The sequence below is a fragment of the Paraburkholderia graminis C4D1M genome (genome assembly GCF_000172415.1).
Classification (GTDB): Bacteria; Pseudomonadota; Gammaproteobacteria; order Burkholderiales; family Burkholderiaceae; genus Paraburkholderia; species Paraburkholderia graminis.
In genome coordinates, this window is the sequence record NZ_ABLD01000036.1 from 1 (window position 1) to 42,783 (window position 42,783).

The 42,783-nt window shown below is 63.2% G+C and carries 39 protein-coding genes and 1 pseudogene; 11 read left to right on the top strand and 29 right to left on the bottom strand.

Going from position 1 to position 42,783, the window contains the following annotated elements; translation table 11 throughout:
* Positions 1-530: 530 nt before the first annotated feature.
* Positions 531-2,126, top strand: coding sequence for an APC family permease (locus tag BGRAMDRAFT_RS30425; protein WP_006052754.1), 1,596 nt, complete (start codon positions 531-533; stop codon positions 2,124-2,126).
* A 127-nt stretch (positions 2,127-2,253) separates the two neighbouring features.
* Here the strand turns inward: BGRAMDRAFT_RS30425 and BGRAMDRAFT_RS30430 are convergent, their stop codons facing one another.
* The 7 genes and pseudogenes from BGRAMDRAFT_RS30430 to BGRAMDRAFT_RS30460 all read right to left on the bottom strand — a co-directional run bounded on the left by BGRAMDRAFT_RS30430 (position 2,254) and on the right by BGRAMDRAFT_RS30460 (position 8,456).
* Positions 2,254-3,039: a DODA-type extradiol aromatic ring-opening family dioxygenase gene (locus tag BGRAMDRAFT_RS30430; RefSeq protein WP_006052755.1), complete on the bottom strand. Its 786-nt coding sequence runs from the start codon at positions 3,037-3,039 to the stop codon at positions 2,254-2,256.
* A gap of 134 nt (positions 3,040-3,173) precedes the next feature.
* On the bottom strand, positions 3,174-3,776 hold the full coding sequence (locus BGRAMDRAFT_RS30435; protein ID WP_006052756.1) for a UbiX family flavin prenyltransferase: 603 nt from the start codon (positions 3,774-3,776) through the stop codon (positions 3,174-3,176).
* A gap of 40 nt (positions 3,777-3,816) precedes the next feature.
* Entirely contained in the window at positions 3,817-4,128 is a 312-nt protein-coding gene (gene grxD, locus BGRAMDRAFT_RS30440) for a Grx4 family monothiol glutaredoxin (RefSeq protein ID WP_006052757.1), read from the bottom strand.
* Between the two features lie 157 nt (positions 4,129-4,285).
* A complete protein-coding gene (gene prmC / locus BGRAMDRAFT_RS30445; protein ID WP_006052758.1) occupies positions 4,286-5,152 on the bottom strand; it encodes a peptide chain release factor N(5)-glutamine methyltransferase in 867 nt (288 codons plus the stop codon).
* Positions 5,153-5,158: 6 nt separating this feature from the next.
* On the bottom strand, positions 5,159-6,241 hold the full coding sequence (prfA, locus tag BGRAMDRAFT_RS30450; RefSeq protein ID WP_006052759.1) for a peptide chain release factor 1: 1,083 nt from the start codon (positions 6,239-6,241) through the stop codon (positions 5,159-5,161).
* Positions 6,242-6,369: 128 nt separating this feature from the next.
* Positions 6,370-7,656, bottom strand: coding sequence for a glutamyl-tRNA reductase (gene hemA, locus BGRAMDRAFT_RS30455; protein WP_006052760.1), 1,287 nt, complete (start codon positions 7,654-7,656; stop codon positions 6,370-6,372).
* An 88-nt stretch (positions 7,657-7,744) separates the two neighbouring features.
* Positions 7,745-8,456: pseudogene (locus tag BGRAMDRAFT_RS30460) on the bottom strand (response regulator transcription factor).
* A gap of 199 nt (positions 8,457-8,655) precedes the next feature.
* Here BGRAMDRAFT_RS30460 and BGRAMDRAFT_RS30465 point away from each other — a divergent pair.
* Genes BGRAMDRAFT_RS30465 through BGRAMDRAFT_RS30475 form a run of 3 tightly spaced genes read left to right on the top strand, consistent with a single transcriptional unit; the run spans position 8,656 to position 11,453 of the window.
* The gene (locus tag BGRAMDRAFT_RS30465) at positions 8,656-8,937 is read left to right on the top strand and encodes a hypothetical protein (protein ID WP_006052762.1); all 282 of its coding nucleotides are present in this window, start codon (positions 8,656-8,658) and stop codon (positions 8,935-8,937) included.
* Positions 8,938-8,956: 19 nt separating this feature from the next.
* A complete protein-coding gene (locus tag BGRAMDRAFT_RS30470) occupies positions 8,957-10,771 on the top strand; it encodes an aminopeptidase P family protein (RefSeq protein WP_006052763.1) in 1,815 nt (604 codons plus the stop codon).
* A gap of 58 nt (positions 10,772-10,829) precedes the next feature.
* Positions 10,830-11,453: an HAD family hydrolase gene (locus tag BGRAMDRAFT_RS30475; protein ID WP_006052764.1), complete on the top strand. Its 624-nt coding sequence runs from the start codon at positions 10,830-10,832 to the stop codon at positions 11,451-11,453.
* 76 nt (positions 11,454-11,529) lie between these two features.
* Here the strand turns inward: BGRAMDRAFT_RS30475 and BGRAMDRAFT_RS30480 are convergent, their stop codons facing one another.
* From BGRAMDRAFT_RS30480 to ychF, 8 genes are all read right to left on the bottom strand, one after another.
* Complete coding sequence (locus tag BGRAMDRAFT_RS30480) at positions 11,530-12,654, bottom strand: DUF748 domain-containing protein (protein ID WP_006052765.1); 1,125 nt, start codon at positions 12,652-12,654, stop codon at positions 11,530-11,532.
* Between the two features lie 343 nt (positions 12,655-12,997).
* The gene (ettA, locus tag BGRAMDRAFT_RS30485) at positions 12,998-14,665 is read right to left on the bottom strand and encodes an energy-dependent translational throttle protein EttA (protein WP_006052766.1); all 1,668 of its coding nucleotides are present in this window, start codon (positions 14,663-14,665) and stop codon (positions 12,998-13,000) included.
* Between the two features lie 217 nt (positions 14,666-14,882).
* Positions 14,883-15,185, bottom strand: coding sequence for a DUF3761 domain-containing protein (locus BGRAMDRAFT_RS30490; RefSeq protein ID WP_006052767.1), 303 nt, complete (start codon positions 15,183-15,185; stop codon positions 14,883-14,885).
* A gap of 51 nt (positions 15,186-15,236) precedes the next feature.
* Positions 15,237-16,325, bottom strand: a complete 1,089-nt coding sequence (locus BGRAMDRAFT_RS30495) for a sn-glycerol-3-phosphate import ATP-binding protein UgpC (RefSeq protein WP_006052768.1) — start codon at positions 16,323-16,325, stop codon at positions 15,237-15,239.
* 76 nt (positions 16,326-16,401) lie between these two features.
* Positions 16,402-17,247: a sn-glycerol-3-phosphate ABC transporter permease UgpE gene (gene ugpE / locus BGRAMDRAFT_RS30500; protein WP_006052769.1), complete on the bottom strand. Its 846-nt coding sequence runs from the start codon at positions 17,245-17,247 to the stop codon at positions 16,402-16,404.
* On the bottom strand, positions 17,244-18,128 hold the full coding sequence (gene ugpA / locus BGRAMDRAFT_RS30505; RefSeq protein ID WP_006052770.1) for a sn-glycerol-3-phosphate ABC transporter permease UgpA: 885 nt from the start codon (positions 18,126-18,128) through the stop codon (positions 17,244-17,246). The genes ugpE and ugpA overlap by 4 nt, the downstream gene beginning before the upstream one ends.
* 75 nt (positions 18,129-18,203) lie before the next feature.
* The gene (gene ugpB / locus BGRAMDRAFT_RS30510) at positions 18,204-19,538 is read right to left on the bottom strand and encodes a sn-glycerol-3-phosphate ABC transporter substrate-binding protein UgpB (protein WP_006052771.1); all 1,335 of its coding nucleotides are present in this window, start codon (positions 19,536-19,538) and stop codon (positions 18,204-18,206) included.
* 224 nt (positions 19,539-19,762) lie between these two features.
* On the bottom strand, positions 19,763-20,857 hold the full coding sequence (gene ychF, locus BGRAMDRAFT_RS30515; protein ID WP_006052772.1) for a redox-regulated ATPase YchF: 1,095 nt from the start codon (positions 20,855-20,857) through the stop codon (positions 19,763-19,765).
* A gap of 269 nt (positions 20,858-21,126) precedes the next feature.
* Between ychF and BGRAMDRAFT_RS30520 the strand changes: the two genes are divergently transcribed.
* From BGRAMDRAFT_RS30520 to BGRAMDRAFT_RS30535, 4 genes are all read left to right on the top strand, one after another.
* Entirely contained in the window at positions 21,127-22,299 is a 1,173-nt protein-coding gene (locus BGRAMDRAFT_RS30520) for a UbiH/UbiF family hydroxylase (protein WP_006052773.1), read from the top strand.
* A gap of 175 nt (positions 22,300-22,474) precedes the next feature.
* Positions 22,475-23,200, top strand: coding sequence for a DsbC family protein (locus tag BGRAMDRAFT_RS30525; RefSeq protein ID WP_006052774.1), 726 nt, complete (start codon positions 22,475-22,477; stop codon positions 23,198-23,200).
* Between the two features lie 94 nt (positions 23,201-23,294).
* Entirely contained in the window at positions 23,295-25,085 is a 1,791-nt protein-coding gene (locus BGRAMDRAFT_RS30530; protein ID WP_006052775.1) for a M61 family metallopeptidase, read from the top strand.
* 153 nt (positions 25,086-25,238) lie between these two features.
* A complete protein-coding gene (locus BGRAMDRAFT_RS30535) occupies positions 25,239-25,835 on the top strand; it encodes an FMN-dependent NADH-azoreductase (RefSeq protein ID WP_006052776.1) in 597 nt (198 codons plus the stop codon).
* Between the two features lie 180 nt (positions 25,836-26,015).
* On the opposite strand, the gene BGRAMDRAFT_RS30540 is transcribed toward BGRAMDRAFT_RS30535, so the two are convergent.
* From BGRAMDRAFT_RS30540 to rpe, 8 genes are all read right to left on the bottom strand, one after another.
* Complete coding sequence (locus tag BGRAMDRAFT_RS30540; protein ID WP_006052777.1) at positions 26,016-26,870, bottom strand: uracil-DNA glycosylase; 855 nt, start codon at positions 26,868-26,870, stop codon at positions 26,016-26,018.
* A 100-nt stretch (positions 26,871-26,970) separates the two neighbouring features.
* Positions 26,971-27,597, bottom strand: a complete 627-nt coding sequence (locus tag BGRAMDRAFT_RS30545) for a CYTH domain-containing protein (protein ID WP_006052778.1) — start codon at positions 27,595-27,597, stop codon at positions 26,971-26,973.
* A 51-nt stretch (positions 27,598-27,648) separates the two neighbouring features.
* Positions 27,649-28,446, bottom strand: a complete 798-nt coding sequence (gene trpC, locus BGRAMDRAFT_RS30550; protein WP_006052779.1) for an indole-3-glycerol phosphate synthase TrpC — start codon at positions 28,444-28,446, stop codon at positions 27,649-27,651.
* 43 nt (positions 28,447-28,489) lie between these two features.
* Complete coding sequence (gene trpD, locus BGRAMDRAFT_RS30555) at positions 28,490-29,521, bottom strand: anthranilate phosphoribosyltransferase (protein WP_044022011.1); 1,032 nt, start codon at positions 29,519-29,521, stop codon at positions 28,490-28,492.
* A gap of 17 nt (positions 29,522-29,538) precedes the next feature.
* Positions 29,539-30,132 (bottom strand): aminodeoxychorismate/anthranilate synthase component II, encoded by a 594-nt coding sequence (locus tag BGRAMDRAFT_RS30560; RefSeq protein WP_006052781.1) that lies wholly within the window; start codon positions 30,130-30,132, stop codon positions 29,539-29,541.
* Between the two features lie 13 nt (positions 30,133-30,145).
* Positions 30,146-31,639 (bottom strand): anthranilate synthase component I, encoded by a 1,494-nt coding sequence (gene trpE / locus BGRAMDRAFT_RS30565; protein ID WP_006052782.1) that lies wholly within the window; start codon positions 31,637-31,639, stop codon positions 30,146-30,148.
* Positions 31,640-32,005: 366 nt separating this feature from the next.
* Complete coding sequence (locus tag BGRAMDRAFT_RS30570) at positions 32,006-32,722, bottom strand: phosphoglycolate phosphatase (protein WP_006052783.1); 717 nt, start codon at positions 32,720-32,722, stop codon at positions 32,006-32,008.
* Positions 32,723-32,733: 11 nt separating this feature from the next.
* Positions 32,734-33,417: a ribulose-phosphate 3-epimerase gene (rpe, locus tag BGRAMDRAFT_RS30575; RefSeq protein ID WP_029971312.1), complete on the bottom strand. Its 684-nt coding sequence runs from the start codon at positions 33,415-33,417 to the stop codon at positions 32,734-32,736.
* A 352-nt stretch (positions 33,418-33,769) separates the two neighbouring features.
* Between rpe and apaG the strand changes: the two genes are divergently transcribed.
* Positions 33,770-34,144, top strand: coding sequence for a Co2+/Mg2+ efflux protein ApaG (gene apaG / locus BGRAMDRAFT_RS30580; protein WP_006052785.1), 375 nt, complete (start codon positions 33,770-33,772; stop codon positions 34,142-34,144).
* A 104-nt stretch (positions 34,145-34,248) separates the two neighbouring features.
* Here the strand turns inward: apaG and BGRAMDRAFT_RS35725 are convergent, their stop codons facing one another.
* A complete protein-coding gene (locus BGRAMDRAFT_RS35725; RefSeq protein WP_165919889.1) occupies positions 34,249-34,494 on the bottom strand; it encodes a hypothetical protein in 246 nt (81 codons plus the stop codon).
* Between BGRAMDRAFT_RS35725 and mltA the strand changes: the two genes are divergently transcribed.
* Positions 34,439-35,563: a murein transglycosylase A gene (gene mltA / locus BGRAMDRAFT_RS30590; RefSeq protein WP_006052787.1), complete on the top strand. Its 1,125-nt coding sequence runs from the start codon at positions 34,439-34,441 to the stop codon at positions 35,561-35,563. The two genes, BGRAMDRAFT_RS35725 and mltA, sit on opposite strands and share 56 nt — an antisense overlap.
* Before the next feature lie 259 nt (positions 35,564-35,822).
* Here the strand turns inward: mltA and paaK are convergent, their stop codons facing one another.
* The 5 genes from paaK to paaN all read right to left on the bottom strand — a co-directional run bounded on the left by paaK (position 35,823) and on the right by paaN (position 41,703).
* Positions 35,823-37,127: a phenylacetate--CoA ligase PaaK gene (paaK, locus tag BGRAMDRAFT_RS30595; RefSeq protein ID WP_006052788.1), complete on the bottom strand. Its 1,305-nt coding sequence runs from the start codon at positions 37,125-37,127 to the stop codon at positions 35,823-35,825.
* Between the two features lie 231 nt (positions 37,128-37,358).
* Positions 37,359-37,838 (bottom strand): hydroxyphenylacetyl-CoA thioesterase PaaI, encoded by a 480-nt coding sequence (paaI, locus tag BGRAMDRAFT_RS30600; protein ID WP_006052789.1) that lies wholly within the window; start codon positions 37,836-37,838, stop codon positions 37,359-37,361.
* Between the two features lies 1 nt (position 37,839).
* Positions 37,840-38,631: a 2-(1,2-epoxy-1,2-dihydrophenyl)acetyl-CoA isomerase PaaG gene (gene paaG / locus BGRAMDRAFT_RS30605; protein ID WP_006052790.1), complete on the bottom strand. Its 792-nt coding sequence runs from the start codon at positions 38,629-38,631 to the stop codon at positions 37,840-37,842.
* A gap of 45 nt (positions 38,632-38,676) precedes the next feature.
* Positions 38,677-39,879, bottom strand: a complete 1,203-nt coding sequence (gene pcaF / locus BGRAMDRAFT_RS30610) for a 3-oxoadipyl-CoA thiolase (protein WP_006052791.1) — start codon at positions 39,877-39,879, stop codon at positions 38,677-38,679.
* 123 nt (positions 39,880-40,002) lie between these two features.
* A complete protein-coding gene (gene paaN / locus BGRAMDRAFT_RS30615; protein ID WP_006052792.1) occupies positions 40,003-41,703 on the bottom strand; it encodes a phenylacetic acid degradation protein PaaN in 1,701 nt (566 codons plus the stop codon).
* Between the two features lie 131 nt (positions 41,704-41,834).
* Here paaN and BGRAMDRAFT_RS30620 point away from each other — a divergent pair, with 131 nt between their 5' ends.
* Complete coding sequence (locus BGRAMDRAFT_RS30620; RefSeq protein WP_006052793.1) at positions 41,835-42,611, top strand: enoyl-CoA hydratase; 777 nt, start codon at positions 41,835-41,837, stop codon at positions 42,609-42,611.
* Positions 42,612-42,783 lie beyond the last annotated feature (172 nt).

The following is a 42,783-nucleotide window of genomic DNA, read 5'->3' on the forward strand; positions in this document are numbered from 1 at the left end:
TCGTGCGGATTTCCGAGAATGCGGGACAGATCTTCGCGCCGCCGTCCGGGTGATGAGCCAAGCCCTTTGCGTCATTGACCACTTGCGGTTCCGGTTTCCATATTACTTGTTCCTAAAAGATGGTGAATAAGGCCGAAGCCCGTTGAGTGCATGAAAATCAAGGAAGGGGGTAATGGGACCAACCGGAGTACCGTTGATGGGCGAACTACGAAAGACCAATTCACTCGCCGCTTGAAATCCTGCCCGAACGTTATACGGCGATTTCGAGAGAAGGTCAACACTCGGCCCCCAACTTTACAAAAATTCGCGATACCGCCCCGAAAAGTTGCTTACAAAGCTTGCGGAGCGGGTGGATTTTTTGCTAGGGAGAACCCTTAGTTTCACTGCAGGCGCCGGGTGCAACCGTTAAACTACGCGCCCGCGCCGGTTGCACCATTGGGATAACCGTCGCGCATACATGCGCGTCACCCGTTTTCTCGTCATAAGCGCGATTCATGGGGTGCCGACGTGGTTCTGAAACAGGAGAAGACGTGAAAAGTTCTATACAACGGAACATCGGGCCCTTCGCACTCATGCTGACCGGCCTGGGTTCGATCATCGGCTCGGGCTGGCTGTTCGGCGCGTGGAAGGCCGCGAAAATCGCGGGCCCGGCGTCGATCTGCGCGTGGATCATCGGCGCCGTCGTGATTCTCGCGATCGCGCTGACCTACGCCGAGCTGGGCGCGATGTTCCCGGAATCGGGCGGCATGGTGCGCTACGCGCGCTATTCGCACGGCGCGCTGGTGGGCTTCATCAGCGCGTGGGCCAACTGGATCGCCATTGTTTCGGTGATTCCGATCGAGGCCGAAGCATCCATTCAATACATGAGCACGTGGCCGTATCCGTGGGCGCATGCTTTATTCGTCGATGGCTCGTTGACTACGACCGGGCTGCTACTCTCGGCGGTCCTCGTAGTTATCTATTTCCTGCTGAACTACTGGGGCGTGAAGCTGTTCGCGCGCGCCAACTCGGCCATCACGATCTTCAAGTTTCTGATTCCGGGCGCGACCATCCTCGGACTGATGCTGACGGGCTTCCACAAGGAAAACTTCGGCGAAGTGAGCACGTTTGCGCCGTATGGCTGGTCGGCGGTGCTGACGGCGGTCGCGACAAGCGGCATCGTGTTCGCATTCAACGGTTTCCAAAGCCCGATCAACCTGGCGGGTGAAGCGCGCAATCCGGCCAAAAGCGTGCCGTTCGCAGTGATCGGCTCGATCCTGCTCGCGCTCGTCATCTACGTGTTGCTGCAGGTCGCGTATATCGGCGCCGTCAGCCCGACTGACGTGATGAAGGGCTGGAGCCACTTCAATTTCGCTTCGCCGTTCGCGGAACTGGCGATCGCGCTGAACCTGAACTGGCTCGCGATTCTGCTGTACGTCGACGCCTTCGTCAGCCCGAGCGGCACCGGCACGACCTACATGGCGACCACCACGCGCATGATCTACGCGATGGAGCGCAACAACACGATGCCGAAGATTTTCGGCAGCGTGCATCCGTTCTACGGCGTGCCGCGTCCGGCGATGTGGTTCAACCTGCTGGTCTCGTTCATCTTCCTGTTCTTCTTCCGCGGATGGAGCTCGCTCGCGGCGGTGATTTCGGTTGCGACCGTGATCTCGTACCTGACCGGCCCGATCAGCCTGATGGCGCTGCGCCGCGCGGCGACGGACCTCGAGCGGCCGCTGCACATCCCCGGCATGCAAGTGATCGCGCCGTTCGCGTTCGTATGCGCGTCGCTGATTCTGTACTGGGCGAAGTGGCCGCTGACGGGCGAAATCATTCTGCTGATGGTCGTCGCGCTGCCGGTGTACTTCTACTTCCAGGCGAAGTCGGGCTTCGGCGGCTGGGGCCGCGACCTGAAGGCGGCGTGGTGGCTGGTCGCCTATTTGCCGGTGATGGCGATCCTGTCGCTCATCGGCAGCAAGGAGTTCGGCGGTCGTGGCGTCCTGCCGTACGGCTGGGACATGCTGGTCGTGATCGCGTTCTCGCTCGTCTTCTATTACTGGGGCGTGAATAGCGGCTATCGCTCGGAGTATCTGGAAGAGCGTCAGACGCACGACGAAGTGCTCGAAGGAATGGGCGCGCATTGAGTTGCCGCGCTGCGCCGGGCGGTTGATGGCCTGGCTGCATGCTAAAAAAGCCCGTCTGAGTTTTTGCTCAGGCGGGCTTTTGTTTTTGCCGCGGACGCCGCGAGTCGTTCTTTGTCGGGCCCGGCGCTCAGGCCGTGCCGAACACGTAGTTCGTCATGGCGAGCGAGCGCTGATAGGTGCCGAGCGATTGAATTGCCAGCGAGTAATCGTCGTCGGCGGCACCGAGCGCTGCGAAGACCGGCAGCAGATGCTCGTCGGTCGGGTGCATCAGCACCGCATGCGGCGCCTTCTGGCGATAGTCGAGCAACGCGTCGATGTCGCGCGCGGCGAGCCGTGCTTCGAACCAGTCGGTGAATTCGGCGACGCGCGGGTCGGCATCTTCCGGCCGCGCGGAAAAATCGGCGGCGCGCAGATTGTGCGTGATCTGGCCCGAGCCGATCACCATCACGCCGTCGTCCCTCAACGCGCGCAGCGCGCGGCCGACCCGAAAGTGATGCGCGGCGTCGAGGCGCGGTTGGATCGACAACTGCGCGACGGGCACGTCCGCATCCGGAAACATCAGCAGCATCGGCACCCATGCGCCGTGGTCGAGCCCGTGCGGCTCTTCGCCGGCGTGCATGCCGCTGTCGCGAAGCAGCGCGGCGGCGCGTCGCGCGAGATCGGCCGCGCCGGGCGCCGGATACTGGATCTCATATAACTGGCGCGGAAACCCGTAGAAATCGTGGATGGTTTCCGGCTTTGTGGCGGTGCTCGCGACAGGCTGCGCGGTGCCCCAATGCGCGGATAGCATCAACACGGACTCGGGACGCGGCAATTGCGCGCTCAGCGTCGCAAACTCGGCGGACGGCAGCGACGGATCGATCGGCAGCGTCGGCGCGCCGTGGGAGAGAAAAAGCGAAGGCAAGCGGTTCATGGCAGCGACGCGCTGCGAGGCGCGGACGAAGTTCGGTTGCTGTCAATATAGAGCCCCACCGTCGTTTGATAAACGGGTGAAAGCGGAATTGATTGTCTTGCGGTGGTTGGTAATCGTGATGGACGGACGACCGATTATTCCTGGTCACCGCCTCGTAATCCGGCCCACGCCGGCGATAGCGCCGGTCCCAACGCAAACAGATCCAGCACGCGGGCAACCGTGTGATCGACCATGTCGTCAATCGTCGCTGGTTGGTTGTAAAACGCAGGCAAGGGCGGAAAGATCACGCCACCCATCTCCGTCACCGCCGTCATATTGCGCAGATGCGCGAGATTGAACGGCGTTTCGCGCACCAGCAGCACGAGCCGGCGGCGCTCCTTGAGGGTGACGTCGGCGGCGCGGGTGATCAGGTTGTCGGAGAAACCATGTGCGACGCTCGCGAGCGTTTTCATCGAACACGGCGCGACGACCATGCCGTCCGTCGCAAACGAACCGGACGCGATGCTCGCGCCCACGTCGCGCACCGAATGGACGACGTCCGCGAGCGGATGCACGTCTTCCTTGGACAACTGCAATTCGTGCCGGATATTGAGCCAGCCGGCGCTCGAAATCAGCAGATGACTTTCGACGCCGCCTAGCTTGCGCAACGTCTGAAGCAAGCGGATGCCGTAAATGGCGCCGGTCGCGCCGGTGATGGCGACGATCAGCCGGCGTGGCGCCGCAGCGCGTGTTTCCATGACTGGCGGCGCCTCGTAGGAACAGCTTCGGACTGGACGATCAGGCCGCGGCGAACAGTTGCTGCAATTCGCCCGATTCGTACATTTCCATCATGATGTCCGAGCCGCCGACGAATTCGCCCTTCACATAAAGCTGCGGAATGGTCGGCCAGTTCGAGAACTGCTTGATGCCCTGGCGAACTTCGTCGTCTTCGAGGACGTTGACCGTCTTGAACTCGTTGACATTGCACGCCTTCAGGATCTGGATGGCGCGGCCGGAAAAGCCGCACATCGGGAACTGGGCGCTGCCCTTCATGAAGAGCACGACGTTGTTTTCGTCGACGATTTGCTTGATGCGTTGTTGCGTATCCATGACTGACCTTGCGGTTCCGAGTATGTGTAGGGAATAGGCTGAAATGATAGCGGATTTCGCCCGCACCGGCCGACGGCCGCTTTTTCCATCCGCGCGTTGCGGCTATTGCGGCGGCTTGCGTCAGCGAGCCTGCTGACATATCAGCAAGTCTGCGTGTTCAGGCAAGCCGCCCGCCGCTGATTCGCTCAATGCCCGCAAGGTCGCGCTCCGATCTGACATCCACGAAGCCTTGCGCTGTCAGAAGTTCGCGGACGGCTTCGGCCTGATTGTAGCCGTGCTCCATCCACAGAACGCCGCGCGCGGCAAGACGCGCGGGCGCGCCGGCGACGATCGCGCGGATCGCGCTGAGGCCGTCGGCTTCGTCGGTGAGCGCGCCGCGCGGCTCGTAGCGCAAGTCGCCTTGCTCCAGATGCGGGTCGCCGCTCGCGATATACGGCGGGTTGCTCACGATCACGTCAAAGCGCAGCGCCGTATCCAGCGAGCCGTACCAGTCGCTTTGCGCGAACGTCACGGCGCCGCCTGCCCGCTTCGCATCCAGCAGACGCGCGGCGTTGCGCGCCGCGACCGCGAGCGCTTCCGCCGAACGGTCGAGCGCGGTCACTTGCGCGTCCGGGCGCATCGACGCAATCGCCACTGCAATGGCGCCCGTGCCGGTGCCGAGATCGAGCACGCGCGGGCGCGGAAGATTTTCCATCGCCGTGAGCGCCGTTTCGACCAGCAATTCGGTCTCCGGACGCGGAATCAGCACATGCGGCGTCACCTCGAATTCAAGCCCGAAGAACTCGCGGACGCCGACAATTTGCGCAATCGGCTCGCCGGCCACGCGCCGCGCCTGCAACGCGAGATAACGCTCGACGCACTCGCTGTCGAGCGCTTCGTCCGCGCGCGTGATCAACTGCGTATGGCGCCAGCCGAGCACATGCGTGAGCAAAATGCGCGCTTCGAGCGGCGGCAGCGGCGAGGCGCGCAACAACGCCGCGGGCGTGGCCGCCTGGTCGCGATTGGGCGGCGCGTTCGCGGTCATCGGCGCTTAATCCGCGTCGCCGAGCGAAGCAAGCAGCTCCGCCTGATGTTCGCTGACGAGCGCGCTGATCAGTTCGTCGAGATCGCCGTCCATGATTGCATCGAGGCGATACAGCGTCAGATTGATCCGATGATCTGTCAGACGCCCTTGCGGGAAGTTGTAGGTGCGAATCCGCTCCGAGCGATCGCCCGAGCCGATCAGACTCTTGCGCGTCGCCGCTTCTTTCGCCTGCTGCTCGTGCGACTGCTTGTCCTTGATGCGCGCCGCGAGCACCTTCAGCGCGCGGTCCTTGTTCTTGTGCTGCGAGCGGTCGTCCTGACATTCGACGACGATGCCCGTCGGCAAGTGCGTGACGCGCACGGCCGAATCCGTCTTGTTGATGTGCTGACCGCCCGCGCCCGACGCCCGGAACGTGTCGATGCGCAGATCGGCCGGATTGATTTCGACTTCGCCGATCTCGTCGGCTTCCGGCATGACCGCCACCGTGCACGCGGACGTGTGAATGCGGCCCTGCGTTTCGGTTGCCGGCACGCGCTGCACGCGATGGCCGCCGGACTCGAACTTCAGCTTCGAATATGCGGCTTCGCCCGCGATCCGCACGATCACTTCCTTATAGCCGCCCAGATCGGATTCGCTCGCCGACATCATCTCGACCTGCCAGCGGTTGCGCTCGGCGTAGCGCAAATACATGCGCAACAGGTCGCCTGCAAAAAGCGCGGACTCGTCGCCGCCGGTGCCGGCGCGAATTTCGAGGAAGATGTTGCGGTCGTCGTTCGGATCTTTCGGCAACAGCATCTTCTGCAGTTCGCCGCCGAGCTGTTCCATGCGCTCACGCGCCGCGCGAATTTCCTCTTCGGCGAATTCGCGCATGGAGATGTCCGTCAGCAGTTCCTGCGCGGTGGCGGCGTCGTGCATGGCCTGGCGCCACAGCGCGTATTGCTCGACGACGGGCCCAAGCTCGGCGTGTTCGCGCGTGAGCTTGCGATATTGATCGAGGTTCGAGGTGATGTCCTCGCGGCTTAACAGATCGTTCAGTTCGGCCAGCCGTGTCGTCAGCTGGTCGAGCTTGCGTTGCATGCTCGTTTTCATCGGGCGGGTATCGGAGCGGGCTCCGGAAGGACAGCAACCAGGAAAATGGGCGGATGCCCGGAACAGAAGCATGTGGCGGGCCACTGCGAGGCCACCGGCGGGTGGCGCGGACGAGGCGGTGCGCGCCGCTAACGTTCCGAGGAGCCGGAGTGTTTGTAGAAGCCGCCCATCAGTTCGATGAGCGTGTCGCGGTTTTCACCGCTCGCGCGGTTAAGCGCGTGAGTGGGACCGTGAATCAGCTTGTTGGTCAGCGCTTGCGAAAGCGCCTCGATCACCGCGGCAGGATCGTCGCCGCGCGCGAGCATTTTCTGCGCGCGTTCGACTTCGGCCCGGCGCAGCACGTCGGCTTGCGTATGCATGTGACGGATCACCGGCACGATGCTGCGCGCCTCGAGCCACTGCATGAAATTCTGCACGCGCGTTTCGATGATCGCTTCGGCCTGCGCAACCGCGGCCTGGCGCGACGCATTCCCTTCGCGGACAATCGCGCCGAGGTCGTCGACGGTATACAGGAACACGTCTTCCAGCTTGCCGACTTCCGGTTCGATGTCGCGCGGAACCGCCAGATCGACCATGAAGATCGGCCGATGCCGGCGCGCCTTGACCGCGCGCTCGACCGCGCCCAGGCCGATGATCGGCAACGTGGAAGCCGTGCACGACACGATGATGTCGAACTCGTGCATGCGCGTCGGCAAGTCCGACAGCGGAATGGCCCGGCCGTTGAAGCGCTCCGCGAGCCGCGTGCCGCGCTCGGCCGTGCGGTTCGCGACCACGAGTTCACGGGGCTGCTGCGCGGCGAAGTGCGTGGCGCACAGCTCGATCATTTCGCCGGCGCCGATGAACAGCACGCGCTGGTTCGACACCTTGTCGAAAATACGTTGCGCGAGCCGCACGGCAGCGGCTGCCATCGAAACCGACTGCGCGCCGATTTCGGTCGTGCTGCGCACTTCTTTTGCGACGGCGAACGTGCGCTGGAACAACTGGTTCAGATAAGTGCCGAGCGCGCCTGCTTCGGACGCGGTGCGCACGGCGTCCTTCATTTGTCCGACGATTTGCGTTTCGCCGAGCACCATCGAATCGAGGCCCGAGGCGACGCGAAAGGCGTGACGCACGGCTTCCGACTGCGGCAGCGCGTAGACGTGCGGCGCAAGTTCCTCGATGGGCAGGTTGTGATACCGCGACAGCCATTGGATCGCGGCTTCGCGCGCGGCCTGGTCGTCGGTCGCGCAATAGAGTTCGGTGCGATTGCAGGTGGAGAGAATCGCCGCTTCAGGCGCCGAGCGGGCCGTGCCGCCGAGCCAGACGCTCTTGAAGGTGTCCAGTGCAGGCTTGATCTGTTCGAGCGGAAACGCCACGCGTTCGCGCAAGGCGACAGGCGCTGTGTGGTGATTGATTCCGATCGTTAAGAGCTGCATGCTGGGGAGCTATGGTTTAGCCCCATATTATAGCGTTTTCGCGATTCTTACTCGCTGCACCTCGCACCCGCGCCGCTTATGCCGGCCATCAGGCCGGTGCGGCAGCGCCTTCCACGGAAAATGCGTCGAGCTGATAGCCGTAGCCGTACAGCGGCGCAAGCGAATAGCCAAATTCCGGGCGCAATTCGAGCTTGGACCGCACGCGCGACGCGTGCGTGTCGACGGTGCGCGACTTTACGTCGCGGCGCCGTGCCCACACGGTTTCCATGATGTGCGCGCGCGACACCGGGCCGCGACAAATTGGTGAACAGCAGCAGCGCGAAGCGGAACTCCTTCGGCGTCAGCGTGACCACGCGGTTGCGGAACGTGACGGCGAAGTTGGCGGCGTCGAACGTATAGCCGCGAATCACGTCGTGCCGTCGATTGGGCGGCCGGCGCAAGCCTGCGCGCCGCAGCAGCGCGTCGACGCGCGCGAGCGTTTCCGGGCCGCGTACCGGCTTGGCGAGACAGTCGTCGGCGCCCGCGTGCAGCACGGCGACGATCTGGCTTTCGCGCGGCTCCGTCATCATCACGATGACCGGCAGGCTCGGCAGGAGCGCGCGGGCGCGTGCGATCACATCTTCGGCGGAATGGTCGCCGGTCCAGTTTTCGGTAATCAGCAGATCGAAGAATTGGTCCGCGGCTTGCGCGAGGAACGGGGCGCTCGTGGCGAAGTGCTGACACACGTGGCCGCCGGCGAACATGAGCCGGGTGACCAACTGGGCGTGCCGCGGGTCCGGCTCGATAAGGGCGATTCGCATGCGCGCAATCCACTTGACGACGGCCAGGAACCAGGCTTTTCCGTAAGGCCTCCAGCTTGCCTAACATCACCCCGACCCCTAAACTCAACCGCTGTGCGGAAAGCGCCGTGCTGATTTTTTGAGAAGAGACAAAAATGCTAGCTGTCGTTGTGCCTCGCGCCCATGAGACAAATCCGAAACTGCGCGAGTCCATCCGCTGATGGGCTGGGCTGGAATCGTCGTACTCGGAGCCGCAATCGGCTTCGCGGGTTGGTGGTTGCATCCGCTGCGCCGCTTGAACAACGCCGGCCGCTCCGGCGGCTCGAAAGGCGCCCGCCTATGGGTGGCGCTGCTGGCCGGCGTGCTGGGCGCGAGCGTCTCGCGCATGGCCGGCAATGTGACCGGTCTTTTCCATGACGGCGAGATACTGGAATGGCCTGTGTGCACGGCCGTCGCCATGATCGCCGTCGCCGTGACGGTCGGCTTGCTTTCCCGTCGATGAATACTTGCAGGTGACCTCCATGAATGCCCGACTTCCCCAAACTTCCTCCATCCCCGAACGGCTCGCCGGCTTGCGCAGCGCGATGGCGCGCGAAGGCGTCGCCGCTTACCTCGTGCCGTCTGCGGACCCGCATTTGTCCGAATATCTGCCGGGGCGTTGGCAGGGCCGCGAATGGCTGTCCGGCTTCACCGGCTCGGCGGGCACGCTGATCGTCACGGCCGACTTCGCGGGCGTCTGGACCGATAGCCGCTACTGGGAGCAGGCCAATGCGCAACTGGCCGGCAGCGGCGTTCAGCTCATGAAGATGACCGGTGGTCAGCAGACCGCGCCGCATTTCGAATGGCTCGCTGAAAACGTGGCGCCGGGCGGCACCGTCGGTGTGGACGGCGCCGTGCTCGGCGTGGCGGCGGCGCGCGCTCTGACTCAGGCGCTCACGGCGCGCGGCGTGAAGCTGCGCACCGACGTCGATCTGTTCGACGGCATCTGGCCGCAGCGCCCGTCGCTGCCCGATGCGGCGGTGTTCGAACACACCGAGCCGCATGCAAGCGTCGCGCGTTCGGAAAAGCTCGCACAGGTCCGTCGCGCAATGGCGGAAAAGGGCGCGCAGTGGCACTTCATTTCCACGCTCGACGACCTTGCGTGGCTCTTCAATCTGCGCGGCGCCGACGTCAGCTTCAACCCGGTTTTCGTCGCGCATGCGCTGATCGGCGAACACGGCGCGTCGCTTTTCGTTTCCGACGGCAAGGTGCCGCCCGCGCTCGCCGAAGCGCTCGCGCGCGACGGCGTCAATGTCGAGCCCTACGCGAAAGCGGCCGATGCGCTCGCCGCGCTGCCGGCCGGCAGCACCTTGTTGATCGACCCGCGCCGCATCACGTACGGCTCGCTGCAATCGGTGCCGTCGACGGTGAAGGTGGTCGAGGCGGTCAATCCGTCCACCTTCTTCAAGTCGCGCAAGACCGAAGCCGAGGCGAAGCACGTGCGCGAGACGATGGAGCAGGACGGCGCGGCGCTCGCCGAATTCTTCGCGTGGTTCGAAAGCGCGCTCGGCCGCGAGACGATCACCGAGCTCACTATCGACGAACGTCTGACGGCCGCGCGCGCACGTCGGCCGGGTTTCGTGTCGTTGAGCTTTGCGACCATTGCGGGCTTCAACGCGAACGGCGCGATGCCGCACTATCGCGCGACTCGGGAATCGCATTCGGTGATCGAGGGCAACGGCCTGTTGCTGATCGACTCCGGCGCGCAGTATCTGAGCGGAACGACCGACATCACGCGCGTGGTGCCGATCGGCACGATCAGCGACGCACAGCGGCGCGATTTCACGATCGTGCTGAAGGGCACCATGGCGCTGTCGCGCGCGAAGTTTCCGCGCGGCATCCGCTCGCCGATGCTCGACGCCATCGCGCGCGCGCCGATCTGGGAAGCCGGTGCCGACTACGGTCACGGCACGGGCCACGGTGTCGGCTATTTCCTGAACGTTCACGAAGGCCCGCAAGTAATCGCGCACTACGCGCCGGCCGAACCGTGGACGGCGATGGAAGAAGGCATGATCACGTCGATCGAACCGGGCGTCTACCGGCCAGGCAAGTGGGGTGTGCGGATCGAGAATCTGGTGCTGAACGTGCCCGCCGGTCAGACCGAATTCGGCGACTTCCTCGAGTTCGAGACGCTCACGCTGTGCCCGATCGACACGCGCTGCCTCGACTTGTCGCTGCTGCGCGACGACGAACGCGCGTGGCTCAACAGCTATCACGAGACGGTGCGCACGCGCCTCGCGCCGCATGTTTCCGGCGACGCGAAGACGTGGCTCGAACTGCGCACGCAGCCTGTCTGAGCAGCAACCGTATAACGACGCATAACGACGTTTAACGAAGCATAGCCACGGAGAGCGCATGGCCATCAAGGCAGTGGTGTTCGATTTCGGCGGCGTGCTGATCGACTGGAATCCCGAGTACCTGTATCGGCAACTGATTCCAGACGAAGCCGAGCGCCGCTGGTTTCTGACTCACGTGTGCTCGATGGATTGGGTGGTTCGCCAGGACGGCGGCCAGCCCATCGCCGAGGCCACGGCCGAACTCATCGCGCGGTTCCCCGATCACGAAGCGCTGATCCGCGCGTTTTACGAGCGCTGGCACGAAATGGTGGCCGGCGTGCTGGACGACGGCGTCGCGATCATGGAAAAGCTCGAGGCCGCCGAGGTGCCGCTCTTCGGCCTGACGAACTGGTCGGCCGAGACCTTTCCTTATGCGTGGGAAAACTACCCGGTGCTGCGGCGCTTTCGCGACATCATCGTGTCGGGGCGGGTAGGTCTGGTGAAGCCCGATCCGGCCATCTTCGCGGCCATGCTAGAGCGGATTCACGCGCAAATGCCGGGCATCGAACCGTCCGAACTCGTCTTTATCGACGACAACCCGAAGAACGCCGCAGCCGCTACGGCGCTCGGCTGGTACGGCGTGCATCACGTCAGCGCCGCGCAGACCGAAGCGAGGCTGCGCGAACTGGGGTTGCCGGTTTGACTAGACGCGCGTGGCAAACGCAGAGCGCTTGGACGCATCCGCTTGCGCGCCGTGTTCGCCACGCGGTTTGATCCGCTCACTGCCCCAGCAAATTCTTCAACGCATTTCCCAGGCCTTTTACCGTTTCGCCCGCGCCTTTCGCCACGCCTTCCACGCTGACGCCCAGCGCTTTCGCGAAGCCAGCGGCGATGCGCGTCGTCAGTCCTTCCTGCACCGAAAATTTCGGGTCGCGCAAGTTGCCGTCGAGCACGAAGTGCAGCGTGATGTCGCCGTTGTGCGCCTTGAGCGCGGCAACCGCGGCCTTCGTCGGAATGGACATGAACGTGTCGAGCGGATTGCCCGTGTCCGCAAGTTGCAACTGATGAACCGTGATCGTGCCGGGCGCGTGCAACTGATAATTGCGCACTGACGACTCGATGCTCATGTCGATCGTGCCGCTTGTCACTTGCGCCTTCGCGCCGGCTTTCTTAACGAGATACGGATCGAGCATGACGACGTCGACGCCGCGCAGTGTGCTGGTCGTCTGCGAATCCTTGCTGGCGATTTTGATCCAGCCGCTGAACGTCACCGTGCCGGTGTGCGACGGCCCTTTGATCGAGCCTCTGACATTGACGTTGGTCGGCTCCGTGAGCGCGGGCAGACGAATGTTGTCGACGGTCGCGTTCGCGTCGCTCACCGTCACCTTGTAGGCCGGCGACCCGACCGTCATGTCGTAGAAATGAAAGCGGCCCTGCTCGAAACTGATGTGATCGACCTGCTTGTCGCGCGGCATCGAACTCGCTGATGCGGCACCTGCGTCGTCCTTAGTGCTGTTGACCGATTGACGCAGATTCGGCAGCAGACGGATCGTGCCGTTTTGCGTGCGCAGCACCGCCATGTCGAAACCGCGCACTGTCACGCTGCGGATATGCATGCGGCGCTGGAGTAGATCGCGGATGTCCGGCGTCAGGATGATCTCGTCCGCTCTCAACGGATCGCCGGCGGGCCAGCCGGGCGGCGGCCTCAATAGAACGTTACTGAGGTGCACCGAGGTCACGCCGACGTCGATGCTTTGCGCGCTGCCGAGCGGACCGAGTGCGGCTATTACTCGCGCTTTCACTTCGCGCTGCGCGTATTGCAGCAGGCCGAATGCAATAACGACGAGCACGACCAGCACGCTGCTCGCGGCAACGATCCAGCGTTGGCTCTTCGACATTGCCATGCTTGTTCCCTCGTCACCGCAACGTGCGTGCAGTGTGATCAAGATGAATGCGCGCCGTCCAATACAAGTCGCGCGGACGACATATAGCACGCGCAACGGAGCAATGCGTGTGCCGTGTCGCATGTCGCCGATGTCTGGCGTAGGTGAAGGGTATCGAAGGAGGGTAGGGAGTTGCTGCGAAGAACGGCTGAGCGTGCCGGGCACGCACGCTGACCGTTTGCAAAGCTGAGGGGATAACTGCGCCAAGTGCGGCCTGCTCGTCTTCCGACAAGCAGACCGCTTTTCGCGCAGCTTCTGACGCGGTGAACCTTTAACGCCGTGTACCTTTAACGCCGCGTGAACCTTAACGCGTGATCGGCTTATACCGCAGACGCTTCGGACGCGCCGCTTCTTCACCCAGGCGTGCGCGCTTGTCCGCTTCATACTCCTGGTAATTACCGTCGAAGAACGTGATTTGCGAATCGCCTTCGAACGCGAGAATGTGCGTCGCGATCCGGTCGAGGAACCAGCGGTCGTGCGAAATCACCATCACCGAGCCGGCGAATTCGAGCAATGCGTCTTCGAGCGCGCGCAGCGTTTCGACGTCGAGATCGTTCGACGGTTCGTCGAGCAGCAGCACATTGCCGCCCGCAATCAACGTCTTCGCGAGATGCAGACGGCCGCGCTCGCCGCCCGACAGATTGCCGACCGTCTTCTGCTGATCGCCGCCCTTGAAGTTGAAGCGGCCAATGTAGGCACGCGACGGCGTCTCGTACTTGCCGACCGTCAGCACATCGGCGCCGCCGGAAATCTCTTCGAACACGGTCTTGGTCGAATCCAGCGCGTCGCGGCTCTGGTCGACGTAAGCGAGCTTCACCGTCGGTCCCATGACGATCTCGCCCGAATCCGGCTGTTCGCGGCCAGTCAGCATGCGAAACAGCGTGGACTTACCCGCGCCGTTCGGACCGATGATGCCGACAATCGCGCCCGCCGGCACCTTGAAGCTCACGTTGTCGAGCAGCAGCCGGTCGCCATACGACTTGCTGACGTTCTTGAACTCGATCACTTCATTGCCGAGGCGGTCGCCGACCGGAATGAAGATTTCCTGCGTTTCATTGCGCTTCTGATAATCCTGGCTGTTCAGTTCCTCGAAGCGCGCAATACGCGCCTTCGACTTCGCCTGACGGCCCTTCGGATTCTGGCGCACCCATTCCAGTTCTTTCTTGATCGCCTTCTGACGCGCGGATTCCGACGCTTCTTCCTGCTTCAGGCGCTCTTCCTTCTGATCGAGCCAACTGCTGTAGTTGCCCTTCCACGGAATGCCGTGGCCGCGGTCGAGTTCGAGAATCCACTCGGCCGCGTTATCGAGGAAGTAGCGATCGTGCGTGACCGCGACGACGGTGCCTGGAAAGCGCGTGAGGAACTGTTCGAGCCAGTCGACCGATTCCGCGTCGAGGTGGTTGGTCGGCTCGTCGAGCAGCAGCATGTCGGGCTTTTCGAGCAGCAGCTTGCACAGCGCGACGCGGCGCTTTTCGCCGCCCGACAGATGTTCGATTTTCGCGTCCCAGGCCGGCAGACGCAGCGCGTCGGCGGCGATCTCGATCTGCTGTTCGGCGCTGCCGCCGTCGGTGGTCGCGAGAATTGCTTCGTACTTCGCCTGCTCGGCGGCGAGCGCGTCGAAGTCCGCGTCCGGTTCCGCGTAGGCCGCGTAAATCTCATCGAGCTTCTTCTGCGCGTTGAACACGTCGCCGAGACCTTCTTCGACGGTTTCGCGCACCGTCTTGTTCGGATCGAGCTGCGGTTCTTGCGGCAGATAGCCGATGTTCAGATTCGGCATCGGCGTGGCTTCGCCTTCGATGTCCTTGTCCACGCCGGCCATGATGCGGATCAGCGTCGACTTGCCCGAGCCGTTCAGGCCGAGCAGGCCGATCTTCGCGCCGGGGAAAAACGACAGCGAGATGTCTTTCAGGATTTGACGCTTGGGCGGCACGATCTTGCCAACCCGGTTCATGGTGAAGACGTATTGGGCCATTTGCTTGTGTGCTTGATAGACGTTGACGACGCCGGCCGCGTTCGGGCGGGCAGCCGTGGGTGGATCGGTAATCGGTGTGTGCCGGGGCGGCGTCGAACACGCTCTCAGCGCAACGACGCGAGCACGCCGGGTGCAAATCGCATTGTACTTCGGCAGGGGAGTGCGGGCGGTAGCGCGGCTTGCGGCTTGTGTCAGTTCGCGCGCAGCGGCGGTGAAATCACAGCCAGCTTGCTACGCCGCCGTGCCGCGAGCAGGTGCCGCTGTGGTGCCGGCTGAAGCTGTAGGTGCCGTCGCGGCAGCGGGCGGTCGCGCCGTCGGGCGCCTTGCCCGAGAGTGAGCGGGCCGGCGCGTGTACCGTGTTGCCGTCGCGATTCGTGTAGGTGTTGTGATTGCTGAGGTCGGCTTCGTCGGGCGTTGTGCCTGGCGCGACGTACGCGAATGCCGGCGAGATGCTCAACGATAGCGTCAGCAACAGCGCAACCGATGCGCCACGGGCGGTTCTAAGACCAATACCTTGCATGGCGTTAGAGATCGTTCTTGTAGTTGTGAGTATTGTTATGAGGCGCTCAACTTAGTTCACCCGCCGGCCACTCGTCGAATCGAAGAAATGCAGATGACGCGCGGGCAACGCGACCTGCAATGCCTCGCCAGCCGCGGGCCGATGCGCGTGCGGCAAACGCACGGTCACGTCATGCTTGCCCCATCGTCCGTGCGCGAGATTGTCGGCACCGAGCAACTCGCATGAATCGACGGTGAGCGTTGCGTGCGGCGCATCCGCTTGCCCCGGACTCATGTGCTCCGGACGAATACCTAGCGTGTATTCGCGCCCCTTGGCGACTTCGCCGCCAATCGACGCCACGCCCGCGAGCGGCAGTTGCGGCCCGTTGCCGGCGATGTCGAACGAGGAACCGTCGTCCGACACGCGGCCTTGCAGCAGATTCATTCCCGGCGAGCCGATGAAGCCCGCGACGAACACCGTCGCCGGCCGTTCATAGACCTCGGTCGGTGCGCCGATCTGCTCGGCGTGGCCCTTGTTCATCACGATCACGCGTTGCGCGAGCGTCATCGCTTCGATCTGATCGTGCGTGACGTACAGGCTCGTCGTAGAGAGCCGCGCATGCAGACGCTGAATCTCGAGTCGCATTTGCACGCGCAGACGCGCGTCGAGATTCGACAACGGTTCGTCGAAGAGAAACACGGCCGGTTCGCGCACGATCGCGCGGCCCATTGCCACGCGCTGACGCTGCCCGCCCGACAGTTCGCGCGGCTTGCGCTGCAACAGCGCTTCCAGTTCGAGAATCTGCGCGGCGGCGTTCACGCGCTGCGCGATCTGCGCCCGGTCGACGCCCGCGATCTTCAGCGCATAGCCCATGTTTTCAGCCACGCTCATATGCGGGTAGAGCGCGTAGTTCTGAAACACCATCGCGATGTTGCGGTCCTTCGGCTCCAGTTCGTTCACCACTTTGCCGGCGATCGAAATGCTGCCCTCGGAGATGCGCTCGAGTCCTGCGACCATCCGCAGCAACGTCGATTTGCCGCAACCGGACGGGCCGACCATCACGACGAATTCGCCGTCGTTCACATCGACGTCGATGCCGTGCAACACGAACTGTTTGCCGTCGTAGGTTTTTTTAACGCCTTGCAGTGTCAATGCAGCCATGCGGTTTTAGCCCTTCGTTTGCGTGTCTTTTGTCATTGGTGCGTGCTTGCCGCAAGCGCGGTTTGCGCCGCGCGGATCATTTCTCGGCATCCACGAGACCGCGCACGAACCAGCGCTGCATGGTCAGCACGACGGCGAGCGGCGGCAGCATCGCGAGCAGCGTGGCCGTCATCACGAGATGCCATTCGGTGGCCGTGTCGCCCGAAGCAATCATGCTCTTGATACCGACGACGGCGGTTGTCAGCGACTGCTGGCTCGTGATCAGAATCGGCCACAAATACTGGTTCCAGCCGTAAATAAACGTGATGACGAAGAGCGCCGCCATGTTCGTTTTCGACAGCGGCAACACGACGTCCCAGAAGAAACGCATCGGACCCGCACCGTCGATGCGCGCCGCTTCCATCAACTCGTCGGGCAGCGTCATGAAGAACTGGCGAAACAGGAACGTGGCCGTTGCGGACGCAATCAGCGGCAACGTCAAACCGCTATACGTATTGCTCAGATTCATCGACGACACGACTTGCACGGTCGGGAAGATACGCACTTCGACCGGCAGCATCAGCGTGATGAAGATCAGCCAGAACGAGAGGTTGCGAAACGGAAAGCGGAAGAACACGATCGCATACGCGGAGATCATCGACACGGCGATCTTGCCGATCGAAATGGCGAGCGCCATCACGAGGCTGTTGAACAGCATGCGCCCGAACGGCGCTGCCGCGTTGCCGCTGCCGTGCGCCCACACGATCGCGATGTTGTCGAACAGATGCGAGCTCGGCACCAGCGACAGCGGCACGGTGAAGATCTGCTGTTCGTTCATGGTCGCCGCGCAGAACGCGACGTACACCGGAAACACGACCAGCACGACGCCGAGTATCAGCACCGCGTGGCAGAAGAGGTCGAAACCGCGGCGGTTCTCGATCATGAGTATTGAACCCTGCGTTCGATGAAGCGGAATTGCACGACCGTCAACGCGACGACGATCACCATCAGCACGACGGATTGCGCGCCCGAGCTGCCGATGTCGAGTCCCTGGAAACCTTCGGCGAAAATTTTGTAGATCAGCGTGCGCGTCGATTGAGCGGGGCCGCCGCCCGTCGCTGCGTCGATCACCGGAAAGGTGTCGAAGAACGCGTAGGTGATGTTGATGACCAGCAGGAAGAAGCTCGTCGGCGACAGCAGCGGCAGGGCGATGCCGAAGAAGCGCCGCACGGGACCGGCGCCGTCGATGGCGGCGGCTTCGATCAGCGATCGCGGAATCGCCTGCAAGCCCGCGTAGAAGAACAGGAAGTTATAGCTGACCTGCTTCCACACCGACGCAAGCACGACAAGAAACATCGCTTGTCCCGCGTTCAAAGCGTGATTCCACACAATGCCTTGCTTCGCGAGCGCGAATGTCACGAGGCCGATGCTCGGGTTGAACAGAAACGACCACAGCACGGCGGCGATGGCCGGCGCGACCGCATACGGCCAGATGAGCAGCGTCTGATACGCCTTTGCGCCGCGCGTCACGCGGTCCGCGCAGACCGCGAGCAGCAGCGAAATAACGAGGCCCGATACGGTGACGAGCGCGCAGAAAATAATCGTCGTGTTGAACGACGACAGATACAGCGGATCGGCGAAGAGCTGCTTGAAATTCGCGAGCCCGACGAATTCGCTCGACGTGCCGAACGCGTCCTGACTTTGCGTGGATTGCCACAGCGCTTCGCCGGCGGGCCACAGAAAGAAGAGCGCCGTGATCGCGAGTTGCGGCGCGACGAGCAGATAGGGCAGCAGGCTGGTGCCGAAGCGGGAGCGCTTTTCCATCGAGGAATCTCAAGAGTTTTGCTGCAAGCGGGTTCCGGCGCGAGTGCGCCGGAACCGACGATGCCGACGCGGGAATTAACTGCCCGCTTTCTCGAAACGCCGCAGCAGTTCGTCGCCGCGCGAGACCGCCGAGTCGAGCGCCTGTTGCGGCGTCTTCTTTTCACCCCACACCTGCTCGAGCTCTTCGTCGATGATCGTGCGGATCTGCGGCATATTGCCAAGGCGCAAGCCCTTCGTGTACGGCAGCGGCGGCTTGTTGAGCATCTGCTTGATCGCCGTATCGCTGCCGGGGTTCTTCTCGTAGAAGCCCTGTTGCTGCGTCAACTGATACGCGGCGGTCGTGACCGGCAAATAGCCGGTGTCCTGATGCCACTTCGCGGCGACTTCGGGCGAGCTCAGATACGACAGGAATTTCGCCACGCCTTTGTAGACGGCCGGGTCCTTGCCCGCCAGCACCCACAAGCTCGCTCCGCCGATAATCGCGTTCTGCGGCGCGCCCTTCACGTTCGCGTCGTAAGGCATCATGCCGGTGCCGAAGTTGAACTTCGCGTACTTCTTGATCGTGGCAAGCGAGCCCGACGAGTTCGTGATGATGCCGCAGTCGCCGCTATAGAACTTCGAGATCGGTTCGTCCTTGCGGCCAACGTACGTGAACGTGCCGTCTTTCTGCATGCTCTGCAGGAACCGGATGTGCGCGACCTGCAGCGGCTTGTTGAATTCGAGTTGCGCATCGGCGCCGTCAAAACCGTTGTTCTTTGATGCGAACGGCGCGCCGTGCCACGCGCTGTAGTTCTCCAACTGAATCCAGCTTTGCCAGCCCGACGAATAGCCGCACGCCATGCCCGACGCTTTCAGCTTCTGCGCGTCGGCCTGGAGCTCGGCCCAGGTTTTCGGCGGCTGGTTCGGATCGAGACCGGCTTTCTTGAACGCGTCCTTGTTGTAATAGAGGACGGGCGTCGAGCTATTGAAGGGCATCGAAATCAGATGGCCCGTTTTCGCGTCGCTGTAATAGCTTGCGATGGTCGGCACAAACGCCTTTTCGTCGAGCGGCACGCCGGCTTGCTTGAACACGTCCGAGACGGGCACGACGGCTTTCTTAGCCTGCATCATCGTCGCGGTGCCGACTTCGTACACTTGCAGGATGGACGGCGCGTTGCCGCTGCGATAAGCGGCGATGCCGGCCGCGAGCGTCTGGTCGTAAGTGCCCTTGAACACCGGCACGATCTTGTAGTCCGACTGCGACGCGTTGAACGCGTTGGCGATGTCGTTCAGACGTTCGCCCAACGCGGCTTCCATGGCGTGCCAGAACTGGATTTCAGTGGCGGCCTGGGCCGTCTGGCTCATGCCGACGGTGCCCACACTCAGTACAGCGGCGACGGAAAGCGAACGGAACAGCGGCTTGAAACTCATCGATTTGTCTCCTCATCGGAAGGTGCGCGAATGCGAATCGCGCGATTCTATTTGTGTTCGATGACAGTCCGGCGTCGGCCGGCGGATGCCGCAATTTAACATCGGCTGTGAGGAAACTGGAATAGCTGGGTTCTCTAATGCAAAAAGCCCGCGCGAGGCGGGCTTTTCAAAACGCCGGCGTGAGCCGCCAGGCGGTGCTGCGAATATTGCGGCTTTAAAGGCCTTTACACGTTGAACAGGAAGTTCATCACATCCCCGTCGTGCACCACATATTCCTTGCCTTCCGCGCGCATCTTGCCGGCTTCTTTCGCGCCTTGCTCGCCCTTATAGGTGATGTAGTCGTTAAACGAAATGGTCTGCGCGCGAATAAAGCCGCGCTCGAAGTCGGTGTGAATCGCGCCCGCGGCTTGCGGCGCGGTATCGCCGACATGAATGGTCCACGCGCGCACTTCCTTCACGCCTGCGGTGAAGTAGGTTTGCAGGCCGAGTAGCTTGAAGCCCGCGCGAATCACGCGGTTCAGGCCCGGCTCTTCCATGCCCATGTCGGCGAGGAACACTTCCATGTCGGCTTCGTCGAGGTCGGCGATTTCCGCTTCGATTGCTGCGCACACCGCGACGACCGGCGCATTTTCCGACGCCGCGAACTTCGCGACCGCGTCCAGATGCGGATTATTCTGGAAGCCGTCTTCCTTGACGTTCGCCACATACATGGTCGGTTTCGCGGTGATCAGGCAGAACGGCTTAAGCGTCGCCTTCTCTTCGTCCGACAGATCGAGCGCGCGCACGGGCTTGGCCTGATCCAGTTGAGCGCGCACCTTTTCCAGCACGGCGGCGTTCTTGATGGCTTCCTTGTCGTTGCCCGACTTGGCTGCCTTCGAATAACGCGCGAGCGCTTTTTCAACCGTTGCCAGGTCGGCCAGCGCGAGTTCGGTGTTGATGACCTCGATGTCCGACAGCGGATCGATCTTGTTCGCGACGTGAATCACGTTCTCGTCTTCGAAGCAGCGCACGACGTGCGTGATCGCGTCCGTTTCGCGGATGTTGGCGAGGAACTGGTTGCCGAGACCTTCGCCCTTGCTTGCGCCCGCCACCAGACCGGCGATGTCGACGAATTCCACGACCGCCGGCAGGATGCGCTCGGGCTTGACGATTTCCGCGAGCGCTTTCAGGCGCGCGTCCGGCACTTCCACAATGCCGACGTTCGGCTCGATCGTGCAGAACGGATAGTTTTCGGCGGCGATGCCCGCCTTGGTCAGCGCATTGAACAGAGTGGACTTGCCGACGTTAGGCAAGCCGACGATGCCGCATTTGAGGCTCATGGAAATCCTTCAGTGATTCAGTAAATTGCGTGATGCGCTCGACGCCGTATTGCAGGATTCGTGAGCCTTCGGCTTAGGCCGGCAAGAAAAACGCAGCGGAGCGGGACACGACACCAGAGCGGGCGTTGGCTCGACGGTTCTGGGCGGTTTTGTCACGGAAAGCGTAATTGTAACCCGTCTTGTAACCCGTCCCACCGGCTCCTTGACGTGGCTTCAGGAAGCTGCGCGCCCGGTCCGTCCCCCACAACCCCCACGGCTATAATGCGCGGATGAACGCACACCATCAGACTTTCGATGCCGCGGTGATCGGCGGCGGGCTGGTCGGCAAGACCGCCGCGCTCGCGCTCACGCAAGGCGGACTGCGCGTCGCGCTGCTCGCGCAAGCCTGCGCGCCGCTGGCCGCCGGCGCTTCGTTCGACTCGCGGGTGTACGCGTTGTCGTCCAGTTCGCAGGCGCTGCTCGAGCGTTTGCGCGTGTGGCAGGCGCTGGATCTGTCGCGGCTTGGCCCCGTCTACGACATGCGGGTCTATGGCGACGCTCACGCGGAGCTGCATTTCTCCGCGTTTCAGGCGTCGGTGCCGCAACTGGCGTGGATCGTGGAGTCGTCGGTGATCGAGCGCGCGCTCGACGCGGCGTTGCGCTTTCAGCCGAATCTCACGTGGATCGACAGCCGCGCCCAGGCGCTCGATTTCACCGCCGAAAGCGCGAGCGTCGATCTCGCGAACGGCAACGTGCTGGTGGCGGATCTCGTCGTCGGCGCGGACGGCGCGCATTCGTGGGTGCGCGCGCAAATCGGCTCGAAGATGAACCGGCGCGACTATCGGCAGACGGGCGTCGTCGCCAATTTCAAGGCGGAAAAGCCGCACGGCGAAACCGCGTTCCAATGGTTTAAAGACGGCGAAATCATCGCGCTGCTGCCTATGCCGGACGGCCACGTGTCGCTCGTCTGGTCGGCGCGCACCGAGCACGCCGAGCAACTGATCGCGCTCGATCCTGCGCAACTCGCGGCCGAAGTGGAGCGCGTGACGGGCGGGCAGCTCGGCGGACTCGATTGCGTGACGCCGGCGCAGGGTTTTCCGCTCGCGCTGCAGACCGTGGACCGCCTCGTCGCGCCGCGCGTGGCGCTTGTCGGCGACGCCGCGCATCTGATCCATCCGCTCGCAGGCCAGGGCATGAACCTCGGTCTGCGCGACGTCGCGGCGCTGGCCGATACGGTCGCAGGCAAGGAGTCGTTCCGCGATCTCGGCGACATGGTGCTGCTGCGGCGCTACGAACGCGCGCGCCGCGAAGACATTCGCGCGCTGATGATCGCCACCGACGGCCTGCAAAAACTCTTCTCGGTGCCCGGACCGTTGGCGAAGATCGTGCGCAATAGCGGTATGGCTTTCGTCGGCGCGCAGCCGTTCATCAAGCGCTGGCTGGTGTCGGCCGCGCTTGGCTGAAGCGGCCGCCGAACTCCCTTCAAAATGCGCGCGAAAACGCTCGTTGAAATACCGCGCGGCATTTGCGGCCGATGACACGGGTATCATGAACGCACAGAGGCGGTTCGCGTCAAACCGGCAACCTCGCAAAACGCCAACGCGTGCCCAATGCGCACGATTGAACCAGGAATTCAGCATGAAAAAAACCTTCCGCATGGCGGCTGCCGTGCTCGCGATCGCCGCTGTCACGATCGGCTGCTCCGCGCAGGCCGACCAGACCACCGACAAACTCAAGGCCACGCTGCAAACGCGTCTTGCCGACGTGACGATCAAGAGCGTGACGAAGTCGCCGATCGCCGGCCTTTACGAAGTGAACCTCGGCAGCCAGATCGTCTATAGCGACGCCAACGGCGACTATGTGCTGCTTGGCGACATGGTCGATACGAAGACGCGCAAGAATCTGACGGACGCGCGTCTGTCGGAGACCAATCGCATCGACTTCGCGAGCCTGCCGTTTGCGAACGCGGTCAAAGTGGTGAAGGGCAACGGCGCGCGCAAGATCGCCGTGTTCTCCGATCCGAACTGCCCGTACTGCAAGCAGCTCGAAACCACGCTGAAGTCGATCGACAACGTGACCGTCTACACCTTCCTGTATCCGGTTTTGTCGCCGGATTCGACCGCCAAGTCGAAGTCGATCTGGTGTTCGGCGGACCGCGCGAAAGCATGGGAATCGTGGATGCAGAACCATCAGGCGCCCACCGCCGCCGGCACCTGCGACACCGCCGCGATCGACAAGAATCTCGCGCTCGGCCACGCGATGAACGTGGAAGGCACGCCGACCGTGTTCCTCGCCGACGGCCGCCGCCTGCCCGGCGCCGTGCCGGCCGACCGGCTCGACAAGGAAATGGCCGCGGTGCACTGAGCACGCGGCTCACACCCGACAAAGGAGGCGCGAGAGGCGCCTCCTTTCGCATCAAGCTCCCAAACAATCACACAGAAAAATCCACTCGCCGCCGATGAAGCCGATCCGCTACACCATCGTTCCCAAGCAGCCCGCCGCCCATCTGTTCGAAGTCACCGTGACCGTCGCCGAACCCGATCCGGCCGGCCAGCGTTTCATGCTGCCCGTGTGGATTCCGGGCAGCTACATGGTGCGCGAGTTCGCGCGCAACATCGTCACGCTGCGCGCTTTCAACGACGCGGGCCGCAAGGTGCGCGTCGAGAAAACCGACAAGCACACGTGGCAGGCCGCGCCGGTGAAGGGCGCGCTGACGCTGCGCTACGAGGTCTATGCGTGGGATCTGTCGGTGCGCGCCGCGCATCTGGACGACACGACGGGTTTTTTCAACGGCACGAGCGTGTTCCTGGCCCCGCTCGGTCACGAGGACGCGCAGTGCGTCGTCGACATTCAGAAGCCGCAGGGCGCGGCGTATCGCGGCTGGCGCGTCGCGACCGCGCTGCCGGAAGCGCGTGGCACCAAGCGCTACGGCTTCGGCGAATATCGCGCGCAGAACTACGATGAACTGATCGACCATCCCGTGACGCTCGGCGAATTCGAGCTTGCGACATTCAACGCCCACGGCGTGCCGCACGACGTCGTGATCGCCGGGCGCGTGATCGCGCTCGACATGGCGCGGCTTTGCGCGGACCTGAAGCGCATCTGCGAAGCGCAGATCGCGCTGTTCGAGCCGAAGTCGAAAAAAGCGCCGGTGGATCGCTATGTGTTCATGACGCAAGCCGTCACCGACGGTTATGGCGGGCTCGAACATCGCGCGTCGACGGCGCTCATCTGCAATCGCGGCGATCTGCCGGTGCAGGGCCGCGATGCGCTCACCGAAGGCTATCGGACTTACCTCGGCCTGTGCAGCCACGAATATTTCCACACGTGGAACGTGAAGCGCATCAAGCCGGCGGTGTTCGCGCCCTATGACCTATCCGTCGAAAACTACACGTCGCTGCTGTGGCTGTTCGAAGGCTTCACCTCTTACTACGACGACCTGATTCTCGTGCGCAGCGGCCTGATTTCCGCCGACGATTACTTCGGCATGCTCGGCAAGGTGATCGGCGGCGTGCAGCGCGGCAGCGGGCGCACGAAGCAGACCGTCGCCGAAAGCTCGTTCGACGCGTGGGTCAAATACTATCGGCAGGACGAGAACGCGCCGAACGCGATCGTCAGCTATTACACAAAGGGCTCGCTCGTCGCGCTTTCCTTCGACCTGGCGATTCGCGCGCAAACCGGTCATCGCAAGTCGCTCGATGATGTGATGCGTCTGCTGTGGCAGCGCTTTGGCCGCGACTTCTATCGCGGCAAGCCGGTTGGCGTGGAGGAGGGCGAAGTCGAGGCGCTCATCGCCGAGGCGACCGGTGTGCAACTCGGTGAGCTGTTCGCGCAAGCCGTGCACGGCACGCGCGATCTGCCGCTGGAGACGTTGCTCGAACCGTTCGGTGTGACGATCGCGCCGGAGCCTGACAAGAACGGCAAGCCGTCGCTCGGCGCGCGTGTGCGCGGCGGCGCCGATTGCACGCTGGCCGCGGTCCACGAAGGCAGCGCAGCGCAGAAAGCCGGGCTCTCGGCCGGCGACGTGCTGATCGCGCTCGACGGCCTGCGCGTGACGGGCACGAATCTGGACGCGCTGCTCGCGCGCTATCAGCCGGGCGCGAAGGTCGAAGTGCACGCGTTTCGCCGCGACGAGCTGCGCACCGCGCAACTCAAGCTGGACGGGCCGGAAGTGTCGCGCTACAAGCTCGCCGCCACCGACAAGCGGCCCGCTGCCCGCAAGGCGCGCGAACGCTGGCTCGCAAGCTGATTGTAATTGTCGCCCGGTTTAATTGACGTGCTCAGCGGCGGATTGTTCTACCAGTGCAACAATCCGTCGCCGCGGGATGGCTTTTTCCGCAGTCGGTAAAAAAACACAATGACTCCACTCGCGCAAAACTGCGCGCCCACTACTGGAGTCACCATGACCACGATCCTGCAAATCAACTCGGCAGCCCGCTCGCAAGGCGCGAATTCCACGTTGCTCGTCAACGAACTGACCGAAAAGCTGCAACAGTCGAATCCGGGCGCGCAAGTCGTCGTCCGCAACCTGCAAGCCGAACCGCTGCCGCACCTGGACGACGCTGTCCTCGGCGCGTTCTTCACGCCGGCCGACCAGCGGACCGCCGAGCAAGCCGCCATCGCCGCCCGCAGCGAAGCGCTGATCGCTGAACTGCAAGCCGCCGACATCGTCGTGATCGGTGCGCCGATGTACAACTTCGGCATCTCGTCGCAACTGAAGACGTACTTCGACTTCATCGCGCGCGCCGGCATCACGTTCAGCTATACCGCAAACGGTCCGCAAGGTCTGGTGACGGGCAAGAAGGTCTACGTCGTGTCGGCTCGCGGCGGCAAGTATGTCGGCACGCCGAACGACAGCCAGACCCCGTATCTGAAGAGCTTCCTCGGCTTCCTCGGCATGACCGACGTGAACTTCATCTACGCCGAAGGCCTGAACATGGGCCCGGACGCAGCGAGCGCCGCGCTGGCCGCCGCGCGCGAAGCGATCGCTGTTGCTTGAGGTTGAGATGTCGGCTTCGGGCCGACTGTTCGGGGCTGGTGACGCCGCTTGACTGCGGCGCCTGGTTTCTCGATGCAATTGGGAACGCCACGGGGTGTGAGCCACGTGGCGTTTTTGTTTTGGGCGGCGTGGGAGCGCGGGAGCGACGGTGATGCCGAAGCCCGAAGCCCGAAGCCGCGCCTACGCCAGCATCTGCGCCTGATCGGGCAAACGCCAGTCGATCGGTGTGCGGCCGTGCTGCACGAGATACTCGTTGGCCTTCGCGAAATGCCCGCAGCCGAGAAAACCGCGATGCGCCGACAACGGCGAAGGATGCGGCGCCTCCAGCACGTAATGCGATTTGCCGCCGAACAGCGCGCGCTTCGCTTGCGCGTGCGCGCCCCACAGCATGAACACGAGATGCTCGTGGCGCATGGCCAGTTCGTGAATCAGCGTATCGGTGCATTTTTCCCAGCCGCGCTTCGCGTGGCTCGCCGCCGAATTACGCTCCACCGTCAGCACGGTGTTCAGCAGCAGCACGCCTTGCTTCGCCCAGGTGTCGAGGCAACCGTGGCGCGGCGGCTCGTGGCCGAGGCTCGTCGCGATTTCCTTGAAGATGTTGCGCAGCGACGGCGGCGTGCGCACATTCGGCGCCACTGAAAACGCGAGCCCATGCGCTTGCGGCGTGCCGCGATCTTCGCCGTGATACGGGTCCTGGCCGAGGATGACGACCTTCACATCATCGGGACTCGTGAGACGCAACGCGCGGAAGACGTCGGTGGGATAGACGGTTTTACCGGCGGCGCGCTCACCGTCGACGAAACGGCAAAGCGGCGCGTAGGCATCGCTTTCGATGAAGGGCTTCAGGTGCGCGCGCCAGGCAGCCGGCAATGCGGCGAACTGCGCTTCGAGCGTGAGCGTGCCGTGGGCGTGTTGCTGCGATGACGACGGCGATGGCGTTTCGGTTGCGCCGGATGTGTCGCTCGCGGGCGCGGCAGCGTCGCCGAATAGCGAGGCCTGCGATGGCGTCGAGCGGGTACGGGATGAGGAAGTCATGGCGCAGAAGTGTCGCAGCAAATGCGGTGTGACTCAAGTTGAGGCGGATGCCAGCGTTGGCTACGTCAAGGCCCGCTTGGCCGGCGACGTATTCAACCCCTCACCCCGCCCGCAACTGATACCCGCGCTGCGCCTTGCTCACATTTTCCGGCGCAAGCCCCGCAACCTGCTTGCCGAGCTCGACAGAAAGCGCATGCAGCGCGGCTTCGTCGCCGGATTTCAGTTCGAGCTCGATCTCCGAAATCGGCGCGCGGCGCAGTTCGCTGTTCACTTCGGCGAGCACGTTGCCTTGATCGATCGCGGCTTCCACTTGCGAACCGTCGACGCTCACATTCCACAGCGTGCGCGTGAAATCCGTGCGAAACAGTTCGATCAACCGCGGCGCCGCTTCGCGCAGCGCTTCGGCAGCGGCCGGCTCGTCGCACTCAAGCAGCAGCGCATCGATTTCAAGCGCTTCGCCCGCGACCGGCATTTCCCATTCGTGACGGCTATGCAAACCATTGCTCGCGTTGCCCACCGTCTTGAAGGTTTGCAGCCAGCCGTCGGGCGTGTGACGCAAACGCAGCGCGCTCTTCGACGCTGCGAGCGCAAGTTGCGGCGTGTCGAAATAAATATTCGACAGCTTGATCGCGCGGCCTTCGTCGCCGGTGCGCGCGACGAACCACGCCGACGCCGCCTCGACTTGCGCCACCGGCAGCAGCAACTTGATTTCGCGTTCCATGCCCATGATCTGCTCCGCTATGTTCCGCCAGATGCCGTTAAACGCGACGCGTCGTCGTCACGCCGCGCCTGGAAAGAACATGCGCGCAAGCTCCACGCCCGGTTCGGCGGCGCGCATGAACGCCTCGCCGACGAGGAACGTGTTCACGTCCACCGCACGTAGCCGTTCGACATCGGCACGCGACAAAATGCCCGATTCCGTCACGACGATGCGGTCGTCGGGAATCGCGTCGAGCATGCCGATTGTCGTTTCGATCGACGTCTCGAACGTGCGCAAGTTGCGATTGTTGATGCCGATCAGCGGCGTTTTCAGCGTGAGCGCCTGCGTCAACTCTTTGTCGTCGTGTACTTCGACCAACACTGCAAGACCGAGCGATTGCGCCAGCGCTTCGAGATCCTGCATCTCCGAAGTGTCGAGCGCGGCGGCGATCAGCAGGATCGCGTCGGCGCCCATCGCGCGTGCCTCGACGATCTGATACGGATCGACGATGAAATCCTTGCGCAGCACCGGCAACTGACAGGCGGCGCGCGCCTGCTCGAGGTACGCGACGCTGCCCTGGAAGAACTGCACGTCGGTCAGCACGGACAGGCAAGCCGCGCCATGCTTTTCATACGAACGCGCGATTTGCGCCGGCACGAAGTCTTCGCGCAACACGCCTTTCGACGGGCTCGCTTTCTTCACTTCCGCGATCACCGCGGCGAGACCCGCCGCATGCTTCGCACGCAATGCGCCGACGAAATCGCGAAGATCGCGCGACGACGCTTCGAGGCGCAATTCTTCCAGCGGCGCGCTTTGTTCGGCCGCGCGGACTTCTTCGCGTTTGACCGCGATGATGCGGTCGAGGATGTCGCTCATAAGTGTCTCGTTACGTTGGTTGCTGCGTGATCAGTGCTTGAATTCAGTGCTTGAATTGCTGCGTGAAGCGAATCAGTTCGTCGACTTTCGCGCGCGCCTTGCCGCTTGCAATGGCTTCGCGCGCAAGCTGAATACCGTCCGCAATCGACGACGCCACATTCGCCGAATAGAGCGCCGTGCCCGCGTTCAGCGTGACGATCTCGCGCGCGACGCCCGGCTTGTTGTCGAGCGCCTCGAGCAGCATCGCTTTCGACTCAGCGGCATCCGCCACTTTCAGCGTGCGGTTCGACACCATCTGCATGCCGAAGTCTTCCGGATGAATCTCGTACTCGTGCACTTCGCCGTCGCGCAACTCGCCGACTTGCGTTGCTGCGCCGAGCGAGACTTCGTCCATGCCGTCCATACCGTACACCACGAGCACATGCTTTGCGCCGAGGCGCTGCATCACGCGAACCTGAATGCCGACGAGGTCCGCATGAAATACGCCCATCAGTTGATTCGGCGCGCTGGCCGGGTTCGTCAACGGACCGAGAATGTTGAAGATGGTCCGCACGCCGAGTTCGCGGCGCACCGGCGCGATGTTCTTCATCGCCGGGTGATGATTCGGCGCGAACATGAAGCCCATGCCGGTTTCGGCAATCGACGCCGCCACTTGTTCCGGCTGCAAGTCGATATTCACGCCGAGCGCTTCGAGCACGTCTGCGCTGCCCGACTTGCTCGACACGCCGCGATTGCCGTGCTTCGCGACTTTCGCGCCCGCCGCCGCCGACACGAACATGGTCGCCGTGGAAATGTTGAAGGTGTGCGAACCGTCGCCGCCGGTGCCGACGATATCGACGAAGTTCGAGTTGTCCTGCACCTCGACGTGCCGGGCAAATTCACGCATCACCGTCGCGGCTGCGGTGATTTCGCCGATGGTCTCTTTTTTGACGCGCAAGCCGGTGATGATCGCGGCCGACATCACGGGCGACAGCTCGCCGCGCATGATGAGCCGCATCAAATGCAGCATTTCGTCGTGGAAAATCTCGCGGTGCTCGATGGTTCGTTGCAGCGCTTCCTGCGGCGTGATGGTCATGATGTTGTCTCGCTTCATCAGGCGGTGCGTTGGGCCGTCTTCGCTTTCGACTGCTTCACGAAGTTTTCGAGCAATGCGTGACCGTGTTCCGACAGGATCGATTCCGGATGGAACTGCACGCCTTCGACGGCAAGCTCCTTGTGACGCACGCCCATGATCTCGCCGTCGTCGGTCCACGCGGACACTTCGAGGCAATCGGGCAGCGACTCGCGTTCGATCGCGAGCGAGTGATAGCGCGTCACGACGAAATGCTTCGGCAGGTCGGCGAATACGCCTTTGCAGTCGGTTTCGATCGTGCTGACCTTGCCGTGCATGATGGTTTGCGCGCGCACCACGCGTCCGCCGAATGCTTCGCCAATCGCCTGATGGCCGAGGCACACGCCGAGAATCGGCGTCTTGCCGGAGAACTCGCGCAGCACGTCGAGCGTGATGCCCGCGTGTTGCGGATTGCTCGGGCCGGGCGACAGGCAGATGCGCTCGGGGTTGAGCTTCGCGATTTCGTCGAGTGTGATTTCGTCGTTCCGATAGGTGCGGACGTCTTCGCCGAGTTCGCCGAAGTACTGCACCAGGTTGTAGGTGAACGAGTCGTAGTTGTCGATCATGAGCAGCATGGTGTGTCTCCGGTCAGAAGTCGCTATCGAGGCCGTCTTGAACCTGTTCGGCCGCGCGCAACACGGCGCGCGCCTTGTTCTCGGTCTCTTGCCATTCGGATTCGGGCACCGAATCCGCGACGACACCCGCTGCGGCCTGCACATACAGATTGCCGTTCGCGATCACGCCGGTGCGGATCGTGATGGCGAGATCCATTTCGCCGGTGAACGACAGGTAGCCCACGGCGCCGCCGTACAGGCCGCGCTTCACCGGTTCGAGTTCGTCGATCAGTTCCATCGCGCGAACTTTCGGCGCGCCCGACAGCGTGCCGGCCGGGAAGGTGGCGCGCAGCACGTCGAAATTGGTCGTGCCGGGCTTGAGCTTGCCTTCCACCGAACTCACGATGTGCTGCACATGCGAGTACTTTTCGATGACCATCTTGTCGGTCACGATCACCGAGCCGATCTGCGCGATGCGGCCCACGTCGTTGCGCGCGAGGTCGATCAGCATCACGTGCTCGGCAATTTCCTTCGGGTCGTTCAGCAGTTCGGTCGCGAGTTCGGCGTCGCGTTCGGGCGTGTTGCCGCGCGGACGCGTGCCGGCGAGCGGCCGAATCGTCACGATACGATCTTCGCCGCGCTTTTCCTGGCGCACCAGAATTTCCGGCGATGCACCGACCACATGAAACTCGCCGAAGTTGTAGTAGTACATGTACGGCGACGGATTCAGCGACCGCAGCGCGCGATACAGCGACAGCGGATTGTCGCGATACGGCTTCGTCAGACGCTGGCCGACCTGCACCTGCATCAGTTCGCCTGCGGCAATGTATTCCTTCGCCTTGCGTACGGCTGCGAGGTAGTCGTCTTTAGCGAACTCGCGATACGTCTCGGTGCGCACGCTCGCCGACGTGACCGGCGGCTCGACGGTCGAGCGCAAACGCTGGCGCAATTCGCGCAGACGCTGCTTTGCTTTCGTGTATGCCTCGGGTTGCGTCGGATCGGCGTAGATCACGAGGTACAGCTTGCCCGCGAGGTTGTCGATCACAGCGACTTCTTCTGTCAGAAGCAACTGAATGTCCGGCAGATTCAGATCGTCTTTTGGTGCGGTGTGCGCGAGCTTTTTCTCGATGTAACGCACCGCGTCGTAGCCGAAATAACCGGCGAGACCGCCCGCGAAACGCGGCAAACCCGGACGCTGCGCGACCTTGAAACGGCCCTGGAATTGCTGGATGAACTCGAGCGGATCGCCTTCGTGCGTTTCGACGACCTTGCCGTCGCGCACGACTTCCGACACGCCATTGCGAGTGCGCAACAACGTGCGCGCCGGCAGGCCGATGAACGAATAGCGCCCGAAGCGCTCGCCGCCCACTACGGATTCCAGCAGGAACGAGTTAGCGCCGTTGCGCTCGGTCTGCGCCAGTTTCAGATACAGCGAGAGCGGCGTTTCGAGATCGGCGAGCGCCTCGGCGATCAGCGGAATGCGGTTGAAGCCCTCGTTGGCGAGGGACTGGAATTCGAGTTCGGTCATGTTCCGATCCTGTTCGTAGGTCCGGCGGCAGCGTGCGTCGGACAAAGCGGGGCATGCGCAGCCGGTCAGGCGTTCATTCGACATTGACGATGATGAACCGACCGGCGCGATTTTCCCATCGACGCAAGCGCGGAGTTCCGGCGCGCAGTTGTACTTTGCAAGTACACGCGGGCCGAATCAGGCGATGCAGCGAAACGAGACGATGGAAAAACGCGTGAGCGCAGCGAAGTAAAAAACGGTTGCCGAAGACGAGCTTCAGCGTACCTCAGGCGAGGTTAGCGCGACCAGCGACGCCAGGGCCAGGCTCCCCGGTCGATGCTAATCAGACTCCGTTTTTTATTCAGAAACATGAGGATGAAGGACTTTTCAAGTCGTGGAATGGTGCGCTGCGATCGCCTTGGCGGCGTCCAGCAGCGAGGCAACTATACCATCGGATTTTATTGTTTGTATAGCTTGGCCGTGGTTGTAGCCGTAGGGCACCGTGAGCGTCGACATGCCCGCCGCGCGGCCCGCCAGCGCGTCGTTTTCCGAATCGCCGATGGCCACCGTGGCGCGCGGTTCGACGCCCAGTTGCGCGGCGGCCGTGAGCATGGGCAGCGGGTCCGGCTTCTTTTTTGGCAGACTGTCGCCGCCGAGCACGACGCTGAAATATTGCGCGAGCCTGTATTGTTCCAGCAGTTCGACCGCGAAGCGATGCGGCTTGTTGGTGACGCACGCGAGCTTGAGGCCCGCGTCGCGCAGGGCCGCGAGGCCGGCTTCGACGTCGGGATAAAGACGCGTGTGCAAGCCGTTGATTTTTGCGTACTCCGCCTGATAGATGGCGAGCGCTTCGTCGAAACGGTCTTGCGCGTGCTCCGCTTCGAAGCGCGGCGCGAGCACGCTGCGGATCAGATGCTCAGAGCCCTTGCCGACATAGCCGACCACTTCCTCGCGCGAGGTTTCCTCCGCGTCGAGTTGCGCGAGCATGCCGTTCAGGCCGGCGGTGAAGTCGTCGGCGGTGTCGATCATCGTGCCGTCGAGGTCGATGATCGCGGCTTGCAGGCGGGAGCCGGTGAAGGTCGGGGCGGGGAAGGTGGACGTCATCGGGCGCGGTTTCAGTGCTGAATGTTGGCGAGCGCGGCGCGCATCTTGTCGATCACGACCTTGTGGTCCGGCTGGCCGAAGATCGCCGAGCCCGCGACGAATGTATCGGCGCCGGCGGCGGCGATTTCCGCGATGTTGTCGACCTTCACGCCGCCGTCCACTTCGAGATGAATGTCGCGGCCGGTGCGCTCCTTGTACGCGTCGATCCGTTTGCGCGCCTCGCGCAGCTTGTTCAGCGCTTCGGGAATGAACGACTGGCCGCCGAAGCCCGGATTCACCGACATGATCAGCACGAGGTCGAGCTTGTCCATCACGTGATCGAGATAATTCAGCGAGGTGGCCGGGTTGAACACCAGGCCGGCCTTGCAGCCGTGATCGCGGATCAGCGACAGCGTGCGGTCGATGTGGTCCGAGCCTTCCGGGTGAAAGCTGATCAGATTCGCGCCCGCCTTCGCGAAGTCCGGCACGATGCGGTCGACCGGACGCACCATCAGATGCACGTCGATGGGCACGCCGACATGCGGACGAATGGCTTCGCACACGAGCGGACCGATGGTCAGGTTCGGCACGTAGTGGTTGTCCATGACGTCGAAATGGATCCAGTCGGCGCCGGCGGCGACGACATTGCGGACTTCTTCGCCGAGGCGGGCGAAGTCGGCGGAGAGAATGCTGGGAGCGATGCGGAATTGCGTCATGGCGGCGGGCGGATGCAAGCGGGAAAGCGCCATTTTACCGTTTTGTGCGCGTGGCAAGCGGCTGGGCGGCGGCGTGGCGTTGCGCCGGTGCTCCGGTGCTCCGGTGCGCGTCGTGGTCCCTGGAACAGGCAGTCGTCGCGCTTTTTCGGCGTCCAGTCGCGAAACGGGTGCGGCGCCTGCGCCTCTTCGCGCCCTAAGCGTGCTTGTCCAGAAGATATGTCCGGTTGCGGGCGCCTCGCGCATGACGCAGAATGCCAAACCATGGCGCTGCGTCGCCAATGGGCCGTGAAGCCGTTGGCGCTCGGGCCTTCCAGCGATCTTGTCGCCCCCGTTTCAGCAGATTGGAATCAGGATGAGCCAGTATGAATTCAGCGTGTCGGCGCAGGTGCAGTTCCTGCCCGAAGAATCGGACCCGGAGCGCCGCCAGTACGCGTTCGCTTATACGCTGACCATCCGCAACACCGGTCAGGTGCCCGCGCAATTGATCGCGCGGCATTGGGTGATCACAGACAGCGAAAAGACCGTGCAGGAAGTGAAGGGTCTCGGCGTGGTGGGACACCAGCCGCTGCTCAAACCCGGCGAGCAGTTCGAATATACGAGTTGGGCGGTTATCGCCACACCGGTCGGCACGATGCGGGGCGAGTACTTCTGCGTGGCCGAGGACGGCGAGCGTTTCGACGCGCCCGTGCCGGAGTTCATTCTGCGCATGCCGCGTACGTTGCATTGAACCGTGGGCGTCTGGCGCGGTCTTTAACGGTTCGATATAGCAGGTGCGATAAGCGGTTCGATAACGATCGATGCGCGCGGTGCAATGCGTGAATCGGCGCCGCGTCAGTGCGGTTTTTGTGGCGTCTTCGTTTCCCGGCTGTCGGCGCGCGCTGCTTTCTTTTTACCGGACGACGTCCACACGACGATGAACACGAGCAGGAACAGCGCGAGAAGCGATTCCAGCGCGAAGACAAGCATTGGGTATTCGTCGAATAGATCAGACATGGCGGTTTCCATCAAGAACGAACATTGTATGCGTTTTGTCGGCGCGGCCGGAGCCTGGCTCGGCGCGCTTTCGATGGCGGCCATACTCGCCGCCTGCGGTGGCGGCGGCTCGGTGCGGCCAGTCGCTTCGCCACCCACGGGGGCCGCGATCATCCCCGGCCAGATCGCCGCGACGCGGCTTACGGCGGTAGCGTGGCAGCAGGTTCCGGGCTGGCAGGACGATTCGCTGATCGGCGCGACGGCCGCGTTGCGGCAAAATTGTCTGAGGCTCGCGCGTCAGGCGAACTGGGCACGCGCCTGTGCGGCAGCGGCGCAGCTTGACGATCTCGACGTGACCGGCGCCCGGGCTTTTTTTGAAGCCTATTTCACGCCCTTCCAGCTCGCGAACAACGACGGCACGCTCGACGGTCTCGTCACCGGCTACTACGAGCCGTTATTGCGCGGCTCGCGCACGCGGCATGGTGTTTATCAGACGGCGCTGTATCGTTGGCCGTCGAGTTATCGCCCTGGCGTCGCGTTGCCGCCGCGCGCGCAACTCGAACGGACGGGCGTGCTGAACGGCAACGAGCTTGTCTGGGTCGACGACCCCATCGAAGCATTTTTCCTGCAAGTGCAAGGCTCCGGCCGGATCGTGATGGAAGACGGCAGCGTGATGCGCGTCGGCTTCGGCGGCACGAACAACCAGCCGTACAAATCCATTGGGCGGTGGCTGCTGGATCGCGGCGAGCTCACGCCTGCGCAAGCCACCATGCAAGGCATCAAGGCCTGGGCGCGCGCGAACCCGAATCGTGTGGATGCGCTGCTCGATACCAATCCGCGCTTCGTGTTTTTCCGCGAAATGCCGTCGGTGGAAAGCATGGCGAAGGGCACCGCCGATGGTCCGATCGGCGCGCTCGGCGTGCCGTTGACGCCGGAGCGCTCGATCGCCGTCGATCCCACCTCGATTCCGCTCGGCACGCCGGTGTTTTTGCAGACCACGAGGCCGCTGACGAATTCGCCGATGAACCGTCTGGTGTTTGCGCAGGACACCGGCTCGGCGATCAAGGGCGGTGTGCGCGCCGACTACTTCTGGGGTCTCGGCGATGACGCGGGCGATCTTGCTGGCAAGATGAAGCAGGGCGGTCGGATGTGGGTGCTGTTGCCGAATTCTTGAGGGTGGTCGCGGGCGCGTCTGGGGCTTCTGGCGGCCGTGAGTGTCGCTGCGGGGCATTGGGTGTGGCTTGTGGCCGGTTTACCGCAGACGCACGCACAAGCGCTGGTGCTGAAACCGTTGCCGGCGTTTGTGGGGCTGTTCGTCTTGGGCGGCGCGGTATTAGTGGCATGAGAGCCACTGGAGCCACTAAGGCCACCAGCGGCGTTAGCGCCAAATTTTCGCGCGCCCATTTGCAGGGCGCCTGCAACTTCTTCCGGCCTTACAACCCCGACTTGCGCTTGTCGACTACGCGCCTCGCCTTCCCCACCGAACGTTCGATTCCATTCACCGCCAGCACATTCACCACCGCGCTGACGCCGATCAGCGCCTTGATGTCATAGGCCAGCGCCTGCTTCGCGAGATTGAGCGCGGCAGTGTCGGGCGCGGTTTCGGGACACGGTTCGACGTTTAGCGTCAACACGTCGAGCGGACCTTCCCTGGTCAGCACGATCTGATAGTGAGGCGCGAGAGTGTGCTGCTTGAGCAGCAGTTCCTCGATCTGCGTCGGGAACACGTTAACGCCGCGCACGATCATCATGTCGTCCGAGCGGCCGGTGATTTTTTCCATGCGGCGCATCGTGCGGGCGCTGCCTGGCAGCAGGCGCGTGAGGTCGCGCGTGCGGTAACGAATGATCGGCAACGCTTCCTTGGTGAGCGACGTGAAGACCAGTTCGCCGAGTTCTCCGTCCGGAAGAACTTCGCCCGTTTCCGGGTCGATGATCTCGGGGTAGAAATGGTCTTCCCAGATCGTCGGACCGTCTTTCGTTTCAACGCATTCCGACGCCACGCCTGGTCCCATCACTTCCGACAGACCGTAAATGTCGACCGCGTCGATGCCCATGCGCTTTTCGATCGCCTGACGCATGTCGTTGGTCCACGGCTCCGCGCCGAAGATGCCGATGCGCAGCGAGCAACCGGCAGGGTCGATGCCCTGGCGCTCCAACTCGTCGGCGATCGACAGCATGTAGCTCGGCGTCACCATGATGATGTCGGGCCGGAAGTCCTGGATCAATTGCACCTGCTTTTCTGTCTGGCCGCCGCCGAACGGAATAACGGTGAGGCCCGCACGCTCCGCGCCGTAGTGCGCGCCGAGACCGCCAGTGAAGAGGCCGTAACCATAGCTCACATGCACCTTGTCGCCAGGCTTGGCGCCGGCCGCGCGGATCGAGCGCGCGACGAGATTCGCCCACGTGTCGATATCGCGAGCGGTGTAGCCGACCACAGTCGGCTTGCCTGTCGTACCCGACGAAGCGTGAATCCGCGAGATTCGTTCCTGCGGCACGGCGAACATCCCGAACGGGTAGTTGTCGCGCAAGTCCTTCTTGGTCGTGAACGGGAAGCGTGCAAGGTCCGCAAGCGTCGTCAGGTCGTTCGGATGAATGCCCGCTTCGTCGAACTTGCGACGATAGACCGGCGAGTTTTCGTAAGCGTGGTTCAGCGACCACTTGAGCCGTTCAAGCTGGAGCGCCGCAAGTTCGTCGCGGCTGGCGGTCTCGATAGGATCGAGCGGAAGGGCGGGGCTCATCGAATGTCTCCTTACTGCCTCAATGCTGGGTCTGTTATAGATTGCGCTCGCGCGTAAAACTTCGAACGACGGCGCTGAAACTGCGGACGGCCGCCATTGCGGTGAATTGCTGGCCGGTCTCACCGCTCACGACTGTCTCGGACTGGCGACTCTCGTGTGGAGCGCTTGCCGTGTGCCTTTTGTTTTGGCTGGTCTTTTCGCTCTGCGCTGCGGATGCTGTAGCGCTTCGCGTTACTCCGGTCCCGTGTGCGATGGTGTCTGCGGAATCACGCTGCCCTTGATTTGCGCCGATTTGCCGCGAAACATTGCCACCGTATCGCCGGCGCGATTGGTCACGCGAATATCGTAGATGCCGGTGCGGCCGTTCAATGTCTGTTCGACCGCTTCTGCGGTGAGCACATCGCCGCCATGCACGGGACGCAGGAACTCGATCGAGCAGCCGGATGCCACGGTATTCACGTTGCGCGAGTTGCACGCAAATGCAAAGCTCGAATCAGCGAGCGTGAATATCAGGCCGCCATGACAAATCTGATGGCCGTTCAGAAAGTCTTCGCGCACAGCCATTCGCAGACGCGCATACCCGGCGCGCACTTCCACGATCTCGAGGCCGAGCGCGCGGCTGCACGCATCGTTTTCATACATCGCGGCGGCGGTTGCGCGGGCCAGTTCGTCGGGCGTCATTTCCGCGGGGTAGAGAGGTTGCGTCGACATATCAGCGGCCCTCGAAGCGCGGCGCGCGCTTTTCGACGAAGGCGCGAACGCCTTCCGCATAGTCGTGTGACGCACCCAGCTCGCGTTGCAGGTCGCGTTCAAGGTCGAGTTGCTGATCGAGCGTTTGTGTGGCGCCGGCACGCATGGCGCGCTTGATCCCGGCGATCGCGCGCGTGGGTTGCTGCGCGAGTTGTGCCGCCAGGGTGGCCGCGGCTGCCGCGAGTTCCTGATCGTCGACCGCTTGCCAGATGAGGCCCCAGCTTTCGGCTTTCTCCGCGCTGAGTTTGTCGCCGGTGATGGCGAGTCCCAACGCGCGGGCCATGCCGACGCACTGCGGCAAGAACCACGTGCCGCCCGAATCCGGCACGAGGCCAATCTTCACGAAAGCCTGGATAAAGCTGGCCGAACGCGCCGCGAGAACGATGTCGCACGCGAGCGCGAGATTCGCGCCGGCGCCCGCAGCCGTGCCGTTGACAGCCGCAATCACCGGCAGCGGCAATGCTTGCAGGCGGCGAATCAGCGGATTGAAATGCGCGTCGATCAGGTCGCCGAGATCTGTCATCGCGCCGGGCGTGAAATCCAGATCGGCGAGGTCCTGTCCTGCACAGAAGCCGCGGCCCGAGCCGGTCAGAATGAGCGCGCGCGCGCCGGATTTTTCTACTTCGCCGAGCGCCGCCGCCAGTTCCTCATGCATCGCGCGCGTGAAGCTGTTCAGCTTGTCGGGACGGTTCAGCGTGATGGTGGCTACGCGGCTCGATGTGTCGATATCGAGGCGGATCGCTTCATACGACATTGGGTGTCTCCTCAAAGTCTCGTTCGCGGAACTGCAGTGCCTATTTCACAGCCTTTCGATGACGAGTGCGATGCCTTGGCCCACGCCGATGCACATCGTGCAAAGCGCAAAGCGCCCGTTGCAGCGTTCCAGTTGGTACAGCGCAGTCGTGATAAGGCGCGCACCGGATGCGCCGAGCGGATGTCCGAGTGCGATCGCTCCGCCGTTGGGATTGACGCGCGGATCGTCGTCGCGCAGGCCGAGCGTGCGCAAAACCGCGAGTCCTTGCGACGCGAACGCCTCGTTCAGCTCGATCACGTCGAACTGCTCGAGCTTCATGCCGAGTTGCCTGAGCAGCTTTTGCGTGGCCGGCGCGGGACCGATACCCATGATGCGCGGCTCGACGCCCGCCGTCGCCATGCCCACCACGCGCGCGCGGCGACGCAGACCGTACTGGTCGGCCGCCTGCTGGTTCGCGAGCAGTAGGGCGCAGGCGCCGTCGTTCACACCCGATGCATTGCCGGCAGTCACACTGCCGTCCGGACGAACGACACCCTTGAGCCTCGCCAGGCTTTCGAGCGACGTCTCGCGCGGATGTTCGTCAAGCGTCACGCGAATCGGATCGCCTTTTTTCTGCGCGATTTCCACACCGACAATTTCCTGCGCCAGCGTGCCGTCCTGCTGCGCGCGCGCGGCCTTCTGCTGGCTCGCCAACGCGAACGCGTCCTGATCGGCGCGGCTGATTCCGAACTCGACGGCCACGTTTTCCGCAGTTTCCGGCATTGAATCGACGCCGTACTGTCGCTTCATTAGCGGATTGACGAAGCGCCAGCCAATCGTCGTGTCATAGATATCCGCTTGCCGAGCAAACGCGCTCGCCGCCTTGCCCATCACGAACGGCGCGCGAGTCATGCTTTCGACGCCGCCAGCGATCATCAGGCGGGCTTCGCCTGCCTTGATGGCGCGCGCTGCTGTTCCGACGGCGTCCATGCCCGAGCCGCACAGACGGTTGATCGTGGAACCGGGGACGTCGGTAGGCAACCCCGCGAGCAATGCCGACATGCGCGCTACGTTGCGATTGTCTTCGCCGGCCTGGTTCGCGCAGCCGTAGATCACGTCGTCCACGGCGCGCCAGTCCACGCCGGCATTGCGCTCGATCAGTGCCTTGATCGGCACGGCGCCGAGGTCGTCGGCCCGCACGTCTTTCAGGGCGCCGCCGTAACGGCCGATGGGGGTGCGAATCGCGTCGCAGATAAAGGCGTCGTTCATATCCGTTCCTGTGAGGCGGACCGGCGTTCAATGCCGATCCGATGTCATGTTAGTTGGCGCGCACGGCGTGGTCCATTCGGCCAAAAGGCATAGGACGATCGACGTGCTTTCGTCTTATGACTTTCAGCCAGCTACCGCTGGGGCCGCTTTCGGTTCAACATGAACGCGGCTTTGGACTACGCGGAAGCGATTGGCGACGAAGGCCGCGTCGGTGAGCGCCGCGTTGGCCGCGGGGTTGGCGCCCGTGCCGTGGAAGTCGGAGAACGCTGCCGACTGATTCACGAACACACCGCCCGTCAGGTTGATCGACAAAGCGACGCCGCCGCGGAGCGACGCCTCGTGCGCGTCGTCGAGCACGGCGTCGTCGGTGCTGTAGACGGACAGCGTTAGTGCGCCGTGCTCGGCGGCGATGGCGCCAGCAAGTTCAAGAGACTGCGCAGTCGAGTCGGTAGCGATCACGAAGGAGATCGGACCGAACCATTCCCTCGTGAACTGCGCGCGGTCGGTTGCGGCGTCGAGTTGGACGACCAGCGGCGTGCGCACGCGGGCAACCGGAAAGGCCGGATGCTCGAGCGCCTGGCTTTCGACCAGAACACGGCCGAGTTTCGTCGCTTCGTCGATGCGTTGGGTGACGCCTTCGTTTTGAATGGCGCCGAGGAGTTCGACTGCGCGAGCGGGGTCCGCGACGAGTTTTTGCACGGCGCCGGCGATTGCCTGCGCGACTTCGTCAAACGTGAGCGCACCTTCTGCAGTACGGATGCCGCCGCGCGGCACGTAGATGTTTTGTGGCGCTGTGCACATCTGCCCGGAGTAGAGCGCGAGCGAGAACGCGATGTTGCGGGCGGCGGCTTTGATGTCGTCCACCGAGTCGATCACGATCTGGTTCACGCCGGCTTTTTCGGTGTAGACCTGCGCCTGGTGCGCGTTGCGCTCGAGCCAGGTGCCGTTTTGCGTGCTGCCTGTGAAGTCGATCAGCTTGATCTCGGGGCGCACGGCGAGGCTTTGGACAATCGCGCCGTCGTTCGGCTCAGTGGCGAGCAGCGTGACGACGTTCGGGTCGAAGCCGGCCTCGCGTAGAACGTCGCGCGCAATTCGCACGGTTATGGCGAGCGGCAGGATAGCGCCCGGATGCGGCTTGACGATCACGGCGTTGCCCGTCGCGAGGTCGGCGAAAAGGCCCGGATAGCCGTTCCATGTCGGAAACGTGCAGCAGCCGAGTACCAGGCCGGTGCCGCGGGGCACGATGGTGTAGCGCTTGTGCATGGCGAGCGGCGGGTTCTTGCCTTGCGGCTTTTCCCAGTGAGCGTCGGCGGGAATGCGGCGCAACTGGTCCCACGCATACACGACGGCTTCCAGTGCCCGGTCTTGCGCGTGCGGCCCGCCTGCCTGGAAGGCCATCATGAAGGCCTGGCCGGTCGTGTGCATTACGCTGTAACCGATCTCGAAGCTCGCGCGATTAAGCCGTGCCAGGATTTCGAGCGATACGCCAACCCAGGCCTCGCGACCCGCGGCGCGCCAGCCCTGTTGTGCGATCGCGGCGGCGGCGATCAGTGCGTCGGGATCGGATTTGGGATAACGGATAGCGAGCGGGAAGCCAAATGGCGATACTTCCGCGCCAACGGTTTCTCCAGTAGAGGGCTGGTCGAGTTCGAAGGCGGCGTCCAGATGCGCTTTGAAGGCGGCTTCGCCGTCCGCATTGGCGGTTTCCCCGTACACTTTCGGACTGGGCATTTCGACGAACGGGCTCCAGTAACCGCGCGTCTCGGCCGCGGCGAGCGCCTTTTGCAGCGTGTCTTCGTGCTTGGTGAATAACGGATGTGTCATGGCAGAGGCTTGGCTGTACGTTGGGGGAAGCCCGTCTAATAATTGACCGACCGGTTGGTTGGTGAATGTTAGCATTATTAAGATGGGCGCGCGAAGCGTTTTTCGCGCTCGGTCAATCACAAGGAGGCGGCATGGTTTACGAGAACATTCTGGTTGAAACGCGGGGACGGGTCGGACTCGTTACGTTGAATCGTCCGAAGGCGCTGAATGCGCTGAACGATGCCTTGATGGACGAGCTAGGCGCGGCGCTGCGCGAGTTCGACGCCGACGACGGCATCGGCGCAATCGTGGTGACGGGTAGCGAAAAAGCGTTCGCGGCCGGTGCCGACATCGGCATGATGGCGACCTATTCCTATATGGACGTCTACAAGGGCGACTACATCACGCGTAACTGGGAGACGGTGCGTTCCATTCGCAAGCCGATCATCGCGGCGGTGGCGGGCTTCGCGCTCGGCGGCGGCTGCGAACTGGCCATGATGTGCGACATGATCTTCGCCGCGGACACGGCGAAGTTCGGCCAACCGGAAATCAAGCTCGGCATCATGCCGGGCGCTGGCGGCACACAGCGCCTCCCGCGCGCTGTGTCGAAGGCCAAAGCGATGGACTTGTGCCTGACCGCGCGTTTCATGGATGCGGCGGAAGCGGAGCGGGCCGGGTTGGTGTCGCGTGTGATTCCGGCGGGCTCGCTGATAGAGGAGGCGATTGCCGCGGCAGCGACGATAGCGGAGTTCCCGCTGCCGGCAGTCATGATGGTGAAGGAGTCCGTCAACCGGGCGTACGAAACGACGCTCGCCGAGGGCGTGCATTTCGAGCGCCGTCTCTTTCATTCGCTGTTCGCAACGGAGGATCAGAAAGAGGGCATGGCGGCGTTCGTGGAAAAGCGCAAACCGGTTTTCAAGCACCGTTAATAGGCTCGTCAAAATAACGCTTGCAAGGCGCCAGCCGGCTCGCTAGAATCTCGCTCTTTCGTGCTCCGGACGCCGGGCACGGGAAGCGGGAGAGCCAATAGCGGCAAGGCTTCCAGCGGTGGCGGCAGGTTCAGGCAGTAGCAAAAACCTGTTGACGGCGCGACGGAAGTTC

What these genes read in the sequence shown, in the direction of transcription:
- ugpB (WP_006052771.1), bottom strand. Translation starts at nt 19,538, where the DNA reads ATGAGTTTCAAGCCGCTGTTCCGTTCGCTTTCCGTCGCCGCTGTACTG.
- BGRAMDRAFT_RS30470 (WP_006052763.1), top strand. Translation starts at nt 8,957, where the DNA reads ATGAATGCCCGACTTCCCCAAACTTCCTCCATCCCCGAACGGCTCGCC.
- hemA (WP_006052760.1), bottom strand. Translation starts at nt 7,656, where the DNA reads ATGCAGCTCTTAACGATCGGAATCAATCACCACACAGCGCCTGTCGCC.
- paaK (WP_006052788.1), bottom strand. Translation starts at nt 37,127, where the DNA reads ATGAGCCCCGCCCTTCCGCTCGATCCTATCGAGACCGCCAGCCGCGAC.
- paaI (WP_006052789.1), bottom strand. Translation starts at nt 37,838, where the DNA reads ATGTCGACGCAACCTCTCTACCCCGCGGAAATGACGCCCGACGAACTG.
- trpD (WP_044022011.1), bottom strand. Translation starts at nt 29,521, where the DNA reads ATGACCATCACGCCGCAGGAAGCGCTGCAACGAACCATCGAGCACCGC.
- prmC (WP_006052758.1), bottom strand. Translation starts at nt 5,152, where the DNA reads ATGACCGCGAACGCGCCGCCCAATCGCGACCAGGCGGCCACGCCCGCG.
- BGRAMDRAFT_RS30540 (WP_006052777.1), bottom strand. Translation starts at nt 26,870, where the DNA reads ATGACTTCCTCATCCCGTACCCGCTCGACGCCATCGCAGGCCTCGCTA.
- BGRAMDRAFT_RS30480 (WP_006052765.1), bottom strand. Translation starts at nt 12,654, where the DNA reads ATGGCAATGTCGAAGAGCCAACGCTGGATCGTTGCCGCGAGCAGCGTG.
- BGRAMDRAFT_RS30435 (WP_006052756.1), bottom strand. Translation starts at nt 3,776, where the DNA reads ATGGAAACACGCGCTGCGGCGCCACGCCGGCTGATCGTCGCCATCACC.
- trpC (WP_006052779.1), bottom strand. Translation starts at nt 28,446, where the DNA reads ATGAGCGACATCCTCGACCGCATCATCGCGGTCAAACGCGAAGAAGTC.
- BGRAMDRAFT_RS30530 (WP_006052775.1), top strand. Translation starts at nt 23,295, where the DNA reads ATGAAGCCGATCCGCTACACCATCGTTCCCAAGCAGCCCGCCGCCCAT.
- BGRAMDRAFT_RS30545 (WP_006052778.1), bottom strand. Translation starts at nt 27,597, where the DNA reads ATGGGCATGGAACGCGAAATCAAGTTGCTGCTGCCGGTGGCGCAAGTC.
- BGRAMDRAFT_RS30525 (WP_006052774.1), top strand. Translation starts at nt 22,475, where the DNA reads ATGAAAAAAACCTTCCGCATGGCGGCTGCCGTGCTCGCGATCGCCGCT.
- ychF (WP_006052772.1), bottom strand. Translation starts at nt 20,857, where the DNA reads ATGAGCCTCAAATGCGGCATCGTCGGCTTGCCTAACGTCGGCAAGTCC.
- BGRAMDRAFT_RS30495 (WP_006052768.1), bottom strand. Translation starts at nt 16,325, where the DNA reads ATGGCTGCATTGACACTGCAAGGCGTTAAAAAAACCTACGACGGCAAA.
- apaG (WP_006052785.1), top strand. Translation starts at nt 33,770, where the DNA reads ATGAGCCAGTATGAATTCAGCGTGTCGGCGCAGGTGCAGTTCCTGCCC.
- BGRAMDRAFT_RS30520 (WP_006052773.1), top strand. Translation starts at nt 21,127, where the DNA reads ATGAACGCACACCATCAGACTTTCGATGCCGCGGTGATCGGCGGCGGG.
- ugpA (WP_006052770.1), bottom strand. Translation starts at nt 18,128, where the DNA reads ATGGAAAAGCGCTCCCGCTTCGGCACCAGCCTGCTGCCCTATCTGCTC.
- ugpE (WP_006052769.1), bottom strand. Translation starts at nt 17,247, where the DNA reads ATGATCGAGAACCGCCGCGGTTTCGACCTCTTCTGCCACGCGGTGCTG.
- pcaF (WP_006052791.1), bottom strand. Translation starts at nt 39,879, where the DNA reads ATGAACGACGCCTTTATCTGCGACGCGATTCGCACCCCCATCGGCCGT.
- BGRAMDRAFT_RS35725 (WP_165919889.1), bottom strand. Translation starts at nt 34,494, where the DNA reads ATGGCCGCCATCGAAAGCGCGCCGAGCCAGGCTCCGGCCGCGCCGACA.
- BGRAMDRAFT_RS30490 (WP_006052767.1), bottom strand. Translation starts at nt 15,185, where the DNA reads ATGCAAGGTATTGGTCTTAGAACCGCCCGTGGCGCATCGGTTGCGCTG.
- grxD (WP_006052757.1), bottom strand. Translation starts at nt 4,128, where the DNA reads ATGGATACGCAACAACGCATCAAGCAAATCGTCGACGAAAACAACGTC.
- BGRAMDRAFT_RS30430 (WP_006052755.1), bottom strand. Translation starts at nt 3,039, where the DNA reads ATGAACCGCTTGCCTTCGCTTTTTCTCTCCCACGGCGCGCCGACGCTG.
- mltA (WP_006052787.1), top strand. Translation starts at nt 34,439, where the DNA reads ATGCGTTTTGTCGGCGCGGCCGGAGCCTGGCTCGGCGCGCTTTCGATG.
- paaN (WP_006052792.1), bottom strand. Translation starts at nt 41,703, where the DNA reads ATGACACATCCGTTATTCACCAAGCACGAAGACACGCTGCAAAAGGCG.
- rpe (WP_029971312.1), bottom strand. Translation starts at nt 33,417, where the DNA reads ATGACGCAATTCCGCATCGCTCCCAGCATTCTCTCCGCCGACTTCGCC.
- BGRAMDRAFT_RS30560 (WP_006052781.1), bottom strand. Translation starts at nt 30,132, where the DNA reads ATGCTGCTCATGATCGACAACTACGACTCGTTCACCTACAACCTGGTG.
- BGRAMDRAFT_RS30465 (WP_006052762.1), top strand. Translation starts at nt 8,656, where the DNA reads ATGGGCTGGGCTGGAATCGTCGTACTCGGAGCCGCAATCGGCTTCGCG.
- paaG (WP_006052790.1), bottom strand. Translation starts at nt 38,631, where the DNA reads ATGTCGTATGAAGCGATCCGCCTCGATATCGACACATCGAGCCGCGTA.
- BGRAMDRAFT_RS30570 (WP_006052783.1), bottom strand. Translation starts at nt 32,722, where the DNA reads ATGACGTCCACCTTCCCCGCCCCGACCTTCACCGGCTCCCGCCTGCAA.
- prfA (WP_006052759.1), bottom strand. Translation starts at nt 6,241, where the DNA reads ATGAAAACGAGCATGCAACGCAAGCTCGACCAGCTGACGACACGGCTG.
- BGRAMDRAFT_RS30535 (WP_006052776.1), top strand. Translation starts at nt 25,239, where the DNA reads ATGACCACGATCCTGCAAATCAACTCGGCAGCCCGCTCGCAAGGCGCG.
- ettA (WP_006052766.1), bottom strand. Translation starts at nt 14,665, where the DNA reads ATGGCCCAATACGTCTTCACCATGAACCGGGTTGGCAAGATCGTGCCG.
- BGRAMDRAFT_RS30620 (WP_006052793.1), top strand. Translation starts at nt 41,835, where the DNA reads ATGGTTTACGAGAACATTCTGGTTGAAACGCGGGGACGGGTCGGACTC.
- trpE (WP_006052782.1), bottom strand. Translation starts at nt 31,639, where the DNA reads ATGACCGAACTCGAATTCCAGTCCCTCGCCAACGAGGGCTTCAACCGC.
- BGRAMDRAFT_RS30475 (WP_006052764.1), top strand. Translation starts at nt 10,830, where the DNA reads ATGGCCATCAAGGCAGTGGTGTTCGATTTCGGCGGCGTGCTGATCGAC.